Annotated in this window: 61 protein-coding genes and 1 tRNA gene (2 of these 62 only partly in view); 31 read left to right on the forward strand and 31 right to left on the reverse strand. The window is 70.4% G+C overall.

Annotation, left to right across the window (positions count from 1 at the left end; all coding sequences use genetic code 11):
- The 3 genes from ACTWPP_RS06460 to upp form a co-directional block, all read right to left on the reverse strand.
- Positions 1-156: the 5' portion of a hypothetical protein gene (locus tag ACTWPP_RS06460; protein ID WP_443103149.1), read on the reverse strand. Its footprint begins 3 nt before the window's first position; 156 of the gene's 159 nt are visible here — the first part of the coding sequence; it begins with the start codon at positions 154-156; the stop codon falls past the left edge of the window.
- Positions 157-250: 94 nt separating this feature from the next.
- Positions 251-511: a hypothetical protein gene (locus ACTWPP_RS06465; protein ID WP_443103150.1), complete on the reverse strand. Its 261-nt coding sequence runs from the start codon at positions 509-511 to the stop codon at positions 251-253.
- Positions 512-711: 200 nt separating this feature from the next.
- A complete protein-coding gene (gene upp, locus ACTWPP_RS06470) occupies positions 712-1,350 on the reverse strand; it encodes a uracil phosphoribosyltransferase (protein ID WP_443103151.1) in 639 nt (212 codons plus the stop codon).
- A 348-nt stretch (positions 1,351-1,698) separates the two neighbouring features.
- Here upp and ACTWPP_RS06475 point away from each other — a divergent pair, with 348 nt between their 5' ends.
- The 5 genes from ACTWPP_RS06475 to ACTWPP_RS06495 all read left to right on the forward strand — a co-directional run bounded on the left by ACTWPP_RS06475 (position 1,699) and on the right by ACTWPP_RS06495 (position 3,819).
- Entirely contained in the window at positions 1,699-1,914 is a 216-nt protein-coding gene (locus tag ACTWPP_RS06475) for a hypothetical protein (protein ID WP_443103152.1), read from the forward strand.
- A gap of 154 nt (positions 1,915-2,068) precedes the next feature.
- Positions 2,069-2,554 (forward strand): tRNA adenosine deaminase-associated protein, encoded by a 486-nt coding sequence (locus ACTWPP_RS06480; protein ID WP_443103153.1) that lies wholly within the window; start codon positions 2,069-2,071, stop codon positions 2,552-2,554.
- 113 nt (positions 2,555-2,667) lie between these two features.
- The gene (locus ACTWPP_RS06485) at positions 2,668-3,105 is read left to right on the forward strand and encodes a tRNA adenosine deaminase-associated protein (protein WP_443103154.1); all 438 of its coding nucleotides are present in this window, start codon (positions 2,668-2,670) and stop codon (positions 3,103-3,105) included.
- A gap of 181 nt (positions 3,106-3,286) precedes the next feature.
- Positions 3,287-3,724 carry a tRNA adenosine(34) deaminase TadA gene (gene tadA / locus ACTWPP_RS06490; RefSeq protein WP_443103421.1) on the forward strand — a complete coding sequence of 146 codons (438 nt, stop codon included), beginning with the start codon at positions 3,287-3,289 and terminating at the stop codon, positions 3,722-3,724.
- 10 nt (positions 3,725-3,734) lie between these two features.
- Positions 3,735-3,819 (forward strand) — tRNA-Ser (locus tag ACTWPP_RS06495).
- 55 nt (positions 3,820-3,874) lie between these two features.
- On the opposite strand, the gene ACTWPP_RS06500 is transcribed toward ACTWPP_RS06495, so the two are convergent.
- Positions 3,875-4,756 (reverse strand): EamA family transporter, encoded by an 882-nt coding sequence (locus ACTWPP_RS06500; RefSeq protein WP_443103155.1) that lies wholly within the window; start codon positions 4,754-4,756, stop codon positions 3,875-3,877.
- Entirely contained in the window at positions 4,756-5,445 is a 690-nt protein-coding gene (locus ACTWPP_RS06505) for a B3/B4 domain-containing protein (RefSeq protein ID WP_443103156.1), read from the reverse strand. The genes ACTWPP_RS06500 and ACTWPP_RS06505 overlap by 1 nt, the downstream gene beginning before the upstream one ends.
- 94 nt (positions 5,446-5,539) lie before the next feature.
- Between ACTWPP_RS06505 and ACTWPP_RS06510 the strand changes: the two genes are divergently transcribed.
- Entirely contained in the window at positions 5,540-6,103 is a 564-nt protein-coding gene (locus ACTWPP_RS06510; RefSeq protein WP_443103157.1) for a helix-turn-helix domain-containing protein, read from the forward strand.
- Between the two features lie 157 nt (positions 6,104-6,260).
- On the opposite strand, the gene dnaN is transcribed toward ACTWPP_RS06510, so the two are convergent.
- The 3 genes from dnaN to ACTWPP_RS06525 all read right to left on the reverse strand — a co-directional run bounded on the left by dnaN (position 6,261) and on the right by ACTWPP_RS06525 (position 9,490).
- A complete protein-coding gene (gene dnaN, locus ACTWPP_RS06515) occupies positions 6,261-7,409 on the reverse strand; it encodes a DNA polymerase III subunit beta (RefSeq protein ID WP_443103158.1) in 1,149 nt (382 codons plus the stop codon).
- A 79-nt stretch (positions 7,410-7,488) separates the two neighbouring features.
- Positions 7,489-7,998, reverse strand: a complete 510-nt coding sequence (locus tag ACTWPP_RS06520; protein WP_443103159.1) for a methylated-DNA--[protein]-cysteine S-methyltransferase — start codon at positions 7,996-7,998, stop codon at positions 7,489-7,491.
- Positions 7,999-8,017: 19 nt separating this feature from the next.
- Positions 8,018-9,490: an AlkA N-terminal domain-containing protein gene (locus ACTWPP_RS06525; protein ID WP_443103160.1), complete on the reverse strand. Its 1,473-nt coding sequence runs from the start codon at positions 9,488-9,490 to the stop codon at positions 8,018-8,020.
- Positions 9,491-9,604: 114 nt separating this feature from the next.
- Between ACTWPP_RS06525 and ACTWPP_RS06530 the strand changes: the two genes are divergently transcribed.
- The 3 genes from ACTWPP_RS06530 to ACTWPP_RS06540 all read left to right on the forward strand — a co-directional run bounded on the left by ACTWPP_RS06530 (position 9,605) and on the right by ACTWPP_RS06540 (position 11,255).
- On the forward strand, positions 9,605-10,210 hold the full coding sequence (locus tag ACTWPP_RS06530; protein ID WP_443103162.1) for a TetR/AcrR family transcriptional regulator: 606 nt from the start codon (positions 9,605-9,607) through the stop codon (positions 10,208-10,210).
- Positions 10,207-10,806 (forward strand): hypothetical protein, encoded by a 600-nt coding sequence (locus ACTWPP_RS06535; protein WP_443103163.1) that lies wholly within the window; start codon positions 10,207-10,209, stop codon positions 10,804-10,806. The genes ACTWPP_RS06530 and ACTWPP_RS06535 overlap by 4 nt, the downstream gene beginning before the upstream one ends.
- A gap of 86 nt (positions 10,807-10,892) precedes the next feature.
- Positions 10,893-11,255, forward strand: coding sequence for a nuclear transport factor 2 family protein (locus ACTWPP_RS06540; RefSeq protein ID WP_443103164.1), 363 nt, complete (start codon positions 10,893-10,895; stop codon positions 11,253-11,255).
- Between the two features lie 356 nt (positions 11,256-11,611).
- Here ACTWPP_RS06540 and ACTWPP_RS06545 read toward each other — a convergent pair whose 3' ends face one another.
- Positions 11,612-11,983 (reverse strand): YrdB family protein, encoded by a 372-nt coding sequence (locus tag ACTWPP_RS06545; protein WP_443103165.1) that lies wholly within the window; start codon positions 11,981-11,983, stop codon positions 11,612-11,614.
- 46 nt (positions 11,984-12,029) lie between these two features.
- On the opposite strand from ACTWPP_RS06545, the gene ACTWPP_RS06550 reads away from it, so the two are divergent.
- The 3 genes from ACTWPP_RS06550 to ACTWPP_RS06560 all read left to right on the forward strand — a co-directional run bounded on the left by ACTWPP_RS06550 (position 12,030) and on the right by ACTWPP_RS06560 (position 14,490).
- Positions 12,030-13,181 carry a methyltransferase gene (locus ACTWPP_RS06550; protein ID WP_443103166.1) on the forward strand — a complete coding sequence of 384 codons (1,152 nt, stop codon included), beginning with the start codon at positions 12,030-12,032 and terminating at the stop codon, positions 13,179-13,181.
- Between the two features lie 131 nt (positions 13,182-13,312).
- Complete coding sequence (locus ACTWPP_RS06555) at positions 13,313-13,624, forward strand: hypothetical protein (protein ID WP_443103167.1); 312 nt, start codon at positions 13,313-13,315, stop codon at positions 13,622-13,624.
- A 77-nt stretch (positions 13,625-13,701) separates the two neighbouring features.
- Positions 13,702-14,490 carry an SDR family NAD(P)-dependent oxidoreductase gene (locus ACTWPP_RS06560; protein WP_443103168.1) on the forward strand — a complete coding sequence of 263 codons (789 nt, stop codon included), beginning with the start codon at positions 13,702-13,704 and terminating at the stop codon, positions 14,488-14,490.
- Here ACTWPP_RS06560 and ACTWPP_RS06565 read toward each other — a convergent pair.
- Both ACTWPP_RS06565 and ACTWPP_RS06570 read right to left on the reverse strand, forming a co-directional pair.
- Positions 14,477-15,601, reverse strand: coding sequence for an epoxide hydrolase family protein (locus ACTWPP_RS06565; protein WP_443103169.1), 1,125 nt, complete (start codon positions 15,599-15,601; stop codon positions 14,477-14,479). The genes ACTWPP_RS06560 and ACTWPP_RS06565 overlap by 14 nt on opposite strands.
- Positions 15,594-15,977 (reverse strand): nuclear transport factor 2 family protein, encoded by a 384-nt coding sequence (locus ACTWPP_RS06570; RefSeq protein ID WP_443103170.1) that lies wholly within the window; start codon positions 15,975-15,977, stop codon positions 15,594-15,596. The genes ACTWPP_RS06565 and ACTWPP_RS06570 overlap by 8 nt, the downstream gene beginning before the upstream one ends.
- Positions 15,978-16,066: 89 nt before the next feature.
- On the opposite strand from ACTWPP_RS06570, the gene ACTWPP_RS06575 reads away from it, so the two are divergent.
- From ACTWPP_RS06575 to ACTWPP_RS06595, 5 genes are all read left to right on the forward strand, one after another.
- Positions 16,067-16,525: a MarR family winged helix-turn-helix transcriptional regulator gene (locus ACTWPP_RS06575; RefSeq protein WP_443103171.1), complete on the forward strand. Its 459-nt coding sequence runs from the start codon at positions 16,067-16,069 to the stop codon at positions 16,523-16,525.
- Positions 16,522-17,025 carry a GNAT family N-acetyltransferase gene (locus ACTWPP_RS06580; protein WP_443103172.1) on the forward strand — a complete coding sequence of 168 codons (504 nt, stop codon included), beginning with the start codon at positions 16,522-16,524 and terminating at the stop codon, positions 17,023-17,025. The genes ACTWPP_RS06575 and ACTWPP_RS06580 overlap by 4 nt, the downstream gene beginning before the upstream one ends.
- Positions 17,026-17,387: 362 nt before the next feature.
- Positions 17,388-17,765: a RidA family protein gene (locus ACTWPP_RS06585; protein WP_443103173.1), complete on the forward strand. Its 378-nt coding sequence runs from the start codon at positions 17,388-17,390 to the stop codon at positions 17,763-17,765.
- Between the two features lie 68 nt (positions 17,766-17,833).
- The gene (locus ACTWPP_RS06590; RefSeq protein ID WP_443103174.1) at positions 17,834-18,151 is read left to right on the forward strand and encodes a hypothetical protein; all 318 of its coding nucleotides are present in this window, start codon (positions 17,834-17,836) and stop codon (positions 18,149-18,151) included.
- Between the two features lie 432 nt (positions 18,152-18,583).
- Positions 18,584-19,231 carry a dihydrofolate reductase family protein gene (locus tag ACTWPP_RS06595; protein WP_443103175.1) on the forward strand — a complete coding sequence of 216 codons (648 nt, stop codon included), beginning with the start codon at positions 18,584-18,586 and terminating at the stop codon, positions 19,229-19,231.
- Positions 19,232-19,346: 115 nt separating this feature from the next.
- On the opposite strand, the gene ACTWPP_RS06600 is transcribed toward ACTWPP_RS06595, so the two are convergent.
- Positions 19,347-19,586, reverse strand: a complete 240-nt coding sequence (locus tag ACTWPP_RS06600; protein ID WP_443103176.1) for a hypothetical protein — start codon at positions 19,584-19,586, stop codon at positions 19,347-19,349.
- The gene (locus ACTWPP_RS06605) at positions 19,568-19,891 is read right to left on the reverse strand and encodes an ATP-binding protein (protein ID WP_443103177.1); all 324 of its coding nucleotides are present in this window, start codon (positions 19,889-19,891) and stop codon (positions 19,568-19,570) included. Before ACTWPP_RS06605 ends, ACTWPP_RS06600 begins: the two co-directional genes overlap by 19 nt.
- A 226-nt stretch (positions 19,892-20,117) precedes the next feature.
- Here ACTWPP_RS06605 and ACTWPP_RS06610 point away from each other — a divergent pair, with 226 nt between their 5' ends.
- From ACTWPP_RS06610 to ACTWPP_RS06625, 4 genes are all read left to right on the forward strand, one after another.
- Complete coding sequence (locus ACTWPP_RS06610) at positions 20,118-20,933, forward strand: helix-turn-helix domain-containing protein (protein WP_443103178.1); 816 nt, start codon at positions 20,118-20,120, stop codon at positions 20,931-20,933.
- On the forward strand, positions 20,921-21,109 hold the full coding sequence (locus tag ACTWPP_RS06615) for a DUF397 domain-containing protein (protein WP_443103179.1): 189 nt from the start codon (positions 20,921-20,923) through the stop codon (positions 21,107-21,109). The genes ACTWPP_RS06610 and ACTWPP_RS06615 overlap by 13 nt, the downstream gene beginning before the upstream one ends.
- A 31-nt stretch (positions 21,110-21,140) precedes the next feature.
- The gene (locus tag ACTWPP_RS06620; protein WP_443103180.1) at positions 21,141-21,320 is read left to right on the forward strand and encodes a DUF397 domain-containing protein; all 180 of its coding nucleotides are present in this window, start codon (positions 21,141-21,143) and stop codon (positions 21,318-21,320) included.
- Positions 21,321-21,442: 122 nt separating this feature from the next.
- The gene (locus tag ACTWPP_RS06625) at positions 21,443-21,874 is read left to right on the forward strand and encodes a hypothetical protein (RefSeq protein ID WP_443103181.1); all 432 of its coding nucleotides are present in this window, start codon (positions 21,443-21,445) and stop codon (positions 21,872-21,874) included.
- 50 nt (positions 21,875-21,924) lie between these two features.
- On the opposite strand, the gene ACTWPP_RS06630 is transcribed toward ACTWPP_RS06625, so the two are convergent.
- The gene (locus tag ACTWPP_RS06630) at positions 21,925-23,904 is read right to left on the reverse strand and encodes a hypothetical protein (protein ID WP_443103182.1); all 1,980 of its coding nucleotides are present in this window, start codon (positions 23,902-23,904) and stop codon (positions 21,925-21,927) included.
- A gap of 441 nt (positions 23,905-24,345) precedes the next feature.
- Here ACTWPP_RS06630 and ACTWPP_RS06635 point away from each other — a divergent pair, with 441 nt between their 5' ends.
- Positions 24,346-25,194, forward strand: a complete 849-nt coding sequence (locus ACTWPP_RS06635) for an SPFH domain-containing protein (protein ID WP_443103183.1) — start codon at positions 24,346-24,348, stop codon at positions 25,192-25,194.
- 46 nt (positions 25,195-25,240) lie between these two features.
- On the opposite strand, the gene ACTWPP_RS06640 is transcribed toward ACTWPP_RS06635, so the two are convergent.
- The 3 genes from ACTWPP_RS06640 to ACTWPP_RS06650 all read right to left on the reverse strand — a co-directional run bounded on the left by ACTWPP_RS06640 (position 25,241) and on the right by ACTWPP_RS06650 (position 29,141).
- Entirely contained in the window at positions 25,241-26,677 is a 1,437-nt protein-coding gene (locus ACTWPP_RS06640; RefSeq protein WP_443103184.1) for a hypothetical protein, read from the reverse strand.
- Complete coding sequence (locus tag ACTWPP_RS06645; protein ID WP_443103185.1) at positions 26,674-28,344, reverse strand: NAD(P)/FAD-dependent oxidoreductase; 1,671 nt, start codon at positions 28,342-28,344, stop codon at positions 26,674-26,676. Before ACTWPP_RS06645 ends, ACTWPP_RS06640 begins: the two co-directional genes overlap by 4 nt.
- 254 nt (positions 28,345-28,598) lie before the next feature.
- The gene (locus ACTWPP_RS06650; protein ID WP_443103186.1) at positions 28,599-29,141 is read right to left on the reverse strand and encodes a MarR family winged helix-turn-helix transcriptional regulator; all 543 of its coding nucleotides are present in this window, start codon (positions 29,139-29,141) and stop codon (positions 28,599-28,601) included.
- A 136-nt stretch (positions 29,142-29,277) separates the two neighbouring features.
- Between ACTWPP_RS06650 and ACTWPP_RS06655 the strand changes: the two genes are divergently transcribed.
- Complete coding sequence (locus ACTWPP_RS06655; RefSeq protein WP_443103187.1) at positions 29,278-30,213, forward strand: NADP-dependent oxidoreductase; 936 nt, start codon at positions 29,278-29,280, stop codon at positions 30,211-30,213.
- A gap of 243 nt (positions 30,214-30,456) precedes the next feature.
- On the opposite strand, the gene dnaB is transcribed toward ACTWPP_RS06655, so the two are convergent.
- Positions 30,457-33,078 (reverse strand): replicative DNA helicase, encoded by a 2,622-nt coding sequence (gene dnaB / locus ACTWPP_RS06660; protein ID WP_443103188.1) that lies wholly within the window; start codon positions 33,076-33,078, stop codon positions 30,457-30,459.
- Positions 33,079-33,417: 339 nt separating this feature from the next.
- Between dnaB and ACTWPP_RS06665 the strand changes: the two genes are divergently transcribed.
- The gene (locus tag ACTWPP_RS06665; RefSeq protein ID WP_443103189.1) at positions 33,418-34,743 is read left to right on the forward strand and encodes an MATE family efflux transporter; all 1,326 of its coding nucleotides are present in this window, start codon (positions 33,418-33,420) and stop codon (positions 34,741-34,743) included.
- 57 nt (positions 34,744-34,800) lie between these two features.
- The gene (locus ACTWPP_RS06670; RefSeq protein WP_052357975.1) at positions 34,801-34,989 is read left to right on the forward strand and encodes a hypothetical protein; all 189 of its coding nucleotides are present in this window, start codon (positions 34,801-34,803) and stop codon (positions 34,987-34,989) included.
- A 22-nt stretch (positions 34,990-35,011) separates the two neighbouring features.
- Here the strand turns inward: ACTWPP_RS06670 and ACTWPP_RS06675 are convergent, their stop codons facing one another.
- The 7 genes from ACTWPP_RS06675 to ACTWPP_RS06705 all read right to left on the reverse strand — a co-directional run bounded on the left by ACTWPP_RS06675 (position 35,012) and on the right by ACTWPP_RS06705 (position 39,063).
- Entirely contained in the window at positions 35,012-35,866 is an 855-nt protein-coding gene (locus ACTWPP_RS06675) for a peptidoglycan recognition protein family protein (RefSeq protein ID WP_443103190.1), read from the reverse strand.
- 359 nt (positions 35,867-36,225) lie between these two features.
- Positions 36,226-36,687 (reverse strand): hypothetical protein, encoded by a 462-nt coding sequence (locus ACTWPP_RS06680; protein WP_443103191.1) that lies wholly within the window; start codon positions 36,685-36,687, stop codon positions 36,226-36,228.
- A 166-nt stretch (positions 36,688-36,853) separates the two neighbouring features.
- Positions 36,854-37,300, reverse strand: a complete 447-nt coding sequence (rplI, locus tag ACTWPP_RS06685; protein ID WP_443103192.1) for a 50S ribosomal protein L9 — start codon at positions 37,298-37,300, stop codon at positions 36,854-36,856.
- Positions 37,301-37,316: 16 nt separating this feature from the next.
- Complete coding sequence (gene rpsR, locus ACTWPP_RS06690) at positions 37,317-37,553, reverse strand: 30S ribosomal protein S18 (RefSeq protein ID WP_019631633.1); 237 nt, start codon at positions 37,551-37,553, stop codon at positions 37,317-37,319.
- Between the two features lie 78 nt (positions 37,554-37,631).
- The gene (locus ACTWPP_RS06695; RefSeq protein WP_443103193.1) at positions 37,632-38,216 is read right to left on the reverse strand and encodes a single-stranded DNA-binding protein; all 585 of its coding nucleotides are present in this window, start codon (positions 38,214-38,216) and stop codon (positions 37,632-37,634) included.
- A gap of 37 nt (positions 38,217-38,253) precedes the next feature.
- Positions 38,254-38,544 (reverse strand): 30S ribosomal protein S6, encoded by a 291-nt coding sequence (gene rpsF / locus ACTWPP_RS06700; RefSeq protein WP_443103194.1) that lies wholly within the window; start codon positions 38,542-38,544, stop codon positions 38,254-38,256.
- 351 nt (positions 38,545-38,895) lie between these two features.
- A complete protein-coding gene (locus ACTWPP_RS06705) occupies positions 38,896-39,063 on the reverse strand; it encodes a hypothetical protein (protein WP_443103195.1) in 168 nt (55 codons plus the stop codon).
- Positions 39,064-39,280: 217 nt separating this feature from the next.
- Between ACTWPP_RS06705 and ACTWPP_RS06710 the strand changes: the two genes are divergently transcribed.
- The 3 genes from ACTWPP_RS06710 (at position 39,281) to ACTWPP_RS06720 (ending at position 40,997) form a co-directional block, all read left to right on the forward strand.
- Positions 39,281-39,586 (forward strand): hypothetical protein, encoded by a 306-nt coding sequence (locus ACTWPP_RS06710; RefSeq protein ID WP_443103196.1) that lies wholly within the window; start codon positions 39,281-39,283, stop codon positions 39,584-39,586.
- Positions 39,587-39,679: 93 nt separating this feature from the next.
- A complete protein-coding gene (locus tag ACTWPP_RS06715) occupies positions 39,680-40,447 on the forward strand; it encodes a deoxyribonuclease IV (protein ID WP_443103197.1) in 768 nt (255 codons plus the stop codon).
- A gap of 172 nt (positions 40,448-40,619) precedes the next feature.
- Positions 40,620-40,997, forward strand: coding sequence for a DUF4190 domain-containing protein (locus tag ACTWPP_RS06720; protein WP_443103198.1), 378 nt, complete (start codon positions 40,620-40,622; stop codon positions 40,995-40,997).
- A gap of 7 nt (positions 40,998-41,004) precedes the next feature.
- Here ACTWPP_RS06720 and ACTWPP_RS06725 read toward each other — a convergent pair whose 3' ends face one another.
- Together ACTWPP_RS06725 and ACTWPP_RS06730 are read right to left on the reverse strand one after the other, a co-directional pair.
- Positions 41,005-41,472, reverse strand: a complete 468-nt coding sequence (locus ACTWPP_RS06725; protein ID WP_443103199.1) for a barstar family protein — start codon at positions 41,470-41,472, stop codon at positions 41,005-41,007.
- 275 nt (positions 41,473-41,747) lie between these two features.
- Positions 41,748-42,677, reverse strand: coding sequence for a phosphotransferase family protein (locus tag ACTWPP_RS06730; RefSeq protein ID WP_443103200.1), 930 nt, complete (start codon positions 42,675-42,677; stop codon positions 41,748-41,750).
- An 82-nt stretch (positions 42,678-42,759) separates the two neighbouring features.
- Here ACTWPP_RS06730 and ACTWPP_RS06735 point away from each other — a divergent pair, with 82 nt between their 5' ends.
- Positions 42,760-43,698: a MerR family transcriptional regulator gene (locus ACTWPP_RS06735; RefSeq protein ID WP_443103201.1), complete on the forward strand. Its 939-nt coding sequence runs from the start codon at positions 42,760-42,762 to the stop codon at positions 43,696-43,698.
- Between the two features lie 38 nt (positions 43,699-43,736).
- Here the strand turns inward: ACTWPP_RS06735 and ACTWPP_RS06740 are convergent, their stop codons facing one another.
- The 4 genes from ACTWPP_RS06740 to ACTWPP_RS06755 all read right to left on the reverse strand — a co-directional run bounded on the left by ACTWPP_RS06740 (position 43,737) and on the right by ACTWPP_RS06755 (position 52,173).
- Complete coding sequence (locus ACTWPP_RS06740; protein WP_443103202.1) at positions 43,737-45,197, reverse strand: glycosyltransferase family 87 protein; 1,461 nt, start codon at positions 45,195-45,197, stop codon at positions 43,737-43,739.
- 145 nt (positions 45,198-45,342) lie between these two features.
- Positions 45,343-47,799: a transglycosylase domain-containing protein gene (locus tag ACTWPP_RS06745; protein ID WP_443103203.1), complete on the reverse strand. Its 2,457-nt coding sequence runs from the start codon at positions 47,797-47,799 to the stop codon at positions 45,343-45,345.
- Between the two features lie 395 nt (positions 47,800-48,194).
- Positions 48,195-50,786 (reverse strand): transglycosylase domain-containing protein, encoded by a 2,592-nt coding sequence (locus ACTWPP_RS06750; RefSeq protein WP_443103204.1) that lies wholly within the window; start codon positions 50,784-50,786, stop codon positions 48,195-48,197.
- Positions 50,787-51,795: 1,009 nt separating this feature from the next.
- Entirely contained in the window at positions 51,796-52,173 is a 378-nt protein-coding gene (locus ACTWPP_RS06755; protein ID WP_443103205.1) for a DUF5318 family protein, read from the reverse strand.
- 165 nt (positions 52,174-52,338) lie between these two features.
- On the opposite strand from ACTWPP_RS06755, the gene ACTWPP_RS06760 reads away from it, so the two are divergent.
- Together ACTWPP_RS06760 and ACTWPP_RS06765 are read left to right on the forward strand one after the other, a co-directional pair.
- Positions 52,339-52,977 carry a helix-turn-helix transcriptional regulator gene (locus ACTWPP_RS06760; protein WP_443103206.1) on the forward strand — a complete coding sequence of 213 codons (639 nt, stop codon included), beginning with the start codon at positions 52,339-52,341 and terminating at the stop codon, positions 52,975-52,977.
- A gap of 63 nt (positions 52,978-53,040) precedes the next feature.
- Positions 53,041-53,537 carry the start of an inositol-3-phosphate synthase gene (locus tag ACTWPP_RS06765; protein ID WP_443103207.1) on the forward strand. The gene runs 583 nt beyond the window's last position, so the window shows 497 of its 1,080 coding nt (coding positions 1-497); its start codon is at positions 53,041-53,043; its stop codon lies off the right edge, out of view.

Genomic DNA, 53,537 nt, shown 5'->3' on the forward strand with positions numbered 1-53,537 from the left:
GGCCAGCGCGTTGACGAAGGTGGCGAGGGAGCCGGCGGCGGAGGCGATGCCGCCGGCGGCGCTGTGCACCGACTGCGCCGCGCCGGACGGCTGCTTGATCACGTAGAACGCCACGAAGGCCACCGCGGCCCACGTCATGTACTTTTTTGCGGGCACGGCTGCCTCCCGGAGCGTTGACCCACGGACCCCGGTTCAGTTTCGCACAGCCCGCACGACCGGCAAAGCAAGGCCTATGGCGCGTTGTCGACGCCTATGGTGCGTTGTCGAGCGACGAACGGCGCGCCCGGCGGCGTTTCTCGGCCGCGACGGTCGCGAGCACCTCCAGGTGCCTGCGCGCGATCCGTTCCACGAGATCGGGCGGTGCCGACCCCGTGACCTCCTCGGCGCCGTGCCTCGCGGCGGAGACGCACCGGTCCACCGTGTCGGCGGCGTGCACCCCGTCGAACTCCTCGGTGAGCCTCTCGCCGATCGCCGTGTAGCGCGGCAGGTCGCCATCCCCTAGGTGAGCCATCACACGTCCTCGATCGAGCTCGCTCGCACCGCCCGGTCCGTAGCGGTCCCCCTGTGCCGGGGCGGCGGAGAGGAACGCGCACCGGCGCTCCGTAGCGCCTTCGTACCCTCCGCCGGAGGGAACGAACATCCCAGGTCAGGTCGGCATTCGAATCGTGATGGCGTGCATGGTCGGCGGATCGCCGGGGGACGGCCGGCGGGTCAGACGACGCCGTAGAGCCGGTCTCCGGCGTCCCCGAGGCCGGGCATGATGAAGCCCTGCTCGTTGAGGTGGGAGTCGATCGCGGCCGTGACGACCCGGATGGGCGCCGAGATGTCGGAGAACGACTGCTCCAGGTACTTCAGCCCCTCCGGGGCGGCGAGCAGGCAGATCGCGGTGACGTCGTCGGCGCCGCGGTCGAACAGCAGCCGGACGGCGGCGGCGAGCGTCCCGCCGGTCGCGAGCATCGGGTCGAGGACGTAGCACTGCCGGCCGGACAGGTCGTCCGGCAGCCGCGTCGCGTACGTCTGCGCCTGCAGCGTGCCCTCGTCCCGGATCATCCCGAGGAAGCCGACCTCGGCGGTGGGCAGCAGCCGCGTCATGCCGTCCAGCATCCCGAGGCCGGCGCGCAGGATCGGCACGACGAGCGGCTTCGGGCTCGCGAGCTGGACGCCCTGCGCCGGGACGAGGGGCGTCTGGACGGTGGCGTCCGCGACCCGGACGTCGCGGGTGGCCTCGTAGGCGAGCAGGGTGACCAGCTCGTCGGCGAGGCGGCGGAACGTGGGGGAATCGGTGCGGACGTCCCGCAGCGTGGTGAGCTTGTGCGCGACGAGCGGGTGATCGACGGCGAGGGTCTGCATGCGCTCACCGTAGCCCACCGTCCGCGATCGGCCGGACCTCGCCGAACCTGGATAGGACGCCGCTGAGCTGGGCAGTATGGCGGTATGAACAGCGAAAGCGATCACCAGCCGGAAGGTCCGGCACGGGCCCGGGAGTCCGTGCCCGACCCACCCGAGCCGCCGGCTCCCCCGGGTGGGGCCGGTGGGCCGCCGGGCTCGCCCGGACGTGACGCCGCGGTGCCCCCCGAGGCCGCGGTTCCGCCTCCCGAAGCCGTGACGCCGCCTCCCGGTCCCCCCGCCTCCGGCGATCCCGCCGCTCCCGCTCCCGCTCCCGCCTCCGAGGACGCGCCGGTGTCGGCCGGGTACCCGGTGACCGATGTCACAGCCGAGCAGGACGGCCGGCCGCGCCCCGGCCCCCAGGGCGACATCTCCCCCGAGCAGGTGCGCGAGCATCTGCGGCGCCGGGCGATCTTCCTGCGCGAGCTGGCCGAGGCCCGTGAGCTGCGCCGCCGGGTGACGCCGCACAGGTCGCGGCGCGCACGGATTCACGCGCAGCTGCGCCGCCGCACCTTCCGTATAAATTGACGCGGATCCAATAGGTTCTTCCGCTGGGCACCGGATTGCAGCACTGACTCCCGGTCTCACGCACGGGTGCGGCGCCCAGTTTGGCGTTGATGCACGCGCGGGCCCGCCGCATCTGGGACCATGCCCAGGCAAGAGACGCGCCGGTGGGGTGGAAATGACGGATGTTGACGCGACGGACTTCGCCGTCGTGGTGTACCGGGAAGACGAGGGCTGGGAGGCCGAGATCCTCCCGGTCGCGTTGACCGAGGACCTCGCGGGGCTGATCCATGCCCTGCGCCAGCAGCCGAGCCTCGGCGGCACGGTCGGGCTGGTCTCGGTCGGCGACGACTTCTTCGTGGCGATCCGCCTGCTCGGCGACGACGTCATGGTGTTCCTGTCGGACGTCACGGCCTCGGTCGACTGGCCGCTGGCCGGCCAGGTCCTCGACTACCTCGACATCCCGATCCCCGACGACGAGGAACTCGACCAGGTCCTCCCCGTCGGCGACATGTCGATCTTCGCCGATCTCGGGCTGGACGAGATGGAGCTCGGCGCCATCTCCGGCGACCTGGAGCTCTACCCGGACGAGATGCTGCTCAGCATCGCCGGCCGCATCGGCTTCGCCCCCGCCTTCGAACGCGCCATGGACGCCATCGTCTGACGACGCCCCGGGCACGGCCATCCGGACGAGACAGACACATTGCCGGGAATTGGAGCGATCCCGCAGCCGCTGGGGGCTGTGACCCGGGCAAGCCCGTGGGTCACAATTGACACGTGTCCTACTTCGCCGCCGTGTTCGCGCAGACCCCGGAGGGCTGGGTCGGCACCGAGGCCGTGCTCGCCGAGGCCGACCACGTCGACGACGTCGCCGACCTGATGAGGGAGGCGGCCGTCGAGACCTACGGCGACCCGGTCGTGCTGCTGATCGAGCAGGACGACGACTGGTTCGCGGTCGTCCGGCTGGACGGGCAGGACGAGCCGCGCGCCTACGTGTCCACCGTCCGCGAAGACCGGCTCGGCTCGCTGTTCCAGCAGCTCGTCGGCGAGGTCCCGGACGGCGACCCCGGCGGCGACCCGGCCCTCCTCGAAGACCTCGGCCTCCCCGCCAAGCAGCTCGGCGACCTCGGCGACCGCGCCCTGCCGGGCGACGCGCTGCTCACCGTCGCCGAACACGCCGGCTTCGGCGAGGAGTTCGACCGCCTCCGTGACTGACCCGCGCCCCGCCGACCGGCAACCCTCACCGGAAGCCGGAACCGGCACGCCACGGCCCCCGTCCGAGCCGCTGACGGCCGAGCCCGCACGGCCGGACGAGCCCGGACCGCAAGGCGAAACCGAGCCGGTCGCGGAGATCGGCGTGTCGGGCGATGCCGTGGTCGCGGGGTTCGAGGCGCCGATGCGGCGGGCGCTCGGGGAGGCCCGCAAGGCGTTCGAGGACGGGGAGATACCGGTCGGGGCCGTCGTGCTGGACGGAGCGGGCGACGTCATCGGGGCGGGCCGCAACGACCGTGAGCGGTCCTGCGACCCGACCGGGCATGCGGAGATCGTCGCGATGCGGGAGGCGGCCGCCGCCCTCGGGGAGTGGCGGCTGTCGGGCTGCACGCTCGTCGTGACCCTGGAGCCGTGCACGATGTGCGCCGGTGCGTCCGTCCAGGCCCGCCTGGACCGGGTCGTGTACGGCGCCGTCGACCTGAAGGCGGGCGCGGTCGGGTCGCTGTGGGACGTCGTCCGGGACCGGCGCCTCAACCACAGGCCGGAAGTCGTCGCCGGAGTGCTGGAGGACGAGTGCGCGGCCCTGCTAACCGAGTTCTTCACGCGCCGCAGAGTCAGGTAGGCTCTCCCGCGGTGGTGTCGCCTAGTGGACGAGGGCGCACGCCTCGAAAGCGTGTGAAGGGCAACCTTCCGTGGGTTCGAATCCCACCACCACCGCATAGCCAAGGGCCGCAACCCGAAACCGGGTCGCGGCCCTTACTCGTTCTGCGTATCAGCCCACCGTGACCAGGGCCACGCCCGCTACGGCTACGCCCATGCCCACGCGCTGGATGACGCGCAGACGCTCGCTGTAGGCGATGCGGGCGAGCAGGACGGTGATCGCCGGGTAGAGGGACGTGAGGACGGCGGCGAGGCTGAGCATGCCGCTGTGGGCGGCGAGGAAGTAGAGCACGTTCGCGCCCGCGTCCAGAGTGCCGGACAGGAGCGCCAGGCCGATCAGCGTCCGCCCGGACACGCGGGGGCCGAGGTCGCCGCCGCGGAACACCAGGAACAGCAGCGCCACCGCGACGATGACGAGGTTGCCGACGCGTGCGCCGACGATCGGCCACAGCCCGGTGCCGTCCCCGGCGGCCTTCAGCAGGATGAAGAAGACCCCGAAGCAGGTCCCGGACACCCCGGCCATGGCGGGGCCCGAGTCCAGCAGCCGCCGCCATCCGGACGCGCCCGGCCCGGCGTTCTCCGCGCCATCGCCGGCCTCCATGCTGACCAGCCCGATCGCGACGAGGCACAGCAGGACACCGGCGAGGACGGACGCGTCCAGCCGCTCGCCCAGCGCGACGCCGACGGCGACGGGGAGGACCGCGGCGGCCAGCGCGGACACGGGCGCCACCACGTTCATCGGCCCGCGCGCGAGCGCCCGGTAGAACGTGATCAGGCCCGCGCCGCCGCTGAGCCCGGCCGCGAAGCCCCAGGCCATCGGGCCGGGGGACGCGGTGCCGCCGGCGAGCAGCGCGGACACCAGGACGACCGCGAGGCCGATCGGAACGCACCAGGTCAGCGCCTTCAGCGCCGTCGACTTGCGGGCCACCGCGCCGCCGAGGAAGTCCGCCAGCCCGTAGGCCAGGGCCGCGCTCAGCGCCAGAGCAGTGACCATCACCGCCCGCCGATCAGCCGGCTCGCGATCCGGACGTCCGGCGCGATCACCCGGAGCCGCCCGGCGAGCCGGTCGCCCGCCTCGGCCAGCCGGTCCAGCGGGTACGGCTCAAGGCGTTCGAGCAGGAAGAGGCCGTTCTTCGTGGTCTCCGTCAGCCGTGTGCGGACGCACTGCCGCCAGTTCCAGCGCCGGCAGGTCACGCCCGCGTCGTCGCGCCAGACGACCTCGCCGGCGTTCGGGTGCTCCACGGCCGGCTCGCCGCCCGCGACCACGTCGAACGGCTCGTCGCCCGTGGCCCTGACCAGCCGCGCCGCGCCCTGGTACGCGTCGAGGTCCTCGCCGCCGATGGGCAGCGCGTACTCGACGCTGACCGCGTTGTAGGCGTCCACGACCTTGTTGATGGACGGGAGCGCGCCGGAACGGCGGAGCAGGGCGTCCACCGACGGCCGGGTCCGCTGCGGCTTCGCCCCGAACGCCCGGTACGCGTCGCGCCACGCCTCCACGTGCGGGTCGCCGGCGTCCGCCTTCCCGGCCGCCTCGGCCAGCCAGCCCTCCGACTCCTGATCGCCGGGTCCGTTCGCCAGCCCCTCGGCGGTCATGACGAGCACGGCGAAGTCGGGACGCAGTTCCCGCACGGCCTCATCCACAACGACCCGCTCCAGCATCTCCAAACCCCTCCGGACGGTCACTTTAATGATATGGAGATATCATCATACCGACCGGCCGTGCGTACTGCCCACCGGATGGGATCGTGGGGGCGGACGTTTCGGAACTGGAGGGCGATTGAGCGAGCAGGGTGCGATCGGGGAGGCCGTGGCGCGGACCGTCCGGGCGCTGCGGGCCGGGCACGGGTGGAGCCTGGACGAGCTGGCGGGCCGGGCCGGGGTGAGCAAGGGCGTCCTGGTCGGGCTGGAGCAGGGGCGCGGCAACCCGAACCTGGGGACGCTCATCCGGATCTCCGACGCGCTCGGTGTGCCGCTGACGCGGCTGGTGCAGGTGGAGGAGGAGCCGCCGGTCCGGATGTTCCGGCCGGAGCGGCATGTCGTGCTGTGGCAGGGCGAGAACGGCGGGACGGGGACGCTGCTGGCCGGGAGCGACCCGAGGCCGTCGCTGGAGCTGTGGCGGTGGGAGCTGCAGCCGGGGGAGACGCGGGAGAGCGACGCGCACGTGCCCGGCACCAAGGAGATCGTGTACGTGCAGCGGGGGACGCTGACCCTCGGCGTGGACGGCCGGACCGATCTCGTCGAGGAAGGCGCGGCCGCCGTGTTCGTCGGCGACCGGCCCCACTCCTACGGCAACGCGGGCGCCCGGGAGGTCCACTTCGTCCTGGCCGTCCTCGACCTCTGACCGGGAGCACCGGCTCTGCCCGGACGCGCCGACTATGGCCGGGGGAGCGTTGGCTATGGCCGGCCGGGGAGACCGGGGCCTTCGGCCCCTGCGCCGCTGCTGAGCGCGCGGTGAGCCGAGCCCGGAGAGATCGGCGGGCCCGGCGGGCGAAGCGGGGTCAGGAGGTCAGGCGGACGGGCATGGCGAGGTAGCGGTAGCCGGTGTCCGACGCCTCGTCGGGGGCCTCCTCGTCGTCCTTCTTGTCGGGGATGGCGGTGAGGAGGGCGGCCTTGGCGGGGTCGGAGCATTCGAGGCGGGCGTACTCGGTGTCGATGCCGGCGAGGCCGTCCAGGAGGTACTGGGGGGCGAACGCGATGTCGATGTCGTCGCCGGTGAGCTGGGCGCCGAGGCTCTCGTTGGCGCGGGCGGAGTCGCCGGTGGCGGCGCGGATGCGGACCTCGTCGGCGGTGAAGGCCAGCCGGATCGGGGTGCCGCGCTCGGTGACCAGGGCGGCGCGCTTGATCGCCTCGACGAACGGGGCGACGCGGATCTCGGCGACGGACGACCAGGTGCCGGTGAGCCGGGACCGGTAGTTGATGTACTGGTCGTCCAGGAGGCGGCTGGTCATGCTGCGGCCGCCGCCGGAGACGCCGATGAGGGTGTCGGCGGTGCCGCCGAGGTCGATGGCGACGTCCTCGCCGCGCTTGATCGCCTTGGCGGTGTCGGCGAGCGTGCGGGCGGGGACGACGACGCCGGCGGTGAAGCCGGGGTCGGCGGGGGACCAGGTCAGCTCGCGGGCGGCGATGCGGTAGCGGTCGGTGCAGGCGAGCCACATCGTGTCGCCCTCGATGTCGATCCGGACGCCGGTGAGCATCGGGAGGGTGTCGTCGCGTCCGGCGGCCGGGGTCACCTGGGCGACGGCGGTCGCGAACAGGTCGCCGGGGACGGTCCCGGCGCGGGCGGGCGGCTCGGGGAGGGTGGGGTAGTCCTCGACGGGCAGCGTCAGGAGGCCGAACTCGGCGGGCCCGCAGCGGACCACCACCTCCGAGCCCTTCGTGAAGATATCCACAGGCTGTGGAGGAAGGTTCCGGACGATGTCCGACAGGAGCCGCCCGGGGACGAGGACGCGGCCCGGTTCGGTGACGGTCGCCTCGTCCTTGGCGCGGGCCGAGACCTCGTAGTCGAACCCGGCCAGGGTCAGCTCGCCCTGGTCGGTGACCTCGATGAGCATGCCCGCGAGGACGGGGAGCGCGGGGCGTGCCGGCAGCGTCCGCGCGGCCCACGCCACGGCGTCGGCGAGTGTCTGGCGGTCGACTCGGAACTCCACCTTGATCCGCCTTTCGGGCGACTGCTCGACGGGCCGGGGACGGCCATGACAGGCACGTTATCCCCAGGCCCTGACAGTTCTAGAAAAGGGCGTTCTGGGCGGCGTGGGTCTTGCGTTCGAAGTCGAGGAGGTAGCGCTTGCGGTCGAGGCCGCCGCCGTAGCCGGTGAGGTCGCCGGTGGAGCCGATGACGCGGTGGCAGGGGACGATGACGCTGATCGGGTTGCGTCCGTTGGCGAGGCCGACGGCACGGGACGCGGACGGCTTGCCCAGCTCGGTGGCGAGCTGGCCGTAGGTCGCGGTCTCGCCGTAGGGGATCTCTTGGAGCAGCCCCCAGACGCGTTGCTGGAAGGGCGTTCCGCGAAGGGTGAGCGGGAGGTCGAACTCGGTCAGCTCACCGGCGAAGTACGCGGAGAGCTGTTCCGCGACGGTCGCGAAGGGGTCGGTGTGCGGATCGCCAGGGGCGCCGAAGGTCTCCGCAGGCGGACGGTGCCGCTGCATGTCCATGTGGAGGGCGGACAGGGCGCCGTCCAGGGCCACCAGCGTGAGCGGGCCCACGGGGCTGTCCACGACGACGTGCGTGGGGTTCATGAAGGCGATCCTCTCTTGGTCAGGATGCGGGGAGCAGGTTGATGGGGTGGTCGCCCGTGGCCCACAGGTACTGAACGGCGTAGGCACGCCATGGACGCCACTGGGCGGCGCGTCGGATAAGGGCCGCAGGCGTCGAGGGGAGGTCGAGCGACTTGGCGGCGGCGCGGATTCCCAGGTCGCCGGGGATGAACGCGTCGGGGTCTCCGAGGGCGCGCATCGCGATCGTCTCGGTGGTCCAGGGACCGAAACCGGGTACGGCGGACAAGCGCGCGCGGGCCGCTTCCCAGTCACTCCCCACGCCTAGGTCGATCTCGCCACTGGCGAGCGCGTCGACGAGGGTCATGAGTGTGGTGCGGCGGGTCTTCGGGAACGCGAGGGCCTCCGGGTCGAGTTCCGCCAGGGCGGACGGGGTCGGGAAGAGGTGGGTCAGTCCCCCGCCTGGGTCGTCTATGGGGTCGCCGTAGGCGGTGACGAGCCGTCCCGCATGGGTTCGGGCCGCGGCCGTCGACACTTGCTGCCCCAGTACGGCGCGGACGGCGAACTCGGGCGCGTCCACGGTGCGGGGGACGCGTCGCCCGGGCGACTTGTCGACCAGCGGGGCGAGGACGGGGTCGGTGCGGAGCAGGTCGTCCACGGCGACGGGGTCGGCGTCGAGGTCGAGCATCCAGCGGCAGCGGCTGATCGCGATGGCGAGGTCGCGCAGGTCGCTGAGGGTGAGCGTGCAGGCGACATGGTCGGGCCGGGGCCGCAGCGTGGCGATGCCGTGCCCGTGGGGCAGGCGCATCGCTCGGCGGAACGCGCCGTCCCGCCATTCCTCGACGCCGGGGACGGCGGTGGCGGTGAGGTGGCCGAACAGGTTGTCGGGGCAGAGCGGCACCCGGAACGGCAGCCGGAGTGACAGCGCCCCCGAGCCGGCGGGCGGGTGGCCCTTGGCGACACGGTCGCGCAGCGCACTCGGGGTAAGCGCGAACACCTCGCGGACGGTGTCGTTGAAGGCGCGGATGCTGGCGAAGCCCGCCGCGAACGCGACATCGCCCATGGGGAGGGATGTCGTTTCGATGAGGAGGCGCGCCGTCTGTGCACGCTGGGCCCGCGCCAGGGCGAGTGGGCCGGCGCCCAGTTCGGCGTTGAGCTGACGTTCGATCTGACGTGTGCTGTAGCCGAGCCGTCCTGCGAGCCCGGGAACGCCCTCACGGTCGACCACGCCATCGGCGATGAGCCGCATCGCGCGGGCGACGACGTCCGCGCGGTGGTTCCATTCCGGTGACCCGGGGCTGGTGTCGGGGCGGCAGCGCTTGCAGGCACGGAAACCGGCCTGTTGCGCCGCGGCGGCGCTGGGGTAGAAGCGCATGTTGCCGGGCTTGGGCGGGACGACCGGGCAGCTCGGGCGGCAGTAGATGCCTGTGGTGACGACCCCGGTGAAGAACCATCCGTCGAAACGGGCGTCCTTCGCCTGGACGGCCCGCACGCATCTTTCCGCGTCTTCGTGCATGTCCCCCAGCATCACCGATGGTCACGTAGTTCCACTAGCGAAATTCCGACATCATCCTCGCGCCGCATTTGCGCCAGCGCTGAACAATTGTTTAGTATGCTGAACATGTGTTCAATGATCGATGACCGGACGACCCGGGCCGTCATCCGCGACGAGGCGCTGCGGCTTTTCGCGCTGCGCGGCCCGGACGCGGTGACGGTGCGGCAGGTCGCCGAGGCCGCGGGCGTCTCGGCGGCCCTGGTCATGCACCATTTCGGCTCGAAGGACGTGCTGCGCGAGAGCGTCGACCAGCACGTCCTGCAGATGTTCGACGGGATGCTCGGCGAACTGACCGGCGAGGCCGCCGCGGACGCGGACCCCGGGTCACTGGCCAAGGCGGTGCTTCGGCACCTGCCGCCCGGCTCCCCTGTACCGGCGTATCTGCGGCGGCTCCTGCTCGGCGACGGCGAGCCGGGCCGGCGCCTGTTCCGGCGCCTGTTCGAGGTGAGCAGGGCACAGTTGGACGCCATGGTCGCCGCAGGGGAGGCGGACCCGGGAGACGATCCGGCCGTCCGCGCGGCGTTCCTGTTGGTCAACGACCTGGCCTTGTTCCTGTTGCGGGAGCGGCTGACCGACGTACTGGATTCCGACCCCTTGTCGGCCGAAGGCATGACCAGGTGGGCGGACGAGGCGATGACCATCTATGGCGACGGCCTACGCAGAACGAAGCCGGCACCGTGAACAGCGGCCGGACCGACTGGGAAACCACGTCCGCGAAGCCGAGCTGGTTCTTCGGCAGTGGCGCCACGGCCGGCGAGCGGGGTCTCGCCTATCTGGCGGGGGCGTTCGGCGTGGCCGTTCTGCTCTGGATCGCCCGGGATCTGCCGTGGCCTTGGTGGAAGTACCTGATCGGCGCAGTCGTGGCGTACGACATCGCCGGTGGGGTCGTCGCCAATGGGCTGAACGCCGTCAAGCGCTTCTACCATGGGCCGCTGCCGCTGCCGCCGACGCGCCTGAACCGGCTCATGCACGACGAGGTCGGGTTCGCGGCGTGCCACGTCCAGCCGATCGTGGTCGGCGCGGTGTTCGGCGGGCCGTGGTGGTGGGGGCCGCTGTGGTACGCGTGGGCTTTGATCGGTGTCGTCCTCGTCGCCCGCGCGCCGCTCTACCTGGCCCGTCCGGCCGGGCTGTTCGCCGTCCTCGGCGGGGTGATGATCGCGCCGTCGGTCTCCCATCCCGAGGGCTTCGCCTGGTTGCCCGTCGCTTTGCTGATCAAGCTCGTCGTCGCGCACGCCGTCCCCGAGGAGCCGTACGGGCGGTCCGCGCACCGGGCATGACCTCCCAGGTAATCGATCTTCGGGCGCGGTGTTGGCAGCGTGGGGACCACCGGGACGAACCCGGCCGATCAGACGGGAGTCATGAAATGAGCGACGTTCAGCAGCGGGTCGCACGGTACCTGGCCACCTGGAACGAGACCGACCCGGCCGCGCGCCGCGCCGCGATCGACGAACTGTGGACGGAGCAGCCGGTGTACGTCGACCCGCTCGGCGTGGCCGAGGGGCGGGACGCGATCGACGCGTTCGTCGGCGCGGTGCATCAGCAGTTCCCCGGCATGGTCTTCCGCCCCGCGGGCACCGTGGACGCCCACCACAACGTGGCCCGCTTCACCTGGGAGCTCGGCCCCGAGGACGGCGAGGCGATCGTGGTCGGCTTCGACGTGGCGGTCTTCGCCGACGACGGCCGCTTCGACCGCGTCCACGGCTTCCTCGACAAGGTGCCGGCCTGAAGGGCGCTGCCGGGCGGCGTGCCGGACGTCCCGCGCCCGGCACGCCGCCACGGTGCGGTCGGATTTGGCGGAGCGCACCGCCGTCCACCGTCCACTCCGCCCCCGTGACCTGGACGGCCAGCGGGGACAGCAGGTAGGCGATGATTCGTGCGACGTCCTGTGGTGCACCCAGCCGTCCGACGGGGAGCCGCCGCCGAACCGGGTTCCCCCTCGGAGAAGGCGCTCCGGAGGCTGGCCGAGACGTCCACCCACCTCTCCAGCGCCGACCTGGCTAGCGGGGCATCGCCGACCCGTTCCGGCGGCTGATCTCCACGAGGCGGTCCACAGGACGTCGTCGCCGTTCCGGAAGTACTGGCTCATTCGGCGACGGCACGCAGGCGGGCTTCGCGGTCCATGGTCAGCAGGACGGTGTTGACCAGGGCGACCACGGCGAACGTGATCGCGAGCGCGGGATGCCCGACGCCGTGGAAGGCCAGCGCGCCGGCACCGAAGACCGCGGCCTTCACCAGCATGACGAACGGCAAGGCGACCTTGAACCTCGCCTTGGGCGCGGCGAACATCCCCCACAGGACCATCGCCGCGACCGGCGCACCGACGCCGAGGACGATGTCGACGAGCACGTTGCCGCCGGTCGTGAACCCCCACCAGGCGAGGGCGACGACGGCCGCGATCTCCAGCAGGAAGGCGAGGCCCTCGTTCAGCACACGCAAAGCCCCTGGTAGTCGCATGGGCTGATCATCCCACCCGTGGCGCGGGCGGGCTACCGTACCTCCTGTGGACGAGATCGCCTGGCATGAGGACGGCCGGGCGCAGCGCGCCCGCCGGCGGTCGGAGACCGGGTCCCCGCCACCCCGCCGCGTCGTGACCGCCGACGATGAGACGCGGGCGGACGACGCCTACCGGCTCGCCTGCGAGGGCACCGCGCTGCTGTGGCGTGGCGACTTCCAGAACGCGCGGCAACTGCTCCAAGCGATGGCGCGCCGGATCGACCGTCCTCCGCGGCGACGTAGGCGCAGGGCTGAACCGTCCCAGGTACAAGCGTTCCATCTTCACCGCCAGGCACGCGCCCAACGCGCGCGGACGCTGGGCATGCTGCTCATACCGTTCGACCCCGGACACGTGATTCCGCTACGTCGTGCACCGGACGTGCAGGCCGTCTGCACCGAGGTCTACGGACCGGACGACCAGCCATACGTGACGTCCTTGCGCGAACTGCTCGGGCTGATCGGCGCACACGAATGGCGTATGAAGGGCGTCCCGATCCCTGCGCTCGGCGGCGACCGGATTCACCCGCACTACGGCGTCTTCTCGCCTGTCAGAGGGGAGTACGTAGACCTGGTCGGCCAAGCGCCTCTGCCGTCAACGACTTCGGCCTTCGACATCGGAACCGGGACAGGTGTCCTTGCGGCCGTCCTGGCCCGTCGCGGCATCGAACGCATCGTCGCAACAGACCATGACCCGCGCGCGCTTGCGTGCGCCCAGGAGAACCTCAACCGGCTGGACGTGGCGAAGCAGGTCGACGTCGTCCAGGCCGATCTCTTCCCGGAGGGACGGGCCGCCCTCGTCGTCTGCAACCCGCCCTGGGTACCGGCCAAACCCAGCTCGCCCCTCGAACACGCCGTCTACGACCCGGGAAGCCGGATGCTCCGCGGCTTCCTCGACGGCCTCACCGAGCACCTGGAGCCGGACGGTGAAGGCTGGCTGATCATGTCCGACCTGGCGGAGCACCTGGGCCTCCGCACCCGCGACGACCTCCTCGCGATGTTCGAGTCGTCCGGCCTGGAAGTCGCCGGCAGGCTCGATACCAAGCCGACCCACCCCCGCGCCGCCGACCCCGACGACCCCCTCCACACGGCCCGCGCCGCCGAAACGACCACCCTCTGGCGACTCAAACGCGGCTTCGATGGGCGGACCCCGGGCCCGTGACGCGTGTCCGGCCACGCCGCGACGTTCTCGCAGAAAACTGATCTACAGGGCGGTCGCGCGCGTCGAACGGGCATGCGCCGCCATCCCCCGCACCCCGCCCGCCCGAACACCGGCATCCCCGGGAGGACCCGGTGAAGACGGCCGTCAAGGCGACCCTCCTGACGTTGCACACCGCCATGTCGCTGCTGGTCGCGCTCCTCATCGCACAGGGCTTCGTGATGGTGCCGACGATGGACGGCAGCAATGCCAACCCGACCGGCTTGGCCTCCGGCCTGCTCACCCTCGTGGCGTGCTGCCTGCCCGCCGTCCCGCTGGTGGTCGCCGCGGCCATGAACGGGATCAGCCGCTGGTGGGTGGTGGCCCACGCCGTCCTCACACTGGCCGCGATCGTGCTGATCGTCTACGCCGTCAACTACGAGGAGGTCGCCCCGACCGGCCCATGACCAGCTCGTGCGGGACTTCCTCGAACGGCCGTAGCCACCCCCGGTTACTCTGCGCGCGCGTCGAGCACGATGGGAACATGCGCCCCATCGATCAGCAGACCATCCTCATCACCGGCGCGACCGACGGGCTCGGTCGCGCCCTGGCCGCGCAGCTCGCCGCCGAAGGCGCGACCATCCTCGTCCACGGACGCGACGACCAGCGCGGCAAGGCGGTCGTGCGGGACCTCGGCGGCCGTGCGTCCTGGTACCGGGCCGACCTGTCGTCCCTCGCCGAGACACGCGCGCTCGCCGACGCCGTCCGCGCCGACCATCCGCACCTGGACGTGCTGGTCAACAACGCCGGCATCGGCGGCCCCGGGTCGCGGCGGGAGAGCGCCGACGGTCACGAGCTGACCTTCCAGGTGAACTACCTGTCCGGATATCTGCTCACCCGGCTCCTGCTGCCCACCCTCGTCTCCTCGGCGCCCGCGCGCATCGTGAACGTCAGCAGCATCGGCCAGCAGGCCCTCGACTTCGACGACGTCATGATCAACCGCGGTTACGGCGCGACGCGGGCGTACTGCCAGAGCAAGCTCGCCCAGATCCTGTTCACCATCGACCTCGCCGACGAGCTGGCCGGGACGGACGTCACCGCGAACGCCCTGCACCCGGCCACCTACATGCCGACCAAGATGGTCTCCTCGCCGATCAGCACCCTCGAAGAAGGCGTCCGCGCGACGCACCGGCTCGTCACCGACCCCGCCTTGGACGACGTGTCCGGACGCTTCTACAACGGCCTTGAGGAGGCCCGCGCGGACGCCCAGGCATACGACACCGACGCCCGCGCACGCCTCCGCACCCTCTCCGACGAACTCACCGCCCCCTGACGAGGCGGAAGAACGCCCTAACGTCGCCAGTGAGCAGATCAGGTGCTTCGACGGCCGGGAAGTGCCCGCCACGGTCGAACTCCGTCCAGTGGACGACGTCGTAGACGTGCTCTACGAGACGCCTCACCGGCCGGACGAGATCGCGCGCGAACACCGCCACGCCAAGCGGAGCCGGACACGGAGCGGGCGGACCGCCCCGCGCGGCGTTCTCCCTATGGAGCCTTGACGAGGACCCAGCCGTCCCGGTGAGCCAGTAGAGCATCACCGTTGTGAGCAACCGGTCATCGTCGATACCGCTCGCCGGGTCGGTCCACTCTGTGACCTTGTCCGCGATCCAGGCGAGCTGACCGACGGGGGAGTCCGTCAGCCCGTACGCGACGGTCTGCGGACGCGTCGACTGCATCTGCCAGTACCCGGCCGGACTGGCCAGGTAGGCCTTCTGCCGTTCCAGCCTGTCCTCGTCATCCCCGGACAACTCGGAGACATCGCCCGGCGGCGATCCCAGATAGTTGAGATGGACACCGACGACCCGCTCCTCGGCCACGGCACCGAGCGCGTTCGAGATCGGCCACCCCCAGTCACCGCCCTGCGCGCCGTACCGCGCGTAACCCAACCGGCTCATCAACTCGGCCCACGCACGCGCGATGCGGTTCACGTCCCACCCGGCCTCGCGTGTCGCCCCGGACAGCGTGAACCCCGGCAGCGACGGGATCACGACGTGGAACGCGTCCGCCGGATCACCGCCATGCGCCCGAGGGTCGGTGAGCGGCCCGATCACGTCCAGGAAGTCGGCGACCGAACTGGGCCACCCGTGCGTGATGATCAGCGGCAGCGCGTCCGGCTCCGGTGACCGCACATGGACGAAATGGATGTTCGCCCCGTCGATCTCCGTCGTGAACTGCGGCAACGCGTTGAGCTTCGCCTCCTGCGCCCGCCAGTCGTACTTCGTCCGCCAGCGCTCGGCCAGGTCCTTCACCCGGCCGAGCGGGATGCCGTGATCCCATCCGATGCCGGGAAGCTCGTCCGGCCACCGCGTGCGGTCGAGCCGCTCGGCTAGATCGTCGAGATCGGCCTGCGGGACGTCCAGCCGGAACGGCGTGATGTCAGGCATTCGTGACCTCCCAGATCGGACGGGCCTGCACCCGCGAGATCCGCCAGCCGGCCTCGGTGCGGGCGGCTTCCAGCTCATAACGCTCGCCCAGCAGACGAGGCCCGCCCTCGTGTGCGAAGACGACGAGAAGGTTCGCCCCGATCGTGGCCCGGTCGCCGTCCACATCGATCAGCGGGTTGGTGATGAAGTGCTGGGTCGGCACCGTGTGGTGGCGGCGCGCCTGCGCGGCAAGGGCGTCGACGCCCTCCGCGACCCCGCCCGGAGTGTGGACCTCCGCGTCCTCGGTGAAGACGGCGCGCCCCTCGTCGAACTGCTTCTCGTCCAGCCACAGCCCCAGCCGGCCGACCAGCTCGGTCAGCTCCTGACGATCGTCCATGATCCCCCATTTCATTGATTATGCCAACGTTGGTGTTCCCAACATTATCCGATCGTTGGCCGACCCAACAACCCCGTAGACTGATCCGCATGATGACGGCCGACACCCGGACCCCCGCACGCCTCCGGCACGCCCCGAGCTGGCTGATCAACCTGGCCTCCGCACACAGCCACCGCCTGGTCAGCGACGGTTTCGCCGCCGCCGGCGCCCGCGGCTACCACTACCGGTTGCTCGCCGCCCTCGATGAGTGCGGCCCGTCCAGCCAGGCCACCCTCGGCCGCCACACCGGCATCGACCGCAGCGACGTCGTCGCCGCCCTGAACGAACTCGCCGCGAAGAACCTGATCGAACGCTCCCCCGACCCGTCCGACCGGCGCCGCAACATCGTCACCCTCACCCCGGACGGCGCCCGCCACCTCAACGAACTGCAGGAGGTGGTGGACCGGATCCAGGACGACCTCCTCGCACCGCTCACCCCGTCCGAACGCGACCAGCTCACCGGCCTGCTGACCCGGATCATCGACCACCACGCGAAGAGCCGCCCGTGATCAGATTCGTGGAACTCCCCACCCCCGCGATGACCGCCCTGCTGCACGACGACCTGGCCGCCGCGAGCACGGCGGCCGGAGTCACCCTCACCGACTACTTCGTCACCGACGAGGCGAAATCCCTCTGGCGATTCCGGCTCGCCCAACTGACCCGCGACCCGGAGCACGCGCCCTGGATCGTGCGCGCCGCCGTCGCGGAACCGGACGGCATCGTCGTCGGCCACGCCGGCTTCCACAGCGCACCGACCCCAGAGGGAACGGTGGAGATCGCCTACTCCGTCGACCCCGCCCACCGCCGCCGGGGCCACGCCCGCGCGATGCTCACCGCCCTGCTCGCCCGCGCCGCGTCCGAACCGTCCGTCAAGACCGTCCGCGCCTCGATCAGCCCCGACAACGCCGCATCACTGGCCACCATCGCGGGCCACGGCTTCACCGAGGTCGGCGAACAATGGGACGAGGAAGACGGCCGGGAGCTGATCTTCGAACGCCCCGCCCACTAACGGCAGGACTACTGCCCGGAACGGAACCGCGGGCCGGAGGGCGTGGCAACTCGGGCCTGGATGAACCTGCGGTCGACCACAAACGTGATCGGGAGGCGGATCGGGACGATGGTCAGCGGCCGACTCATCGCCTTTCGAAGGCCCCAAGCCGGCCGGGAAGACGACGCTGATCGCCGCCTTGGCCGCCGCCTGGCGGCCGCACCGACCGGGGTCGTTCTGACAAAGGAACCGACCCCGGCGTTCGACCTCACCCGGGAACAACCGGTTCTGCCCGTTTCGTGAATTCACCGTTACGTATCGAGCATTCCGTTTTGTGGTAGCGGCGGTGTGGAGGCCTGTTCGCCCGTGGGGGACCGCTTATCATGCTTGCCGTGCAGATCACCACGCTGGGTCCTCAGCCACGGTCCTACGGGCAGGGCGCCTTGGTCACCGACGCCGCGAGGCTGGTGTTCATCAGCGGCCAGGTCCCGGAGGACGACAACGGTCACATCCCGGATGACTTCGAAGATCAGTGCCGGCTGGCCTGGCGCAACGTGCTATCTGTGGTGGAAGCGGCTGATATGACCGTGCGCAATCTAGTGAAGGTCACCGTCTTCCTGTCCGACCGGCGTTACCGGGAGGCCAACGCCCGGATCCGCCACGAAGTACTCGGCGATCACAGTCCCGCTCTGACCATCATCATCACGGGCATCTACGACGAAGCCTGGCTGCTGGAGATCGAAGCGATCGCGGCGGCCTGAGCGTCGAAGCCGCCTACAGGCCCGCCTGATTCCTTGACGGTCATCGAGTGCGTCGCGATCCTGCGGAGATGAGCCGGGGATCCGGGCCCTACCGCGACTACCTTCCCGACCGGGACGGCATGCGGGCCAGCATCCCGCAGGCCGTCCCGGTCGGGAAGCCCACCCCGGGCCACGGCACCGTATTCGTGCAGAAGTACATCGACGGAACATGGGCCGCTTCCTGGCAGGAGCACTATCCCGCTCCCCGCCAGGACGGGGCCGTTGCCGGCGTCGAGGACTATCAGGGAACCGAGAAAGAAGTACTGGCCTGGGCTCGCTCACGACCCGCCGCCCGTTTCCTGATCTTCTCGCCACAGGACGACGACTACATCCCACTGACCATGTGAGGTGTGACCTGGCGGGATGTGGCACATGGGCCCCGGGCTGGGGTCGGCCGCAGCTCAGGAGCTCCGAGCCGTGATTCCGGTTGGCTCAGTTCGCTGACCGACACCCACTGTCGCCGATGACCGCGACCCCGGCTGAGCATGGACTGCTCCGAGGTCGTAGACATCTGCGCCTTGATGCAACGCGCGGGTGCGGCACCTGAACGAGGCGCGTTATTGCGAAAGCCGGACAGCGTGAGCTGCTCCCCGTGGCTCCTCTCCCCCGTGCAGGACAGGTGGCCCTGGGTGTGCCGGGGTATGTGCCACCTGGACGCCGATGTGGTGAGCGAGATGACCAAAAACCACGACGAGGAGATGTCGAGACGGCCGGGTCGGCTCCGACCTTCTCGTGACGGCACCGGACGGTGGTGCCGATGGACCCGAAGGAGCACTCCGATGTCCGACGTTCGCGTTCACAACTTCGCAATTTCGCTTGATGGCTTCGCCACCGGCGCCGGGCAGGCCCCGAACGCCCCGTTCGGTCACGCCGGCGAACGCCTGCACGAGTGGATGTTCACCACCCGGTTCTGGTACGAGATGGGCGGTACCCGGGGCGGCAGTGCCGGCGCCGACCACGCGTTCGCCGCGATGCACGGTTCCGGCATCGGCGCCGAGATCATGGGCGCCGGCAAGTTCGGCCCGCCCGGCTGGCAGGACGACCCCGACTACAAGGGCGCGTGGGGCGCCAATCCGCCGTTCCACACGCCGGTCTTCGTGCTCACCCACCGGCCGCGGCCCTCGATCGAGATGGAGGGCGGCACCACGTTCCACTTCCTGGACGCCCCACCCGCCGAGGCGCTCGACACGGCCCGCGAAGCAGCCGGTGGCCAGGACGTGCGCCTGGGCGGCGGGCCCACGGTGGTACGCGACTTCCTCGCCGAGGGTCTGGTCGATCACATGCACGTGGTTCAGGTCCCGATCCTGCTCGGCCGCGGCGTCCGGCTCTGGGACGGCCTGGAGTCCCTGGAGGAGGCGTACGACATCGAGGCGGTCTCCACACCCAGCGGCGTCACTCACCTGACGTTCACCGCCAAGCGCCGGTGACGGGGAAGTCGTGAGGTCTCCGGTAGGACGGTTCATCGACCAGGACGGACCCGACTCCGGAGACCTCGTGACCACCCCTGGCGGTGACGCGGCCACGAGGCGGCGTCCACCCCGATCATTTCTTCTCCCTCAGCAGTGACACGGCTCGGCGCGCGGCATCGGGGTCGGCGACGGCCAGTAGGCCGAGCAGGCCGCCAACGTCCGATGCCGAGATCGCGATGCGGCCGCCCGCCCGCCAGATCCCGCGCTCGTCCCGCGTGATCGTCCAGCCGGGGAAGAGGTACTGGAGGAGCAGGAGCGTGACGGGTCCGTTCGTCTCCGGCCGCCGGTGGCGGGTCAGCGAAGCTTGGCCCACGTGACCTTCCCTCCCTCGTTGAGGGGACGGACGCCCCACGCCCGCACCAGCTCCGCCATCATCGCCAGCCCCCGGCCGGACGTCGCGGCGTAGTTGTCCGGCTGGATCATCGGCCTCCCCTCGCCGCCGTCCCACACCTCCACGACCACGAGGCCGTCGCGCTCGTCGTGGAACACTCGCACGACGATCGGCCCCTCCCCGTGCCGATAGGCGTTGGTGACCAGCTCGCAGACGACGAGCCGCCCCACGTAGTCGTCCGGGATCCCCCACTCGGCGAACCGCTCGGCGAGAAACCGCCGCGCCATACGCGGGGCCTCCTCAGTGGGATCGAGAACGAGTGTCGGGGTCTCGGGCACACATGTCAGAGCGGCCACTTCAGATCACCTCCGGAACATTCCGTGATTGGGCTGTAACGGAGCGTCCCGCACGAAAGGATGCCGACGAGGCACAGAACACATGGTCGCGGGCATCACGGCGACTCTGCGTTCGCCACCGTTCATCGTGCGGTCATCACCGTTCGGAGGAGACGACATGCCGCAACGTCCCAAGCGCCTGACCCCCTCGCGCGGACCCCTGGACCTGTTCGGATCCGAGGTGCGCCGGTACCGGCAGATGACGGGGTTGTCCCTCGCCCAACTCGCGGACCAGATCCCGTACGCCGCGTCCACCATCGGGGAGATCGAGCGAGGCGAGTCAAGCTGCGACCGGGTGTTCGCCGAGCAGTGCGACCAGGTACTCGACACCCGAGACGCCCTCGCCCACCTCCACGACGGCCTCTTCGACGGCCGCACAGCCGTGTTCCCCGAACACTTCGCCCGATGGCCCGAGTACGAGGCCAAGGCCGAGACCCTGCGTTCCTACCAGCCGCTCGTGATCCACGGCCTGTTGCAGACGCCGAGCTATGCCGAGGTCCTCCTGTACGGCGACCAGCAAGCGGTGCAGGGCCGCATCGACCGGCAGGCCATCCTCATCAGGGACGAACCGCCCCCGCCGAGGCTGATCTACATCCTGCCGGAACGGGTCCTGCGCGCACGGGTCGGCACTGCCGAGGTGATGTATGAACAGCTTCACCGACTCGCCGATGCGGTGTCTCCGCGCCTGTCCGTTCAAGTGATTCCGGACGGTGCCCCACATCCGGGCAACTCGGGACCGTTCACTCTCGCGACACTGCCCGGCAACTTGCGGGCCGCTTACACTGTCTCCGAACCGCACGGAAGGATCTTGGATGGGCTGTCCGACATCGAACGGCTGGACGAGCGGTTCGCGGACATTTCCACCTACGCGCTTCCGGCCGAACTGTCGGCGGTGCTGATCAGGGAGATCGCGGAGGAAGTATGGAAGCCATGACCCCCCGCCTCACGTGGCGAAAGAGCAGCTACAGCAGTTCACAGGGAGACGAATGCGTTGAACTGGCCGACCTCAACGGAGGCATCGGTGTCCGCGACAGCAAGGATCCGCACGGCCCCAAGCTGGTCATGGACGCCGACGAATTCGCAGCCCTTGTGGCGGCGCTGAAGCGCTGATAACACAGACGGCAGAGGAGCGATTGAAGACATGACATCTCGGCCGACGTGGCGGAAGTCCAGCTACTCCGGTGGGGACGGAGGGCATTGCGTGGAACTCGCCCGGCTCTCCGGAGGCATCGGCGTCCGAGACTCCAAGGACCCGGACGGGCCGAAGCTGGTCATGGGCCGCCCAGAGTTCGCGGCCCTTGTGGCGGCGCTGAAGCGCTGACCTGGCTCGACATGTTCTGATGGCATCTGGTTCCGCGTGCGTCGTTCGGGAGGCGACGATTCGGGGGCGCGTCCCACTGGGCTGGGCCCTGACGCGGGAAACGACGAGCGGGGAGGACAGTCATGGCGTCACTGCCGCCGAATCCGGTGTTGGAGTCGCTTGAGCCGCTGATCGGTGAGTGGAGAGTCGAGGTGCCCCAGTTCGGGGAGGGGTCCGCACCGGTGAGCATCGAGTGGCTTGAGGGGCGGGCCTTCGTGCGTATCCGGTCCGAGCCGCCGGATCCGGCGCCGAACTCCACGCAGTTTGTCAGCGGGGACGACTCGTCCGACGTCTACACCGTCCTCTACTACGACTCGCGCGGCGTGTCCCGTGTGTATCAGATGACCTTTGAGGGCGGCGTCTGGAAGATGTGGCGGAACGCGCCGGGCTTCGACCAGCGCTTCACCGGGACGCTCAGCGACGACGGGCGCACCATCCGGGCCGCCTGGGAGAAGTCCCTGGACAACGCCACCTGGGAGCACGACTTCGACCTGATCTACACGAAGGTCGGCTGATCGGGCACCGGCCACCATGCCCGGCACCGGCATCTGCGGCAGCGCCACCTCTAGTCGAGGACGAAGATTCCCTCCGTGCTTCCTCTTGGGTGCACCGCCACACCCCCAGGGATTTCCACCACGTCTAGGGGCCGGGTAAGGCACCACTCCTTGTCTGGAACGGTGGTCGGCCGGAACGGGCCCTGCCGTTCGCCGGTAGTGATGTCCCAGGCGGCCATCGCACAGCCCTTGAACCGGCGCGCGGCGGTCGACTCGCGGTACGCGACGAACAGTCGGCCGTCTCGGAGAAGCGCTCCCGGACCGGGAGAATCGTTCAGGTCGCGGACCTCGATGCCGGGGACGTCGCGAGACCAGGACTTCTTACCGGTCTGAACGTCGAAGGCGCGCAGGGCCGTCGAGTAGCGTGTTTCATCGCCCGTCCCGGTGCGGCGGTTCTCAGCGAAGACCGCCGTGCCGGCCACGGCGTGCAACGGCCCGCGCTCACCCGGATCGTCCGACCTCACTCGGCTGCCGCGTCCGCCCGGCTGCCACCACACCGGCCGGCCGTCGGTGACCCGGATCCCGGCCAGATTGTGCGACACCGTCGTCTCATCGGCCTCGCCGACTTCCCGCCGGTAGATCTTGCGAGCGTCGACAACCGCCATTCCATCGGTGACCCCCATCGACACCTGCTCGAAGCGCTCCACATCACCGGGCTCGGCGCCATCCCGCCTGACCTGCCATGACCAGTGCGGTCGGCCGGTGCCGCCGTCGACTCGCACCAGCCGATGACGGGGGTCGACGTGCTCTCTTTCGCTCAGGCAGGAAATGACTGTCAGTACGTCGTCACCGACCGGGACGATTTCGGTGGGCCGGCATCCCTCGTCCAGGGCGAACCGCCACGCCGTCTCGCCATCGAAGGTGAGCATGCCCAGCGCACCGCGTCCGGTGGAGTCGGGTCCCTCCCGTGCCGACGGCATGTTGACCGTTACTCGGCCCTCGCCGACCCCGACGACGCTCACGGTGTCCGGCACCGCGAAATCCGCCTTCAGCCGGCCGGATACCGTGTCGAAGACCCATACGCGGGTGCTGGCGCGCAACCCGTCGATGAACAGCGTCCGCGGCGCGTCGACGAAAACCGTCATCGCGAGCAACCGCCTGTCCGGACTGACCGCCGCGCTGCCGGTGTCTATCCGGTTGGGCCGGTGCCGCGGGCCGAGGATCCGGGCGTCCCACCGGTGGAACGTCCACCGCTGCGCTCCGCTCGCCGGATCCAGCATCCGCAGACCGCGTGAGTCCAGCACCGCCAAGCCGCCGGCAGTGCCGATCACGGAGATGCGGGCGGAGCCGGACGTCCCCTTTCCGGACGGCGGCGTGGACCACGCCACCGCGCCGGTCAACGCCGGGGGACCGGCCGCCGGGGCCGGACGGTCCGTCGTCACCTTCTCGGTGTTCACCGCGACCACCCACGATGGCGCCAGGCCGACCGCCACGGCCACGGTGAGCAGCGGCACGGCGGCGACCGACCCGGCACTGACGGCCGACCGCAGGCCGTTCGGCGGGACGGCCCGGTCCACGGGGTCCGCCCCCAGCCGCCGCACGCTGCCGACCACCGTCGCCAAGGCGCCGAGACCCGACAAGGCCAAGGCCAGCATCATCAGCGGAAAGCTCAGATCCACACCACCGGACGGGCCCGGCGTCGGCATCCGCAGTACCACCATGACGAACGCGGCCACGCATCCGGCCGCCATGACCGAACCCGCCACGACCCGTACGCGGGTCTGGCGACCGGTCGCCCGAGACCGCCCGCCCTGTGGACTCAAGCGGGTGGCCCAGACGATCCAGACCCACACCAGGCAGGCCAGCGTCAACCCCGCGGCCAGCCCGGCCAGCCAGCCCTCCGGATCATCGGGACGCCTCCCGGTGCGCTGGTATTCGTTGACACCCTCACCGGGAATGTTGGCCACAGCGGCCACGACGGCCCCGCAAAGCGCCGCCGTCACGCCCGCGGTCACCAGGGGATTCCTCGACATCGTCTGCAGGCGTGACATCGCGTACCTCTATGGGGCGATTGGGCGACCCAGATCCTGTAAGGCCCTTAGGCGTACCACGGACATCGGCCGAGCGCCATTCCGCGACGATCATCCGAAGGCCGGGAGCCCATCACCTCGCCGGCCGCCAGGTGGTCCGGATCCATGGGACGGGGTGCCTAAGCGAGGCATGTTAGGGCGGGCGGCCTCCGGAAGCGTGCGACCGGGTTGACCGGAGTCCCGCTCGGTGTGAACTGCGCCGGTGGTAATTCGGGCGACCGGCCGCCAATGGGTGCGTTATCGTTTCGTGCGGGTCGCCCCGGCGGGTTCAGGAGCGAGTGGCCTTCCGGATGCCGTGCACTCGGACAGTCATCCTGTGTTAGCTGGTTTCCCATCCGAAAACTCGTCCTTCACATCGGGCCTGTTACGGGGCGGCTCCTTTGTATTTCCCAGGAGATCGTCATGGCCCACACGCGAGACATCATCATCAAGTCCACCCACCGTGGTCTCCGCTACGAGGACGGCCGGCTGACCGACGTCCTGGAGGCGGGCCGCTACGAGGTCCCCGACGCCTCGCGGCGCCGCAAGAACAGCCCGGTCGTCGAGATCGTGCTGGTGGACGTGCGCGAGCGGGAACTGCTTCTCAAGGGTCAGGAGATCCTGACCTCGGACAAGGTCGCGGTGCGGGTCAGCATCATCACCCAGTACCGGGTCGTCGACCCGGCCGCCGCGCTGGAAAAGGTGGAGTCCTACACGGACCGTCTCTACAGCGATGTGCAGCTGGCCGCTCGCCGTTCCCTGGCGTCCATGACGCTGGAGGGGATTCTCACCAATCGCAACCAGCTCAGCGAGGACATTCTCGGTGACGTGCAGGACGCCGCGTCCGGATATGGAATCGCCATTCTGCGGGCCGACGTCAAGGACCTGGTGTTCCCCGGCAACCTCCAGGAGATCATGAACCGGGTGCTCGCCGCCGAGCGGCTCAGTGAGGCGCAGCTCGTCGAGGCCAGGACCGACGCGGAGCGTGAGGGGATCGAGGCGCGGTCGAGGGCCGAGACCGAGCGCGTCGCGGCGGAGGCCCGACGCGAATCAGAGCGGATCAAGGCCGAGAGCCGCGCGGACACCCAGCGGCTGCAGGCCGAGGCGGACGCCGCCGCCCTGCGGCTGCACGCCGACGGGGCCACCGCCTACACCGACCACCCGGTGCTGCTGCGGGTACGGGAGCTGGAGACGCTGGCGCGCCTCGCCACCAACGCCGAGGCCCGCCTCTACATCGGCTTCGACAAGCACACCGAGTTGCACGCGGAATGAACACCCGCCCGGGAACGACGTCGGACGTCGTCCCGGGCGCGGGTGATCATGTGCCGGCCACCATGACCGGGATCGTCAGCGCTATGAGGGCGGTCAGCGTCCACAGGGCGGGCGCCGAGCCGAGGACCTGTTCGCGGCGGGCGGTGGCGCGGGCGGCCTCCAGGTCGCTGCGGGCCAGCCACCAGGGGTTCTCCCGGTGCTCCAGCCAGGCGTGGACGGCGCCCAGCGCGCCGCCGTAAGCGAGGTGCCCGATGAGGCTCGCGAAGTCCGCGGCGATCGTCGGGGCCGTCCACCACAGGGGGACGTCCAGTACCGCGGGCATCAGGGTCAGGCCGCCGAACACCCACCAGAAGAACCCGTAGGAGAGCCCCCAGCCGACGCCGGACACCAGGTCGTAGCCGCGTCCGCGGAACAGCAGCGCGTACGACACGCCGATGCCCTGGGCGATGAGGAGGTGGACGATCCACCCGGCCACGTCGCCGCCCGCGCCGGCGAGCTTCGCCACGGTGGCCAGCACGTCCACGGCGCCCCACACGAAACCGAAGAGGACACCGCCGACGAGCCCGGACAGCGCGCCGTAGCCGACGACGCGTAGGCCGCGCGTCCCGATCGGGCGGTCGCGGAGCCGCACGTCGTCGACGAACAGGGCGCGGGCGAGTGAGCCGAGCCAGCCGAAGACCGCCGCGATCCCGGCGCCGGCCAGCAGGTACGGCGGCAGCCTGGTCGCGGCGTCCGCCACGGCGGGCTGCGACCAGTCGAGACTGCCGTCGTCCAGCAGCGGCGCGAGGGTGAGGCCGGCGACGACCCACCACAGGAAGCCGTAGGCGGTGCCGCGGACGATCGCCGGGCCGGTGCCCTCCGCGCGCCCCGTGAACAGCAGCGGGTAGCCGATCCCCATGCAGACCGCCACGGCCGGCAGCCACCCGAGCCGTGCGCCGGCGCCGACACCGAAGGCGAGGACGAGGAGACCGCCGACGATCACGGCGGCGAGGAGACCGCGCAGGAGCGTCCTCGGGCGGAGATGGTCCCGCGCGACGGACCGGCCGTCCCGCTGGAGGAGCGCGAAGCCGACCGCGGTGACCGCGCCGTAGTACAGGTGGCCGAGCAGGCTCGGCACGGCCGCCTGCGCGGCGTCCAGGCTCCAGGTCATCGGCGCACCGGACAGCAGCGGCAGCAACGTCAAGGTCCCCAGGAACCACCAGAACACGCCGTAGGCCAGGCCCCAGAACAGCAGCTCGCTCGACCGGATCCGCTGGTGCATCGCGAGCAGCCCGAACCCGGCGCCCACCGCGATCGCGATCGCCATGTTCAGGACGAAGCCGAGCCACGGGGCACCTGACCCGGCGAGCACGGCGACGTCCGGGAGCGTGCCGAGCGACAGCATCGCCGCGCCCCAGACCAGGCCCCCGGCCGCGCCGGCGAACGCGCCGGCCGGTGCGCCGCGCCCGGGGAACGCCGGTTCGCGGACCGCCTCCGCCGTCATCGCACACCCCGTCCGGGCAGCGGCGCCGGAGCGTCGGCGGGTGGGCCGGTGACGACGATGTCGCGCGGGAACGCCACGTCCAGGACCCAGTCGAGGAGGACGTGGACACGGCGCTCGACGCCGGGCAGCTTGGCGAGGTAGATGCCACGCCAGAGCAGCCATGCGATCAAACCGGAGAAGGGACGGCCGCGGATCTCTCCCGCGGCGGTTCGATGGCCGAGCGCGACGAAGGTCCCGATGGTCTTGAAGCGGAACGGGTGGGGGCGCTGGCCCCTCAGGACGGCGGCGATGTTGTCGGCGACGGCCTTGCCCTCCCGCAACGCATGCTGGGCGGTCGGCGGGTAGGGCGTGCCGTCCTCGGCGGGAATCCGGGCGCAGTCACCGATCGCCCAGACCCGGTCCAGGTCGAGAGCGCGCAGCGCCCGGTCCACGACGACCGAGCCGCGGCGGCCGCTCTCACCGGGAAGGGTCCGCAGCATCGGGCTCGGCCGGTTGCCCGCCGTCCACACGAAGGTGGCCGTCTCGATCACCTCGCCGTTGTCGAGCCTCACACACCGGCCGGTCGCGCCCGCCGCGCGAACACCGAGACGGAACTCGACGCCGCGGGACCGCAGCTTCTCCAGCGCGTAGTCGCCGAGACGATCCGACAGCTCGGGCAGGATGCGCTCATCCGCGTGGACGAGAACGAAACGCGGCTCGTCCGGGTCGATGGCGGGATAGAAATGGAGCACGTCGTGAGTGAGGTCGTACAGTTCGGCGACCGACTCCGTCCCGGCGAACCCGCCGCCCGCCACGACGAAGGTCAGCAGACGCCTCCGCTCCGCCGGATCGGCCTCCTGGTCGGCGCGCTCCAGCAGCGCCAGCACCCGGTCGCGCAGCCGCACCGCGTCCGCCAGCGACTTCAGTGTCAGCGCGTGCTCCGCCACGCCCGGCAGGTCGGGGAAGTACGGGACGGACCCGACCGCCAGCACCAGATGCTCGTATCCGACGGCCTCGCTCCCCGCCTCAAGGACGACGCGCCGCCGCGCGACGTCGACGCCGGTGACCCGCGCGTGCCGGAACCGCGTGTGGGACGCGGCCGCGCGGACCGGTGAGCTGATGTGCCGCTCCTCCAGCCCGCCGGACGCCACCTCGGCGAGCATCGGCGTGAACAGCAGGTAGTTGGAGTCGCTGATCAGCGTCACGTCGATGCGGTGACCCCGCAGGTTCAGCCGCTCGAACCGGCGTGCGGCGCTGACACCGCCGAAGCCGCCCCCGACGATGACGACGCGCGGCGCGGGCTTCTCCGGTTTCGCCGGACGTCCGCGCAACCGCCGGACGGAGACGTGGAACAGCATCCCGGCCAGCGTCCCCTGGAGCAGCGAGCCGACCAGTTCCGGATACACGGCGGTGGCCGCCTCGACGGACCAGGTCGGGGTGATGCCCCGGGCCCACGGGTTCAGGGTCAGCCACCACACCGTCCAGCCGAGCAGTCCGAGCAGCAGCCCGCCCGCCGCCGACACGGCGGGACCGGACGGCCGCCGCCCGACGAACACGCCGAGCAGTTCACCGACGACCGCCGCGTACAAGGCGAAGATCGCCCAGCCGTACGCGCCATGGGACGCCAGCAGGTTCTGCGAGGCCATCAGCGCGCCGACCGCCAGCCCCGACACCAGCCCGCTGCCCATCCCGATGAGCACCCTGACGCCGCCCCCCGGCGCCGTAGGCCCACGCTCCCGAAGCCGCATGTCACACCACCGTCCCCCGCCGTGGGCGGGGTCGCCCGCTCGTCCCCGTCCCAGCTCGCCCCGGGAACGCGCGAACCGCCACCCGTGAACACCGGCACGTCCCGCCCCCGAGGCACTCGCTCTCCCGTACGGGCGGGTGCGGCCGGCCGGTTCAGCGGAGCCACCCCGAATTCCGCCGCGAGCGGCCGGTCGGGTTACGGCGCGGTCGGGGCCGCGGGAGGAGTGCGGCGTTTGCGGGGGGCCGCGGAGCGGGGTGGCTGGGCGCGCATGTGGTCGCGCACGCGGGTCATGATGTCGCCGAGGTGGTGCAGGTTGTCGTCGGACATGGGGTCGAACAGCAGGCGGCGGACGCCCTGGACGTGGCCGGGCAGGACGCGGCCGAAGAGGGCCATGCCGTCGTCGGTGATGGTGACCAGCGTGGCGCGCTCGTCGTCGCGGCCGGGGGCGCGGGTGATGAGGCCGGCCTTCTCCAGCAGGCCGGCCTGGTAGGTCAGGCCGCTGCGGCTGTAGACGACGCCGTCGGCCAGTTGCGTCATGGTCAGCGGGCCTTGCGCGTCGGCGAGGCGGGCCAGGAGCTGGAACTGCACGTAGCTGAGGTCGCCTTCGGCGCGTAGCTGCTGCTCGACCTGGTGCTGGAGCAGGCTGACGGCCTCCATGAGCACGAAGTAGGCCCCGAGCTGCTGCGGATCGAGCGCCTCACCGTCGTCGGGACTCGTGTCGGGGTGGGTGGCGCTCATGGGGTCATGGTACGTGCTTCGAACTCAAAGCATTGTGACGAGCCTCACCCGCCCGAGCGGTATTGCTTCGAAGTCGAAGCAGGTTACGGTGACCAACATGCTTCAACTTCGAAGCACCCGAGTGAGGAGAGAGATCATGAAGGCAGTGCGTTACCACTCCTACGGCGACGGCGACGTCCTGGTGTACGAGGACGCCGACCGTCCGGCGGCGGAAGCGGGCCAGGTGGTGGTGAAGGTGGCCGGCACCGCGTTCAACCCGGTGGACGCCGCGATCCGCGGCGGCTACCTGCGAGAGGCGTTCCCGCTCACCTTCCCGCACGTCCCGAACTTCGACGTCGCCGGCGTCATCGCCGACGTCGGCGAGGGGGTCGGCGGCTGGAACGCCGGGGACGCCGTCGTGGCGTTCCTGCCGATCGAGGCGTCGGGCGCGGCCGCCGAATACGTCGTCGCCCCCGCCGGGACGCTGGCCGCCGCCCCGCGAAGGGTCGAACTGGCCGACGCGGCGGCCATGCCGTCGTCCAGCCTGACGGCATGGCAGGCATTGTTCGAGCACGCCGATCTGAAGGCGGGGCAGAGCGTCCTGATCAACGGCGCGGGCGGCGCGGTGGGCGGCTACGCCGTCCAGCTGGCAAAGCAGGCCGGCGCCACCGTGACCGCGACCGCGAGCGGGCGCAGCGCCGACCGCATCCGCTCCCACGGGGCCGACCGCATCGTCGACTACACCGGCACCCCCGTCCCGCAGGCGGTCGCCGGGCAGCGGTTCGACGTGGTGCTGAACCTGGTGTCCACCGGCCCCGAGGAGTCCGCGCAACTGGTGGACCTGGTCGCCGACGGCGGAGCCTTCGTCAACACCGTGCCCCCCGGCCCGGAAGACCCCGGACGCGGAGTACGGACGGCGCAGCTGTTCGTACGCGGTGACACATCCCAGCTCGCCGACCTGGTCGCCCGCGTCGACGCCGGCGACCTGAAGATCGACGTCGCCCAGCGGCGCCCCCTGACCGACCTGGCCGCCGTCCACAACGATGCCGACGCCGGACGCCTGCCCGCCGGCAAGACCGTCCTGACCCCCTGACCCGCCCCGCCGACCGTGACCGCCGCTGCTCACCGCGCGGTGCGCGCCGCGACGATCCCCCGCCGCGGCGCGCACTGGTCGAGCGATGCCGGTACCAGGCGGTCAGGGCCGCCGGCCGGGCTTGCCGACGATGCCGGCCGCGTCTTCGTGTAGACCCGGTGGTCGGGCCGGGGCGAGGCGAAGTGCCGGTGATCGGCGGCCGGGGAGGATTCGCCAGTCTTCTGCGAGACGTGCCCTGCGGGCTTACTGGGCCATGTCGACGAAGCGGCTGTAGTGGCCCTGGAACGCGACGGTGACGGTGGCGGTCGGGCCGTTGCGGTGCTTGGCCACGATCAGGTCGGCCTCACCGGCGCGCGGGGACTCCTTCTCGTAGGCGTCCTCGCGATGCAGCAGGATCACCATGTCCGCATCCTGCTCTATGGAGCCCGATTCACGAAGGTCGGACACCATGGGCTTCTTGTCCGTCCGCTGCTCGGGGCCTCGGTTGAGCTGCGACAACGCGATGACCGGGACGCCCAGCTCCTTCGCGAGGAGCTTCAGTGACCGGGAGAACTCCGACACCTCGACCTGGCGGCTCTCCACACGCTTCCCCGAAGTCATCAGCTGCAGATAGTCGACGATGACCAGCCGGAGATCATGCTGCTGTTTGAGGCGCCGGCACTTCGCCCGGATCTCCATCATCGACATGTTGGGCGAGTCGTCGATGAACAGGGGAGCCTCGGCGACCTCGCTCATCCGCCGGGCCAGCCGCGTCCAGTCCTCGTCCTGCATCGTGCCGGACCGCATCGCATGCAGGGCCACCCGCGCTTCCGCCGACAGCAGCCGCATCGTGATCTCGTTACGGCCCATCTCCAGGCTGAAGAACGCCGACGTCAGGCCATGCTTGATGGACGCGGCACGGGCGAAGTCGAGGGCGAGGGTCGAGTTGTGCGTCGGGATGCACGAGCGTCCCGCCAGATACATGTGGTCGTCGTTGTCGACCTGGACGCACCGCACCGGCACGCTCTCGACCGGCCGCACGTCCACGATGTACCGCACCCGCGCCTTCGGGTTGACGTTCTTCCGCTGCCGAGCCGCCTTTCGGGGCAGCCGGAACACGGTCTCGGCCGGCGTGAAGTCGATCCGGGAGAACGTCGAGGTCTCGGCCGAGCGTCCCTCCACCGGTTTCGTCGTCATACTCGCCCGGTAGCCAAGGCTCAGAACCAGCTCATGGGCATCCTCGGCCAGCCGCTTGTTGACGAACGCGAGCTGTACCTGCCCGGTCTCCGACACATACCCGTCGGTATCGAGCATCCCCGCCAGCAACGCCCGCCGCTGCTCTTCCGAAGCACGCAGGTAGGCGGCCGGGATGTGTTTGTTCTGCCCCAAACCCAGGTCTTTGACAGTTCGCGTGAGACCGGGCAGGCCGAACCGTCCCGGAGTCATCCGCCGCCTGACCGGCTGTCCGCTCGCTTGGATCTGTTCGAGAATCTCCTCGTCGAAGCAGGTGATGGATCCGGACCGGCTGTCCCCGCCGCCGAGCCATGCGCCCAGAACGTAGGGATCGATGGGCAACTCTGCGGTCGGGAGTTGAAACGGCGCGGCCACCTCGACCGCATGGTTGGGACGGTCGTCGCCGTCGCAACGCAGCGTCGCAGCGATCTCTTCGGTCGTCTTGACGGGCCGATGCGCTGCCATGGTCGCGGAGTTCATGGGGCGGGCCGCACGTTGCGGCAGCCCCCGGTAGAGGCTCGTGCGCTCATGGCGCACCTGGCGCTTGGAGACGCGCGTGTCGGCTTCGCCATGGTGGCCCGGTTGCCGGGTGACGGTGTAGAGCGCGTGCCCGAACTCCGATCCGACCCCGGCCACCGCCTGGCGATGGGAGACGAGCCGACGGGGCCGCTCGTCGGCGTCCGCCGTCGCCCACCGGACTCGGTCGATCGCTACATCGGACCAGTGGCAGGTCGTCTTGCTCTCACTCTGCCGGCGCCGGCTCGCGCGGGTCGTGGTGCGCCACTGGTGCTGGGCGTCGGCCACGATCACCTCGCCATCGGAGAACTCGATCTCGTAGCAGGGACGGCCGTACATCACCTCGGTCGCGGCGACGACACGGGTCGGCTTGCCATCTGCCCCGATCAGGTAGTCGCCAACGGAAACCTCCCCCATCGTGGTCCACCCCGAAGGGGTCGGAAGGGGAGTTTTCAGACAATTCGCCTTCCCCATGGCGGGGCGCGCGGCCACGACGATCATCTGGCCGGGGTGGAGGCCGTTGGTGAGGGCGTCGAGGTCGGCGAAGCCGGTGGGGCAGCCGACCATCTGGCCGCCGCGGCTGCCGATCGCCTCGATCTCGTCCAGTGCGCCCGGCATGATCTCGCTGAGGGGGACGTAGTCCTCACCGGCGCGCTTCTCGGCGATCGCGAAGACCTCGGCCTGGGCGCGGTCGAGGACGTCGTCGGCGTCGGCGCCGTCGGCGGCGTAACCCATCTGGACGATGCGGGTGCCGGTCTCGACCAGGCGGCGCAGGATCGAACGCTCGTGGACGATCTTGGCGTAGTACCCGGCGTTGGCCGCGGTGGGCACCAGGGAGATCAGGGTGTGCAGGTAGGGGGCGCCGCCGATGCGGCCGATCTCGCCGTTCTTGGTGAGCTCGCCGGCGACGGTGACGGCGTCGGCGGGATCGCCGCGGCCGTAGAGGTCGAGGATGATGTCGTAGATGATCTGGTGCGCGGGACGGTAGAAGTCCGGGGTGCGCAGGAGCTCGACGACCTCCGCGATGGCGTCCGGGGAGAGCAGCATCCCGCCGAGGACGCCCTGTTCCGCGGAGATGTCGTGCGGTGGAGTGCGCTCGAACTCCGGCTCGTGCGGTCCAAGCTCGGCCACGCTCACCGTCGCACCCCCTTCATCTCGGTCGACTGCGGCCCCGTCCGCCTCATCGCCGACCGTTCATCCCACGTCTACCTGAAGCGTCCGACATTCTCCCGAGCCCACGCGGCGGCGGGCAAAGCGTCCTGTGGACGAGGTTGTGGAGTCCCTGTGCAGACACGCCGCAAAGGTTGTGCACGACCTGTGGACAACTCTGTGGATTCCCCGGGGAAGACTCTCGCGGCACCGCGTTGAAGTGCGAGAACGTCATCCACCGGGTGTGCGGGAAAGAAAGTTCGGGGCCCCGCCCGATGTAAGGCGTGAACCTGCTTACGAGAATTACAGACTGGTACCCTCGGCGCGGTGACGACCTACCGGCGGCCCGCGGCCGCGCACGATCGCGAGATCCTGCGCCTGGCGGTCCCGGCGTTCGGCGCGCTCGTCGCCGAACCCCTGTTCCTGCTGTCGGACTCGGCGATCGTCGGGCACCTGGGCACCGCGCAGCTCGGCGGCCTGGGAGTCGCCGGCCAGGCGCTGAGCACGCTGGTCTACCTGTGCGTCTTCCTCGCCTACGGGACGACGGCCGGAGTGGCCCGGCAGGTCGGCGCCGGGGACATGCGGGCGGCCATCCGGCAGGGCATCGACGGCATGTGGCTCGCGCTCGCCATCGGGGTCGCGCTGATCGTCGCCGGCTGGCCGCTGATCCCCGTGATCGTGGACGCGTTCGGCGCGTCCCCCGTCGTCGCGCCGTACGCCGAGACCTACCTCGCGGTGAGCCTCTTCGGGATCCCGTCGATGCTGGTCATCCTGGCCGGGACGGGCGTGCTGCGCGGCCTGCAGGACACCCGCACACCGCTCGTCGTCTCGATCGGCGGGTTCTCGCTGAACATCGTCCTCAACGTGCTGTTCGTGATCGTCCTGAACTGGGGGATCGCCGGCTCGGCGTGGGGGACGGTGATCGCCCAGACGGGGAGCGCCGCCGTCTACGTCGTGGTCGTGCTACGGGCGGCGCGCCGCCATGACGCGCCGGTGCGCCCCGACATGGACGGGCTGAAGACGTCCGCCACGGCGGGGTTCGGGCTGCTGCTCCGGACGGCGGCCCTGCGCGTCGTCCTCATCGTGGGCACGTCCATCGCGGCCCGTATGGGGGACGAGGAGATCGCCGCATACCAGGTGGGGTTCCAGGTGTGGACGCTCCTGGCGTTCGCGCTCGACGCCATCGCGATCGCCGGGCAGGCCATCACCGGGCGCTACCTTGGCGCGTCCGACATCACCGGCACGCGGGCCGTCACACGCCGGATGGTGTGGTGGGGGATCGGCTGCGGCGTGGCCTTCGGGCTGATCATCCTGCTGGTCCGCCCGTGGCTGCCGGGGCTGTTCACATCGGACGGCGGAGTCCGCGAGCTGCTGCTGGCCTCGCTGCTCCTCGTCGCGGTGATGCAGCCCGTCGCGGGGGTGGTGTTCGTCCTGGACGGAATCCTGATCGGGGCGGGCGACGGCGCGTACCTCGCCGCGACGACGCTGATCGCCACGGTCGTCTTCCTGCCCGCCGCCATCGTCGCCTACCGGGCGGACGCCGGGCTGATCGGGCTCTGGGCCGCGATCGGCCTGTGGATGCTGACCCGGATGCTCACCCTGGGCCTGCGTGCCCGCGGCGACCGCTGGATGGTCACCGGCGCCGTCCGCTGAGAGCCGATTTCCGCGAAGCGCACCCGCACCTCGCGCCACACTCGCTACTATTCGAACATGTGTTCCACACACGGCGAGCGGATGGCCCGGCTGACACAGGCGATCGACGACCTGGCGGCGGAGGGCCTCGCAGGGCTGCCCCCGGAGACCCTGGTGGAACGGGTCGCGGGCATCTGGTCCCTGGTCGAAGGCATCGACCCCGAGATCGCCCGTCGCCGCACCCGCTACACCACCCCAGAAACGTAGCGGCGCCCACCGCCGTGGGCGGTCAGCCGAAGTCGTCGAAAGGCGGGAACACCGGCATGCCCTGGCCACCGGCGCCACCGCCCGGGCTCGGCGAGCCGCCCGTGCTCGGCGAACCGGCGGAACTCGGGGAACCGTCCAGCCGGGCGGCCACTGACCTGCGGAGCTTCGGCAGCCGGGCATAGAGCACATCGCCGGGGCACGCGGTGTTGTTGTAGTCCCGGTGGCCGATGATCGCCTCGGACGGTTCGAGGTCGTAGGCCTGGCAGAGCCAGACGCACACCTCCACAAGCGAGTCCCACAGCGGATCCGGGACGCGCTTCTTCGTGTACGTGCCCTCGTTCTCGATCCCGATGGTGTGATCGTTGTGGTGCAGGACCTGCGCGCCCACGGCGAGATCACCGGCCCGGACGGCCTTCAGGCTCCTGTTGCGTCCCTCCATCACGATGCCGCCGCGGCTGATCGTGAGCTGCTGGCCCGTGTCGTCCCAGCCGTTCTTGTCCATGTGGAAGTTCTGGATGAACCGCGACAGGGCGAACGCATGGCCGAGCGAGCGGTTCTTGGAGTTCGCCGTCGCCGTGTGGTGCACGATGATGCGGTCGGGCGGCCGGTCGAGGACCTTGGCGGGACGCCTCGGCGACCGCGCGTTCCACTGGGCGCGTGTGTACACGTGTGGAGCGTCCGCCCTGAAGGCGACGTGATCGCCGACCCGGAAGTCCGGTCCGGCGGAGAGTTCGTCCGCCATGGCCACATTCTGGACGGACGAACTCATCGTGAGCAGGCCCGTTCCCACCACACCACCGATGAGCGCCCGGCGCGTCACCTGCGGCCCGCCCCGCTCTCGGCCGTCCGCGCCGTCCCCCGAATGCGCGATCAACACCGTCCCCCTTCGTTCCGCGGTGATCTGGTTACGGAACGTATTGGCCACTCTGTTGATCAACCAAACACAGGGCGGTTCACGGACGTTTCACATGAAACCCCGGGCGCAGGACCCCCGTTTGAACGAGACAACGCCTGATCTTGCACCAGAGATTGCGCGGTATGTATCAGAGCCGCCGGGCACGTCCCGGACGCGCGGTTCCCTGCCGGCGTCCTGCCCAGGGCGCCCCGGGCAACGGCGCGGGATCCGATCACGTCGGTTGGTCGGCGAAGCCCGTTCACGATCAGTCGGGCCCGAGCCGCGTCCCCGGCACGCCCGCCCGCATGGTGGGGCCGTGGGGACGCGGGCGAGCGGCGTGATCAATCACGTCCGGGTGGTCGCAGGCGGTAGACGCCCCAGGTCACGGCGGTGACCCCGAGGAGTGTCAGCAGCACGCCCACGAAGACCACGTTGCCGGAATGCGCGATCCATCGGTCGCCCACGGGCAGGCGGGACGCGGTGACCCGCTGCGGGTCGAGTTGCCCGTCATGGTCGACGAAGGTCAGTCTGGTGCGCCGGCGCGGCTCGTTGAAGGAGGAGACGCCGTCACGGTGAGCGCGAAGCGCGGCCTGCGCGGCCCGCCGTGCGGCCTCGTCGTTGGCGACGACCTGGGCCGGGCTCTCACCCGTGCAGTGCCAGACCGTGCCGCCCTTCTCCACGGAGACGGAGTGGCACTCGACACGGGTGAAGGTGTGCGTCTCCAGCCCGAAAGCCCCGGTACCCACCGAGGTCACGCCGACGCCCGCCGCCGCGGCCACCACCCCGGCAGACAACGACCCCATCCCCGCAGCCGTCCATCGTCTTCGCCGCATGGTGCTCCCCGTGTCCGTGCAACCAGGCTACGCAGCGATCCCGGTTTTCCGGCGCCGAGAGAGTCGTGGTGGACGCGGAACGACCCCCGCGCCTCGGGCAGGGCCCGGGGCGCGGGGGTCGTTCGGTGGAAGCGCGTCAGGCTTCGACGACGTCCACGTCGATGGTGGCGTTGACGTCGCTGTGGAGGCGGACGCTGACCCGGTGGGTGCCGACCGTCTTGATCGGGTTGCCGATCTCGATGCGGCGGCGGTCCAGGTCGGGGCCGTTGGCGGCGCGGACCGCCTCGGCGATGTCGGCGGCGGTCACGGCGCCGAAGAGGCGGCCGCCGCTGCCGGTGCGGGTGCGGAGCGTCACCCGCAGCGCCGCCAGCTGGCCGGCGACCTCCTTGGCGTGCTCGACCGTCGCGATCTCGCGGGCCGAACGCGCCTTCTTGATCGAGTCGATCTCCTTCTCGGCGCCCCGGGTCCACCTGATCGCGAACCCGCGGGGGACGAGGTAGTTGCGGCCGTAGCCGTCCCGGACCTCGATGACGTCACCGGGCTCGCCGAGCCCGGAGACCTGCTGGGTCAGGATGAGCTTCATGATCGTTCCCCCTGCCTCAGCGCGCGGTGCTGGTGTAGGGCAGCAGCGCCATCTCGCGGGCGTTCTTGATCGCCGTGGCGACGTCCCGCTGGTGCTGGGTGCAGTTTCCGGTCACTCGCCGGGCACGGATCTTGCCGCGGTCGGAGATGAACTTCCGCAGCAGACCGGTGTCCTTGTAGTCGACGTAGGAGATCTTCTCCTGGCAGAAAACGCAAACCTTCTTCTTCGGCTTGCGGGGAGGTGGCTTCGCCATCGTGGTGCTCCTTTGGGAGAGCCCCGCTCACGCGGGAATGGACGTGTACTTGTTCTTGCTGGTCCGGCAAAGGCAGGTCTAGAACGGCGGGTCGTCGGAGAATCCGCCCCCGCCGCCACCGCCGGTGGCCCAGGGGTCGTCGGCAGGGGCGCCGCCGCCCTGCTGGCCGCCACCGCCTCCGCCGCCGCCACCGCCGCCGAAACCGCCGCCCTGCTGGCCACCGCCGCCACCGCCGAAGCCGCCGCCCTGGCCACCGCCGCCACCGCCGCCGAAGCCGCCGCCACCGCCGCCGCCCTGCCGCTGGGTCTTGTTGACCTTGGCGGTGGCGCTGCGCAGCGACGGGCCGACCTCGTCGACCTCGATCTCGAAGACGGTGCGCTTCTCACCCTCGCGGGTCTCGTACGACCGCTGCTTGAGGCGTCCCTGCACGATCACCCGCATGCCGCGCTGCAGGGTCTCGGCCACGTTCTCGGCGGCCTGCCGCCAGACGTTGCACGTCAGGAACAGCGCCTCACCGTCCTTCCATTCGCCCGACTGGCGGTCGAAGAACCGCGGGGTCGAGGCCATGCGGAAGGACGCGACCGCCTGGCCGCTCGGGGTGAAACGCAGATTCGGGTCCTCGACGAGGTTCCCGACCATCGTGATTACGGTGTCGCCTGCCATGGGGTTCGCTCCGGCTGATGAGAGGACTGAGCCCGGCTCAGTGGACCTCGGGGCGGATGACCTTGGTACGGAGGATCGACTCGCTCAGGTTGAGCTGCCGGTCGAGCTCCTTGACCGTGGCAGGCTCAGCCGACAGGTCGACCACCGCGTAGATGCCTTCGGACTTCTTCTGGATGTCGTACGCCAGGCGCCGGCGGCCCCAGACTTCGACATTCTCCACGCTGCCGCCGTCGTCCTTGACGACCTTCAGGAACGGGTCGAGCGCCGCGGTCGCGGTGCGCTCGTCGATGGCGGGGTCGAGGATGGTCATGAGTTCGTAACGACGCATGCTGTCCCTACCTCCTCTGGACTGATGCGGTCACGGTCTCTCCGTGACAGGAGGGCTGTTGCGTCTCCCGCGGCGGCGCCGGAACCCGGATCGCCGGGCGCACCTGCCGCGAGACCGCTCCAGGCTACCAACAGTTGGCAGCGTACGAGCCGGTTCCCGGAGCGGAGCGCCGACGAAACGGAGGGGCCCGGTTCGCACGCCCGCCTCCCGCGGGGCCCGCGGAGGCGTGGGTTGCGCCCTTCGGCCGTAAGGGCGCCGCGGGCCTGGCGCTGATCGCCATAGGGATGCGCGGCGTCGCCGTGGACCTCGGCCGCGCAGCGAACCCGCGCCGGTTCCGGACGCGGCCCACCGTCAGCGCCGCACGCCCGGCCGGACGTTCTTGGTACAGCGCCGGCGCTCCAGTTCGGCCATGATGTCGGCCATGCGGGCGCGCATGCGGGCGGTCTGAGTCGTCAGCAGCGACAACTCCTCCACCAGCTCCGCGTCACCGATGAGCCCCAGCTCCGCTTTCGTCACCATGGTTCACCTCCTGCTCTCCCCCGCTTCCCCTCGGGGGCCGGACCGGGCCGGTGTTCTCGAATCTGTGTTCGACTGTACCGGGTGGCACGGACATTTCCGGGCCTCCGCGCCGGTTGATCTCCAGTCCGGCCGGGAATCCCTACGGGCGTGGTCCGTCCGTTCCCCGCGGGCAGCGTGTGCCCCTCACGCGGGAGACTCGAGCTGGAGGAGGATCCCCATGCCGCAGGAGGCTGCAGGCACCAAGAAGCAGGCCATCGGCCTCGATGCCAAGCCCGAACCGCACCGGCTCCAGGATGTGCTGGCGGTGGCGTCGGTCACGATCGGGATCGCCGCGCTCATCCTCGGCTGGATCCCGGCGACCCACTTCCCCGGGGCCGTCGCCGGACTGATCGGCCTGCCGCTCGCCCTGTACTCCCAGATGATCTCCGCGACGACGAATGAGCGGTGGCTGAACGTCATCGGCATGGTGGCGTCGTTCCTGGGCGTCGGCTTCGCGCTGAGCAACGGCGGCTTCACGATCTGACCCCCGTCGCCGGGAGGTTCCGTCACCGCCCGGCCCCCGCGGTGGGTCCGGGTGTTCGTGTGCGTTGTCGGAGGGCGGGGCTAGTCTCGTGGCATGCGCATCGGAGCCCATGTCGACCAGACCAACCCGCTCGACAACGCCCGCGCGATCGGGGCGGACGTCGTTCAGTTCTTCCTGGGTGACCCGCAGGGGTGGAAGAAGCCCGTTTTGCCGGAGGGTGTCGAGGCGCTGGCGGGGTCCGGGGTGGACGTCTATGTGCACGCGCCGTACACGATCAATGTGGCGACGTCCAACAACAGGATCCGCATCCCGAGCCGTAAGAACCTCACCCAGCAACTGGAGGCGGCCGCGTCCATCGGCGCGAAGGCGCTGATCGTGCACGGCGGCCATATGTTGAAGGACGACGACCCTGAGATGGGCTTCGAGAACTGGCGCAAGGTGTTCGAGCGGGTCGACTGCCCCATCCCCGTCTATATCGAGAACACCGCGGGCGGCGGGAACGCCATGGCGCGCAAGTTCGACCGGATCGCACGGCTGTGGGAGGTGCTGTCCGGGGTTCCGGGGCTGGAGTCCAAGATCGGTTTCTGCCTCGACACTTGCCACGCGCACGCGGCGGGGGAGGAACTCGTGGACGCCGTCGACCGCATCAAGGCCATCACCGGCGGCATCGATCTACTGCACTGCAACGACAGCCGCGACGCGTTCGGGTCCGGTGCCGACCGGCACGCCAATCTGGGCAGCGGCAGCATCGAGCCCGACCTGATCCTGGGCGTGGTGCGGGCCGCGGGCGCGCCCGTCGTCGTGGAGACGCCGGCGACCGGTCAAGCGGAGGACATCTCCTGGTTGCGTTCAAATCTCTGACCGCGCCGAGGCGGCCGGTGGAACCCGTCCGGCGGGCGCGGCATCTAAGAACGTGAAAGCCCAGCATGACGACAAAAACCGAAGGTCGCGTCACACTGGCATAATCCGGAACCCAGCCTCAGCGCACGCGCGTACTCTCGGGCGGCGGGCGCGCGAACCGATCGGGAAGCACATGGCATACGACCCCTACGGCTACGGCTCTCAGGACCCCTACGGCCAGTCCTACTCCCAGCAGCCCCCCGCCGTGCAGCACCACTACTACGGGCCTTCCGCCCCCGTCGCCCCGCCGACGAACGGGATGGCGACCGCGTCGATGGTGTGCGGGCTCATCGGTTTCTTCGCCTGCGGACTGACGTCCATCCTCGCGATCATCTTCGGGCATGTCGCACAGAGCCAGATCAAGCGGACGGGTGAGGGCGGCAATGGGATGGCCGTTACCGGCCTCATCCTCGGCTACCTCATCACGGTCGGGTGGATCATCTTCTGGTTCCTCTACATCCTCGGCGTGGCATGGTTCGCCGCGGAGACGGGCAGCACGCGCACCTACTGACGTCCGGTCAGGCGAGGCGGGGGACGCCTGCGACTTCCACACCGACGCTCGACATCAGGACGGTCATGGGGGTGGAGGTGTCCCGCCACGCCTTCACCGTTCCCGCGAACACGTCCAGAACGGCGCGGAACGACCGCTGGTCGGCGTCGGCGAGTTCGGCCCACGACTCGTACAGCACCACGTAGCCGTTCTTGGCGGGCGTCCATGACAGGTCGGCCAGGCCGTCGCCGAGAGCGTCCCAGCCGCCGGCCGTTCCTCCGGGCAGTTCGAAGACGTCCGCGCACAGGCGCAGGAACGACTCCCGGTCGCGGGCGCGGCGGCCGTCGAGATGGAATCCCCGCCAGCCGGCCTCCTCGGCGCGTTCGGTCCAGCTCGTGTCGCCGACGGCACCCGGCACCGGGGGCGTCCGCCACTGGTAGACGCCCGGTGCCAGCCGTCCCGCGAGCAGCTCGGTCAGTGCTTGGTTCGCGTCCACGTCATCTCCCGGCAGTTCGTGCTCCCCGCGTCCGCGGGGCCGGGGCGACCCGCCCCACCGGCCGCGATCATCCCCGGCCGTCGCCCACGAAATCCCCCCGATATGGGCAGAATCCGGCCACGCCTTTTCGGTGACGGCACCGGGCGCGTCCGAGATCGTCGCACAGCCTCCGGGGCCGGACGTTCAACGACGCGCTGACCTGCGTCGGTCACGATGAGCTTCGGACACGGCCGGCCTCCGCCACGGTCCGACACCCCCGTCGCATCGTTCCCCGGTCAGGGGCGGCCGGGGGCCAAGAGGGCGGTGAGGAGGTTCACGCCCTCATCGCGGACGTCCGGCATGCCGTGCTCGATGCCGTGGAGCACGTCGCTGACCGGGTCGGCCAGTTCCCAGAAGCGCAGCTTGCCCTCAAGGCGCGCGTCGAACGGCCGGCCCCGGTGTTCCTGGAGCCGCCGGACGAACCGGCGGTTCGTCTCAGGCCAGAGGTAGCACAGGTCGTAGTCGGGGTCGCCGATCCGCACGTCGCCGAAGTCGATCAGTCCGGTGATCCGCGTTCCGGTGACCAGGAGGTGGTCCAGGCTGAAGTCGGCGTGGATCAGCGTGGGGCCGCCACCGAAACCGGCGTCGTCGGCGAGGTAACGCTCGTAGGCCGCGATGAGGAGGCGAGCCTCGTCCGGCGGCAGCAGCGGCGCCACCTCGGCGCGGACGAGTCGCAGGTCCTCGGTGAAGTCCGCGCGCAGGTCCGCTTCGGGGACGCCGAGCTCGCGGGCGCGTTCGACCGGGAACGCGTGGATCGCCTCCAGCAGATCCGCCATCTGGCGGACGGGGCCCGGCTCGTCCAGAAGCCCGCGTGCGTGCCACTCCTCCTCGTCCAGCGACTCCCCGGGGACGAGGGGATAGCAGCAGAACATTCCGGGACCGAGCGGGTTCGGGGCGGTGAACGCGAAGGCGGGGATGGGGACGTCGAGCGTCCCGCCGAGTTCGGGCAGCAGCCGGGCCTCGCATGCGATGCCCGCCGCCCCGTTCTCGTCGCGCGGGAAGCGGAGCACATATGTCCCCTGCTCCGACTCCAGGCGCAATGCCACGCTCTCGTATCCCGCGCCGAGATGCCGCAGCGGGCACCCCGCGAGGTCGGGGCGGACGTCGGCGAGGGCGGCGCGCACCCTCGGTTCCCACGCTTCAGGGAGAACGACGTTCCTGGTCATTCGCGCTCCTGGTCGGTTCCGGGCAGGTTGGGGATGGTGTGGGGTTGAGTCTCTAGTAACTGGAGCCCTCATGGTGGACGGCATGGAAGGCGACGCCCTGTACACGATCGGGGAACTGGCGCGGCGCACCGGGCTTTCGGTGCGGACGATCCGGTTCTACTCCGACGCGGGCGTGGTGCCGGCGACCTCCCGTACCGCCGCCGGTTACCGGCTGTACGACCTGGAGGCCGTCGCACGCCTCGACCTGGTGCGGACGCTGCGCGACCTCGGCGTGGATCTCGGGACGGTCCGGCGGGTGCTGGACCACGAGATCGGCGTCGGAGAGGTCGCGACGGCGCACGCCGAGGCGCTGGACGTGCAGATCCGCACGCTCCGGCTGCGCCGGGCCGTGCTGCGGGCCGTCGCCAAACGAGCATCCAGTCCCGAGGAGATCGAACTCATGCACAAGCTGGCCCGGCTGTCCGACGCGGAGCGGCGGCGCATCATCACCGACTTCATCGACGAGTCGTTCGCCGGGCTCGACGTGGACCCCGGCTTCGAGGCCAAGATGCGGTCCGCGCTGCCCGAGCTGCCCGACGACCCCGAACCCGAGCAGGTCGACGCGTGGGTGGAGCTGGCCGAGCTGGTCGGCGACCCCGGGTTCCGGGCGTCGGTGCGGCGGATGGCGGAGGCCCAGGCCGCCGAGATCGAACAAGGCGCGTACCCGGAGGACCCGGCGCAGCTCGGCCGGCTCACCGGAGAGAAGATCGCGGCGGCGATCGAGAACGGGATCGAGCCGGGCTCGGACGAGGCCCGTCCCATCGTCGACGAACTCGTCGCCGCCTACGCGCGGGCTTACGGCGCCACGGACGACACCGAGTTCAGGCGTGAGCTGCTGAGGCGGACGGAGATCGGCACCGACCGGCGCGCGGAGCGGTACTGGCAACTGCTCGCCGTCATCAACGGATGGCCCGTGTGGCCGGCGATGACCCCGTCGTTCGAATGGTTCATCGAGGCCCTGCGAGGCCAGGGCGCCGGGTAGGGCGACGGCGCTGCGCCCCAGGGCGACGCTGCGCCCGTTCAGGACGGCACTGGGACGCCGGCGTGGTGGCGGCCACGCCGGCGTCCCAGTGAGATCACGTCCGCCGCGCCGTCGAGGACGCCGCCGGCCGGGTCGTCGGTTCCGTCCGACCGGACGATGTCGTCGGACGGGCGCAGCACGTCCCGCACCACCAGGGCGGCCAGCGCCAGGACTGTCACGAACCGCGCGAGCAGGGCGAGGTGGTACACGTCCTGGCTGATACCGCCGTCGGGCGCGTCCAAACCCAGTACCGCCGACACCGTGTCCGGAAGGTTCGCGCCCTGCGTCCGGGCGGAGACCGACAGCAGGAACCACCAGATGCCGAAAAAGTAGATGATCTCCCCGATCTGCCAGACCACGAACGCGGGGAGCTTCGGGCGGGCCAGGACGACGAGGGGCAGCAGCCACAGCACGTACTGCGGTGACCAGACCTTGTTCGGCAGCATGAACGCGACCAGCACGAGGAACATCAGCTGCGGCAGGCGCGGCCGGTGCGGCGCGGTGAGCGCGAGCACGGCGATGCCGGCCGCGAGGACGAGGAACGTGCCCGTGCCGAGGAGGTTGAGCAGCTCGGTATCGGACGCCGGCTTCTCCAGCCCGTGATCCTGCAGATAGAAGAAGATCGACCCCCAGTCGACGCCGCGGCCCTGGCTGAAGGTGTAGAACTCCTTCCACCCGTCCCACGCGAAGACCATCACCGGCAGGTTGACCAGCAGCCAGGTGGCGGCGGTGCCGGCGAGCATCCGTCCCATGGCGCGCCACTGCCCGGCGCGCACGCACAGCAGGACCAGCGGGCCGAGGAACAGCAGCGGGTAGAACTTCGCCGCGATCGCCAGCCCCAGCATCGCGCCCGCGAGCGCCGGGCGGCGGGCCGCCCAGGCGGCGAGGGCCAGCGCCGACAGCGCCACCGCGAGCAGGTCCCAGTTGATGTACGCGGTGAGCAGCAGCGCGGGGGACAGCGCCACCATCAGTCCGGCGCGCAGCGAACGCCGCCCCGCCACGTACGCCGTCGCGAGCACGGCCACGACCGCGAGGACCGCGAGCAGCAGAGCGGTGACGTTGTAGAACGCCATTCCGCGGGCGTCCACGCCGAACGGCTGGACCAGCCATGCGACCAGCTGCATGAAGGCGCCGCTCAGGACCGGGTACTCGACGTATTGGATGTCGGAACCGGCGAGCGAGTCGAAGTACGGCAGCTTGCCGTCGCTCAGCCCCCGCACGTAGTAGAGCGGATAGATGTCGGTGTAGCAGGCATTCGTCGTCGTCTTGATGAAGTCGAAGTTCGCCGACGCGCACGGCCGTTTCTGCAGCCAGCCGAGCAGGCACACCAGGGCGGTGAGGCCCGTCAGCACCGGCGCGAACGGCATCAGCCGGTCCCGCCGACGGGACGCCGGACCGTCCGCCTCATCGCTGTCGGTGTCGGCGGCGGACATCGCGAGCCTCTCAGAAGACGACGACATGGACAGAAAGACTATTGGTCATCGCGCCCGCCTCAGGCCGGACCTCGGTGAAGCGGACGCTCATGAAACGGAACGGCCCGGAGCCGCTGCGGGCTCCGGGCCATTCCCGGGGATGCCGGGACGCGCGTCCCCGCATCCCCGGTCACTAATTCAGGTTGCCGTTATCGTTCGGGTCGTCCCCGTCGCCCGGCCGGCAGGCCGGGTGGTCCCGGTGCTGGGGTTGAGCGCACCACCAGCTCTTGTCGCCCTCGGGCGGCAGGTTGGGGTCACAGCCGACCGGCATCCCGATCCGGTTGCAGGGCTCCCCCGGCCCGGGCGGCAACGTCGGGGTGTTCGTCGGGTTCGGCGTGTTCGTCTGGCAGCCCGGCTCCGGGTTCTGCTGGCCCGGCCGGCAGTCCGGCGTGGTGGTGGGGGACGGCGTCGCCGACGGGCTCGGCTCCGGCTTCGCCTTCGCCCACGGGGCGATCTCGCCGCCGTTGACCGGCGGTGGGAACTGCTTGATCTCCTTGCCCTCAAGCGCCTTCATCATGAAGGTCTTGAACAGGTCGGCGGGGACCGTACCACCGTAGACCTGGCTGTAGTTGCCCACGCCGATCAGCGACTTGCGGTTCCCGTTCTTGTCCTGACGCCACATCGCCGACGCCGTCGCGAGCTCCGGCGTGTAGCCGACGAACCAGGCCGACTTGTTCTCGTCCGTCGTACCGGTCTTGCCGGCGACCGGGCGGGAGCCGAGGCTCGCGCGCTTACCGGTACCGGTCGTGACGACCGCCTGCATCGCGGACGTGGCGTCCCGCGCGACGCCCGCGGAGAACGCCTTGACCGGAGTCTCCCAGGGCAGCTTCTCCAGGACCTTGCCGTCCTCGCTCGTGATGGGGTTGCCCTGGTTGTCGGTGACCTTGGCGATCACATGGGCCTGGCGGTGCTGCCCCTCCGCCGCGAACGTCGAGTAGACCGAGGCCATGGTGACGGCGGTCGTGTCGATGACGCCCAGCGGCAGCGACGTGTAGTTGGCGTTGAGGTTCGGGGTGTCTGCGGGGACGCCCATCTTCTTGGCCATCTCCACGACGTTGCTCAACTGAACCTTCTGCCCGAGCTCCACGTACGCCGTGTTGATGGACATCGCCGTCATCTGCTTGAGGTTGTAGACGCCGTTCTCCGCACGGTTGTCGTTGGTGAACGTCGCGCCGTTGATCGTCCGCTTGTAGCTGCCGTCCATCGTCGTCTTGAGGCTGATGTCCTGGTCGAGGGCGGTGGCCAGGACGATCGGCTTGAACGACGAACCCGGCTGCACATTGCCCTGGAAGGAGTTGTCGAACTGCTGCTTGCGGAAGTCCGGGCCACCGTAGGCGGCCACCACCCCACCCGTCTTCGGGTCGATCGCCGTCAGCCCGAAGTGGATGTCCTTGCCGAGCCCGTTCTCCTTCTTGATCTGCTTGACGGCCTTGTTGGTGTAGTCCTGCAGTTGCTTGTTGAACGTGGTCTTGATGCGCAGGCCGCCGGTCTCCAGCATCTGGTCGTTGATGCCGAGCGCCTTCAGTTCGCGCAGCACCCGCGCCTCGAGGTAGCCGGCGTTCGGGTCGTCGGGGACGTCGCTCCAGTTCTTCTGCGTCTGCGGGAACTCCGCCGCCGCGCGCTTGCCCGAGTCGAGCCAGCCTTCCTCGACCATCCCGTCGAGGACGTAGTTCCAGCGGTCGATCAGCGCCTGCTTGGCCGGGTTGGACGCCGGGCCGTAGGTGGCGAAGTATCCGGGGCGCTGGATCATCGCCGCCAGCATCGCCGCCTCCGACTCGTTGATCTCGGTGACGGGCTTGTGGAAGTACGCCCGGGACGCCGCCTGGACGCCGTACGACCGGCGCCCGAAGGGAACGGTGTTGAGGTACAGCTCGAGGATCTTCTCCTTCTGCATCTCCTTCCCGAGCCGGATGGAGATGAGGATTTCCTTGAGCTTGCGGCTGACCGTCCGCTCCTGGCTGAGGCCCGCGTAGTAGTTCCGGGCCATCTGCTGGGTGATCGTCGAGGCGCCCGCGATCTCTCCGCCGGTCATCGCCCGGTACATCGCTCCCGCGATGCCGGTCGGCGAGATGCCCGGCTCGGTCCAGAAGCCCCGGTCCTCGGCGGCGAGCACCGCGTTCTGCACGTGCTTGGGGACCTTCTCGAGCGGGATGTTCTCGCGGTGCGTCCCGATCCGGGCGAGCGGCGAGCCGTCCGCGTACGTGATGACCGACTCCTGCCGGATCGCGTCCTGCTGCTTCTCCGTCGGGATCGGGGTGTTGGCGTACGCGACGATGACCAGCGTGGCCATCCCGAGGATCATCACGCTGACGACGGCGACGATGATCTTCCAGGACGGGATGTACCGCCGCCAGCCGGTCTTCTCCGGGTCGTCCGACCGCTTGCCGCGCCCTTCATCGTCCCAGAAGCCGTCGCCACCGGAACCGCCGCGGCCACCCGAACCACCGCGGCCACCAGGACCGCCGGGACCGCCGGGGCCACCACCGCGGCCACCGGCGCCACCCGGGCCCGGCCGGCCGGGACGGCCGCCCGGCCCCGAGCGCATCGCCGACGGCGCGGCACGGCGCCGCCCGCCGCCGGTGCCGCCCACCCTCGCCGGCCCGCCGGCCCGTCCACCCGGCCTGCCGCCGGGCCGCGGGCCCTTGCCGGGCGCGGGCGAGCCTGACGGGGGTCCGCCGCGCGGCGCACCGGCGGGCGTGCCCGAACCGCCGGGGCGGGGGGCGCCCCTCCGGCCGGGGCCATCTCCGTGTTCCGGTCCGTATCGGCTTCGGTTACTCACGCGACCTCATCAACTGGGATACGGCTGTGCGTCGTCAGAGAGTACTGCGCACCCGGAGTCGAGGGGGCCGAGGGAGCAATGCTCCCCGTCCCCAACCCGTCCGGACGCACTCGAGCATGCCCGCTGGCGTGCGGCAATCGGCGAACATGCTTCATGTCACACCACCGCCTCCACAAGAGACGGTTCGCACGCGACGGCCCGCCGGTTCATTCCGGAGGCCTTGACAGCGGCAACAGCGGCACGATGCTCGCCGTGTTGGGTTCCAGCCCGCGACCGCCCCGCGGACGGCAGGCGCGCTCACCCTGGTGAAGCTGGCACCACCACCGGGGCGGGGGATTGCTCGGCGGCCTGCTCGGGTCGCAGTTCTCGTTCGGGACCGGCGACTGGCACGGCGGCTTCCTGCCCCGGTCGCCGCCGTCACCGTCGCCGTGACAGCGCGGGTCGAACCTGCCGATCGGTTCGTCGCACCACGGCGGCCTGTCGTCGCGCTTCTTCTCCGGCGGCTTCGCCCACTTCTGCACGATCCCGCCCCACGCCGGCGGCGGGAACGCCTCGACCTCCATGCCCTGCATCGCCTTCGTCATGTAGGACCGCCAGATGCGGGCGGGGATCGTACCGCCCTCCACCGTGCCGATCCCCGGCAGGACCACCGATTTCTTCTTCCCGTCCCGCCCCGTGTCGTCGTTGTAGATCGTCACGGCGGTGGAGATCTGCGGGGTGTACCCGACGAACCACGTCGCGACGTTACGGTCGGTGGTACCGGTCTTGCCGGCCGCCGGACGGTTCGGCAGCGCCGCCGCCGTCGCGGTACCGCCCTTGACGACCTGCTGCATCGCGTACGTGGCGTCCGCGGCGACATTCGCGTCGAAGACCCGGCGCTTCTCGTACTTCGGCTTCAGCCGGATCGTCTTGTTGTCGGACTCCTTCACCTGGCGGATCACATGCGGCTGGTGGTACACGCCGCCGTTGGCGAACACCGCGTAGCCCGCCGCCTGCTCGATGGGCCGGATGTTGTTGACGCCCAGCGCGAGGTTCAGGCAGCACTTGTGCGGCTTCAGCAGGTCGGACGCGATACCGGCATCGGTCTCGGTCTTGATCACCTCTTCGATGCCGACCTTGCCCATCAGCTGGATGAACGCCGTGTTCACCGAGTCCTTCGTCGCCGTGATCAGGTTGACCGGCGTGCCCACGTCATGGCTGTTCGGGACCATCACGGCGCTCGGGTCGTCCTTCGACACCACGTTGCCCTCCGGGTCGATCGGCGTCTTCGACCGTCCCTCGACGAGGCTCTTCAGGCTGTAGTTCTGCTTCAGCGCGGTCGCCAGCACGTACGGCTTCATCGCCGAACCGCCCTGCGCCGAGCCCTGCCACACGTTGTTGAAGGACTGGTCGAGATAGTCGTGTCCGCCGTAGAACGCCACGACCTCGCCGTTCGCGGTGTTCACCGACACCAGCCCGACGCGGATCTTCTTCTTCGCGAGCTTCTTCGGGTTCACCTGCGGGACGGTCTTCTCGGCGGCCCTCTTGGCCATCGCCATCCGCTTGCGGTTGAACGTCGTGTAGACCCGCAGGCCCTTGGTCGTCAGCTCCTTGTCGTCGATCCCCATCCGGCGGAGTTCTTCCTTGGCGCGCATCAGCATGTAGCCGCGCTGGCCGCCGTAAAGCTGGTCGCTGGTGCCGGCCTTCCGGATGTCGGGCAGCCCCTGCCCGATGTACTTGTCGGCGTCGGCCCGGCTGAGCTTGCCCATCGAGACCATGCCCTTGAGCGTGTACTCGTACCTCTCGGTCGCCCACGCCGCGTTGGCCTTGTCACCCGGGTCCCGGTTGGGGTTCTGGATGATGCCGCCAAGGATGGCCGCCTGGTCGGGCTTGAGCTTCCACACGTCCGTCCCGAAGTACTCGCGGGACGCGGCCTGGATGCCATAGGTGTTGCGGCCGAAGTAGATCGTGTTCAGGTACAGCTTGAGGATCTCGTCCTTGGTGTGCTTGTCCTCCAGCTTCAGCGAGATGAACAGCTCCTTGAACTTCCGGCTCATCGTCCGGTTGTTCGGGTCGGAGTAGTAGTTCTTCGCCAGCTGCTGCGTGATCGTGGACCCGCCGCCCGACCCGCCGGTCAGGTTGTCCCACACCGCCCGCGTGGTGCCCTTGACCGAGAACCCGGGGTCGGTGCGGAAGCTGCGGTTCTCCGCCGCCAGCACCGCCTCCTGGACGTGCGGCGGAATCTTGTCCAGCTCGACGCTCTGCCGCTTCTTGCCGATCCGGCCGATCTCCTTGCCGTCGGTGTAGTAGAAGATCGACGCCTGGTCCTCGACGCCCGCGACCGTGGGCTCCTCGGGCGTCGGGGTGTTCGCGTACGCGACCCAGATCAGGGTGACGAACGCCGCGAACCCCAGCCCGCAGACACCGGCCACGACCTTCCAGGACGGGATGTACCGCCGCCAGCCGGACTCCCGGGACCGCAGGTGATCGATGAAGCCGGCCTTCTTCTGCCCATGCCGCCCGGGCCCGCCTGGCCCGCCTGGCCGTCCGGGACCACCCGGCCCGCCTGGTCCACCTGGGCCGCCGGGCCCTGCGGCACCACCGGGTCCACCGGGTCCACCGGGGCGGCCCGCCCCAGCCGACCGGTTGGCCGCGCGGACGCCGCCGCCACGGAACTTCGAGGTGACCTTGGAGCCGAGGTCCTGGCCGACCTTCCCGAGCCCGCCGAGCTTGTCCTTGACACCGGGCTTGCCGGCCACCCCGGCGACGCCGAACCCGGCCACACCCCCGGCACCGGCCACACCCGCGGCACCCGGCACGCCGCCCATTCCCGGCCCGCCGGGGCCCGCGACTCCGGGCGCACCGGACGCGCCAGGCGTTCCGCCGCCGTTCGGCGGCGGCATCCCACGGGGACCGCCCGGGCCTCCGGGCACTCCGCCCATGCCTTGTCCACCGGGCGCCCCGGGATTACCGGGGCCACCCATCCCGGACCCACCGGGACCACTCGGCGCTCCGCTACCACGCCCCATTCCGGGACCACCCGGACCACTAGGGCTACCCGGCCCGCCAGGACCGCCGGGACCGCTCGGGCCGCCCGCGCCGCCGGGGCCGGTCGGGCCGGTCGGGCCGCCGGAACCACCCGCGCCGCCAGGACCGCCTCTCGGTGTTCCGCCCATGCCGGAGCCGCTCATCGCACCAGGGCCACCGGGTGCGCTCGGGGCTGCGGGGCCGCCGGACATTCCGGGACCGCCAAGACCGCCCGGCTGATTCGGACCACCGGGCAGACCCGGGCCGCCCGGCGCTCCGGGAAGGCCGGAATCCGCGGGGATGGCGGGTCCGGGCGCGGTCGGCGGGGAGCCGGAGTCGGCGCCCGGGCCGCTCAGGGGACCGGGGCCTCCCGGTCCGCCGGGGACGGAGTGGCCGCCCATGAAGCCGGGGTTCTGGAGGTTGTCCGGTGGTCCGGCCGGTGCCCCCTGCGCGCCGGAGTTGCCCGGCACGCCGGGGAAGCCCGCGGCGGACTCGTGGTGGACTCCCGGGTGGCCGGGGTCGTCGGAGTCGCCGGGACGGGGGACCTGCTGCCCGCCCGGCCTCTGCGACCCGGGTTCCGGTCGGGGCTGGCTTGGATTACTCACGCGACCTCATCAACAGGGGACAGCTGGTTGTTGCCGAGGGCCGGGGATCGCTCCCCAGCGTTGCCACGACTCGTGCGCCGTCCGAAGAGTACTGTGCGGGCTGGTGAGCGGGGGGAGCATGTGCACAGCGAAGTTACGGCCTGGCTGGTCAGCGCCCCCGCCGGACGTTACGGTCGGGCCGATCCTCCTTGTTCGTCTACCGCTCGGGGCTCTGCTCCCCGTGGCCGAGGACGTACGACGTTGCCAGGTGATTCCAAGCGCAACTTTGACACACTTCCACCACATACACCCTGAATTCGCCGTATTCGCGGTCCATCTCTGCTAGGTCGGCGGTCGCCTTCACGCGTCCCGCATAACGACCCAGCTCGTCCCCATATACGTAGGTGACATGGGTGAGGGGTTCATGCCGGCAGACGGGACACGGCTTGCCGGCCGGCTCGCCGTGGTACTTGGCGGCCCGCAGCAGATAGGGGTGGGCGTCGCAGGCGTCGTCCCTGGTCAGGGCTCCGGACCTCAGCTCCGCGAGCGCCGCCCGCTTCGCCAGGCCGTAGTCGACGACCAGCCTCGGTCTCATGGTCGGCTCCGGCCTCGCATACCAGCAGGGTAGGTCCGCCCGGGCCCCCGGAACAGGGCGCCACTTGCCAGGACGCGCCGGTCTACGTATCGTGTCGATGTATCGAGTCGATACATTGGCTCGATACATCGGATCGAGACATCGGCTCTGCTGAGGAGGGACCGGATGGCGGCCAGGAAGGGCGCGGGCGTGCTGGAGCTCGCCGTGCTCGGTCTGCTGCACGAGTCCCCGATGCACGGCTACGAACTGCGAAAGCGGCTCAACGCCCTGCTCGGCATGTTCCGCGCGTTCTCCTACGGCTCCCTCTATCCGTGCCTCAAGCAGCTCTTGGCCAACGGGCTGATCATGGAGGACCGGCCGGAGGAACCGAACACGGCGCTGGCGTTGCAGAGCCGCCGGTCGAAGATCGTTTACAAGCTCACCGCCGATGGCAAGGAACGTCTCCAGGAACTGCTGACCGAGGCCGGTCCGGCGTCGTGGGAGGACGAGGGGTTCGGCGTGCACTTCGCCTTCTTCTCGCACACCCGCGCCGACGTCCGGCTGCGGATCCTCGAAGGCCGGCGCAGCCGGCTCGAGGAGCGCCTGGAGGGTTTCCGCGCGGCCCTGGCGCGCACTCGCGAAAGGGTCGACTCCTACACCCTGGAGCTGCAGAACCACGGGCTGGAGTCCGTCGAACGCGAGGTCAGGTGGCTCAACGAGCTCATCGGCCGCGAGCGGGCCGAGCAGGAAGAGCAAGCCAAGCAGGAAAAGCAAGCCAGATCTTCAGAAACCACACAGGACATGCCTCGGGAGAACGACCGCTGAGCGGCGGCACCGGGGTCGGGTGAAGAAACACCACATGTTCCACAAGAGAGAAGGAGCAACAGGATGGGTTCGGTGCGCGTAGCCATCGTGGGTGTGGGCAACTGCGCCTCTTCGCTCGTCCAGGGTGTCGAGTTCTACAAGGACGCGGCCCCCGAGACGCGAGTCCCCGGCCTGATGCACGTCCAGTTCGGCGAGTACCACGTAGGTGACGTCGAATTCGTCGCGGCATTCGACGTGGATGCCAAGAAGGTCGGGATGGACCTGTCCGAGGCCATCCACGCCAGCGAGAACAACACGATCAAGTTCGCCGACGTCCCGCCGACCGGCGTGATCGTCCAGCGCGGCCCGACACACGACGGTCTTGGCGAGTACTACCTGGACATGGTCGATGAGTCGGACTCCGAGCCGGTCGACGTCGTGCAGGCGCTGAAGGACGCCCAGGTGGACGTCCTGGTGTCGTACCTGCCGGTGGGCTCGGAGGACGCCGACCGTTTCTACGCCCAGTGCGCGATCGACGCCAAGGTCGCGTTCGTGAACGCGCTGCCGGTGTTCATCGCCAG

This window comes from Actinomadura sp. 3N407 (assembly GCF_052245875.1).
In the GTDB taxonomy this organism is placed as follows: domain Bacteria; phylum Actinomycetota; class Actinomycetes; order Streptosporangiales; family Streptosporangiaceae; genus Spirillospora.

Bases quoted from the DNA above. Each gene is read 5' to 3' on its own strand.
- ACTWPP_RS06570 (WP_443103170.1), bottom strand. From the start codon at position 15,977: ATGGACGATCGTCAGGAGCTGACCGAGCTGGTCGGCCGGCTGGGGCTG.
- ACTWPP_RS06520 (WP_443103159.1), bottom strand. From the start codon at position 7,998: ATGAACCCCACGCACGTCGTCGTGGACAGCCCCGTGGGCCCGCTCACG.
- ACTWPP_RS06710 (WP_443103196.1), top strand. From the start codon at position 39,281: ATGCCGCAGGAGGCTGCAGGCACCAAGAAGCAGGCCATCGGCCTCGAT.
- ACTWPP_RS06720 (WP_443103198.1), top strand. From the start codon at position 40,620: ATGGCATACGACCCCTACGGCTACGGCTCTCAGGACCCCTACGGCCAG.
- ACTWPP_RS06635 (WP_443103183.1), top strand. From the start codon at position 24,346: ATGGCCCACACGCGAGACATCATCATCAAGTCCACCCACCGTGGTCTC.
- ACTWPP_RS06605 (WP_443103177.1), bottom strand. From the start codon at position 19,891: ATGGCGCGGCGGTTTCTCGCCGAGCGGTTCGCCGAGTGGGGGATCCCG.
- ACTWPP_RS06595 (WP_443103175.1), top strand. From the start codon at position 18,584: ATGTCCGACGTTCGCGTTCACAACTTCGCAATTTCGCTTGATGGCTTC.
- rplI (WP_443103192.1), bottom strand. From the start codon at position 37,300: ATGAAGCTCATCCTGACCCAGCAGGTCTCCGGGCTCGGCGAGCCCGGT.
- ACTWPP_RS06590 (WP_443103174.1), top strand. From the start codon at position 17,834: ATGAGCCGGGGATCCGGGCCCTACCGCGACTACCTTCCCGACCGGGAC.
- ACTWPP_RS06540 (WP_443103164.1), top strand. From the start codon at position 10,893: ATGAGCGACGTTCAGCAGCGGGTCGCACGGTACCTGGCCACCTGGAAC.
- ACTWPP_RS06620 (WP_443103180.1), top strand. From the start codon at position 21,141: ATGACATCTCGGCCGACGTGGCGGAAGTCCAGCTACTCCGGTGGGGAC.
- tadA (WP_443103421.1), top strand. From the start codon at position 3,287: ATGCGGCGGGCGCTCGGGGAGGCCCGCAAGGCGTTCGAGGACGGGGAG.
- ACTWPP_RS06500 (WP_443103155.1), bottom strand. From the start codon at position 4,756: ATGGTCACTGCTCTGGCGCTGAGCGCGGCCCTGGCCTACGGGCTGGCG.
- ACTWPP_RS06755 (WP_443103205.1), bottom strand. From the start codon at position 52,173: ATGAGACCGAGGCTGGTCGTCGACTACGGCCTGGCGAAGCGGGCGGCG.
- ACTWPP_RS06575 (WP_443103171.1), top strand. From the start codon at position 16,067: ATGATGACGGCCGACACCCGGACCCCCGCACGCCTCCGGCACGCCCCG.
- ACTWPP_RS06530 (WP_443103162.1), top strand. From the start codon at position 9,605: ATGATCGATGACCGGACGACCCGGGCCGTCATCCGCGACGAGGCGCTG.
- ACTWPP_RS06645 (WP_443103185.1), bottom strand. From the start codon at position 28,344: ATGGGCAGCGGGCTGGTGTCGGGGCTGGCGGTCGGCGCGCTGATGGCC.
- ACTWPP_RS06615 (WP_443103179.1), top strand. From the start codon at position 20,921: ATGGAAGCCATGACCCCCCGCCTCACGTGGCGAAAGAGCAGCTACAGC.
- upp (WP_443103151.1), bottom strand. From the start codon at position 1,350: ATGCAGACCCTCGCCGTCGATCACCCGCTCGTCGCGCACAAGCTCACC.
- ACTWPP_RS06650 (WP_443103186.1), bottom strand. From the start codon at position 29,141: ATGAGCGCCACCCACCCCGACACGAGTCCCGACGACGGTGAGGCGCTC.
- ACTWPP_RS06480 (WP_443103153.1), top strand. From the start codon at position 2,069: ATGACGGATGTTGACGCGACGGACTTCGCCGTCGTGGTGTACCGGGAA.
- ACTWPP_RS06705 (WP_443103195.1), bottom strand. From the start codon at position 39,063: ATGGTGACGAAAGCGGAGCTGGGGCTCATCGGTGACGCGGAGCTGGTG.
- ACTWPP_RS06640 (WP_443103184.1), bottom strand. From the start codon at position 26,677: ATGACGGCGGAGGCGGTCCGCGAACCGGCGTTCCCCGGGCGCGGCGCA.
- ACTWPP_RS06525 (WP_443103160.1), bottom strand. From the start codon at position 9,490: ATGCACGAAGACGCGGAAAGATGCGTGCGGGCCGTCCAGGCGAAGGAC.
- ACTWPP_RS06740 (WP_443103202.1), bottom strand. From the start codon at position 45,197: ATGTCGTCGTCTTCTGAGAGGCTCGCGATGTCCGCCGCCGACACCGAC.
- ACTWPP_RS06730 (WP_443103200.1), bottom strand. From the start codon at position 42,677: ATGACCAGGAACGTCGTTCTCCCTGAAGCGTGGGAACCGAGGGTGCGC.
- ACTWPP_RS06680 (WP_443103191.1), bottom strand. From the start codon at position 36,687: ATGGGGTCGTTGTCTGCCGGGGTGGTGGCCGCGGCGGCGGGCGTCGGC.
- ACTWPP_RS06655 (WP_443103187.1), top strand. From the start codon at position 29,278: ATGAAGGCAGTGCGTTACCACTCCTACGGCGACGGCGACGTCCTGGTG.
- ACTWPP_RS06695 (WP_443103193.1), bottom strand. From the start codon at position 38,216: ATGGCAGGCGACACCGTAATCACGATGGTCGGGAACCTCGTCGAGGAC.
- ACTWPP_RS06565 (WP_443103169.1), bottom strand. From the start codon at position 15,601: ATGCCTGACATCACGCCGTTCCGGCTGGACGTCCCGCAGGCCGATCTC.
- ACTWPP_RS06715 (WP_443103197.1), top strand. From the start codon at position 39,680: ATGCGCATCGGAGCCCATGTCGACCAGACCAACCCGCTCGACAACGCC.
- ACTWPP_RS06465 (WP_443103150.1), bottom strand. From the start codon at position 511: ATGGCTCACCTAGGGGATGGCGACCTGCCGCGCTACACGGCGATCGGC.
- ACTWPP_RS06560 (WP_443103168.1), top strand. From the start codon at position 13,702: ATGCGCCCCATCGATCAGCAGACCATCCTCATCACCGGCGCGACCGAC.
- ACTWPP_RS06670 (WP_052357975.1), top strand. From the start codon at position 34,801: ATGTGTTCCACACACGGCGAGCGGATGGCCCGGCTGACACAGGCGATC.
- ACTWPP_RS06585 (WP_443103173.1), top strand. From the start codon at position 17,388: ATGCTTGCCGTGCAGATCACCACGCTGGGTCCTCAGCCACGGTCCTAC.
- ACTWPP_RS06625 (WP_443103181.1), top strand. From the start codon at position 21,443: ATGGCGTCACTGCCGCCGAATCCGGTGTTGGAGTCGCTTGAGCCGCTG.
- rpsF (WP_443103194.1), bottom strand. From the start codon at position 38,544: ATGCGTCGTTACGAACTCATGACCATCCTCGACCCCGCCATCGACGAG.
- ACTWPP_RS06760 (WP_443103206.1), top strand. From the start codon at position 52,339: ATGGCGGCCAGGAAGGGCGCGGGCGTGCTGGAGCTCGCCGTGCTCGGT.
- rpsR (WP_019631633.1), bottom strand. From the start codon at position 37,553: ATGGCGAAGCCACCTCCCCGCAAGCCGAAGAAGAAGGTTTGCGTTTTC.
- ACTWPP_RS06545 (WP_443103165.1), bottom strand. From the start codon at position 11,983: ATGCGACTACCAGGGGCTTTGCGTGTGCTGAACGAGGGCCTCGCCTTC.
- ACTWPP_RS06610 (WP_443103178.1), top strand. From the start codon at position 20,118: ATGCCGCAACGTCCCAAGCGCCTGACCCCCTCGCGCGGACCCCTGGAC.
- ACTWPP_RS06630 (WP_443103182.1), bottom strand. From the start codon at position 23,904: ATGTCACGCCTGCAGACGATGTCGAGGAATCCCCTGGTGACCGCGGGC.
- ACTWPP_RS06735 (WP_443103201.1), top strand. From the start codon at position 42,760: ATGGAAGGCGACGCCCTGTACACGATCGGGGAACTGGCGCGGCGCACC.